The organism is Nocardia sp. NPDC058666, from assembly GCF_042714895.1.
Lineage (GTDB): Bacteria > Actinomycetota > Actinomycetes > Mycobacteriales > Mycobacteriaceae > Nocardia.
The window spans coordinates 113,461-166,139 of record NZ_JBHXRY010000002.1; the positions used below are offsets into that span (position 1 = coordinate 113,461).

A 52,679-nucleotide genomic window follows, 5' to 3' on the forward strand; every position below is an offset into this window, starting at 1 on the left:
CCACTCCCGCACGCGGCGATCCGGCATCTACCTGCACGGGCGGCCGGGTCGTGGCAAGACCATGGTGATGGATCGGTTCTTCGCCGATGCCGCGACACAACGCAAGCGCCGCTTCCACTTTCACTCCTTCTTCGCGGCCCTGCACACGGCAACCCACACTCTCGGCTCCATCGAACGTGCCATCGACGAACTGCTCGGTGACGCCGAGCTGGTCTGTTTCGACGAGTTCCACGTCACCGATATCGGCGACGCCATGCTCATCGCCCGCCTGCTCGACACCTTCTTCACCGGCCGCCGCACCCTCGTGGTGACCTCGAACTACCGCCCGCAGGACCTGCTGCCCAACCCGCTGTTCCACGACCACTTCCTGCCGACCATCGCCCAGATCCTGGCGAACCTCGAAGTCGTCACCCTCGACGGCCCGGTGGACTACCGCACGCGCACCCCCGCCCGCGACACCGGCTTTCTGGCGGGCCGTTACGTGCTCACCCCCGCAGACCACCCCGCAAAAGCAGACCCCGTCGACCTGGGCAACGGCAGAACCATCCGCGCCCACACCGCCGACACGACGATCACCGTCGACTTCCACCACCTCTGCGCCGTCGCCACCAGCGCCGCCGACTACCTCCACCTCACCCAGCGCTACCACCACTGGACCCTGCGCAACGTCCCCCCGCTGCGCGAAGTCCCACCCGACTGGTCCATGCGCCTGGTGAACCTCATCGACGTCCTCTACGACGCCGACCTCGCACTCACCATCCACGCCCCAGAACCCGCACCGGAACTGACCGCGGGCGTCCCGGCGATTCCCGACCTCGCACGCACCGCCAGCCGCCTCGGTGAGTTGCCATTAACCGGCGCGGCGACTGTTCGCCCTGCGTAACAAGCCCTTGCTCCCAGGGGGACAATCGATAGTGACTGAATCCAAAAGTATCGATTTCCTTACGAGCGGACTGCCCGGCATGTAACTATGTGGCTGTTTGGTGCAGTCTCTGGGGTTTGGTGGTACAGCTGTGATCGGGGTGAATCAGCCCATAACGCGGGCGATGGTCGTGATCGCACTGGTCGTGGGCGCGACGATCGCGTTGCAGGGCACACTTCCCGGCGCCGACCCGTCTTCGACCGGCGTCCCGTCTCCGCTGCTGGTCGCTGTGATGCCGGTATTGCTGCTGGTGTCGATCGTCATCCTGGTCGCGGGCGTGATCGCCAGCCAACACCGTCTGCCGCTGGCCATGCCCGAAGCCGAACGCGAATCCCTGCCGCGCATCCAGTGGCGCAGGCTGGCCATCCTGGTGCCCGTCGCGGTCGCGTCGGCCGCGCTGATCTTCGCCGGCGGCGTCACCGCCCTGTTCCTGCTGCCCGGTGCCCGTTCGCAGCGCACCGCCGTCGAGACCGTGACCGAGGGCTCCGACCCGGTCCCCACCCCGGTCGGCCCCGCACCCGACCCCACCACCGGCCCCACCGAACTCGCGGGCACCGCCCTGCTGATCGCGGCCGTGTTGGCCATCGCGCTGATCGCGGTCGCCCTGGTCGGCCTGGTCGTGGTCGCGGTAGCCGCGCGTCGCGCACCGACCGCCGCCGCACCCGTCGAAGACGCACCGACCGCCGATCACGTGGACACCCTCACACGCGCAGCCGAAATGGGCCTGGCCGCGATGAGCGCCCCCGGCCAGGACCCGCGCACCGCCATCATCGCCTGCTATGTGGCCATGGAACGCGGCCTGTCCAGCGACCGCGTCGCCCGCCCGCTGGCCTCGGACACCCCGATGGAAGTGCTGGCCCGCGCGTTCGAAAGCGGTGTGCTGCACGATGCTTCGGCTCGTGAGCTGGTCGCGTTGTTCGAGGAGGCGCGGTTCAGCCCGCACTCGATGTTGGAATGGCAGCGCATGCGCGCGGAGCAACTGCTGCGCATCGTGCTCACGGATCTGCAGCGCAGGCTGGTGACGGCATGAGTAGAACTTCAGTGATCGTCACGGCCGTGTTGGCGGTCGCCGTGATCGAGGTGGCGCTGGTGCGCCTGGACCGCGACTCGGTTCTGCTGGCCGTCGCCTTGCCGGTGGCCGTGGCGCTGGCGATGCTGGTCTGGTCGCTGCGCCACCGCGTGATCCGCGAGGAACCGCTCACCGAATACATCGACAACGGACCGGCCGAGATGCTGGGTCGCTGGCACGCGCGTGCCGAGATGCTCACCGCGCGCGCCGACGGCACCCGCGCCGACTGGGACCGCCACCTGCGGCCCCTGTTGGCCAAGGAGTTCGAATTGTCCACTGGCTTAAGGGTTTCCAAGAATCGGCGGGCTACCGAGGTAGCCGGTCAGCTGCAGTTCGGTCCCGAACTGTGGCGTTGGGTCGACCCCGCGAACTCCGCACTGCGCGATCAAACCGGTCGCGCACCGGGTAGAGAGGCGCTGGACGAGATCCTGCGCCGTTTGCAGACGATGTGAGGGGTTAGAGGCCACCGATGACCATGCCGTTGAACGTGACCGTCCAGCGCTCCGACGCCGTCCTGCGTGAGCTGGGCCGAGTCGTGGTCGGCAAGCGAGATGAGATGCAACTCATCATGATCGCTGTGCTGGCTGGAGGACACGTACTCATCGAGGACCTGCCGGGCCTCGGAAAGACACTGATAGCAAGGTCTTTCGCGGCCGCGCTCGGACTCGATTTCACCCGCGTGCAGTTCACGCCCGACCTGTTGCCCGCCGACCTGCTCGGCTCCACCATCTACGACATGGCGTCGGGCCGGTTCAACTTCCGCCGCGGCCCCGTGTTCACCAACGTGCTGCTGGCCGACGAGATCAACCGCACCCCACCCAAGACCCAGGCGGCCCTGCTCGAGGCGATGGCCGAGGGCCAGGTGAGCATCGACGGCGAAACCTTCCTGCTCCCACAGCCTTTCGTGGTGCTGGCCACCGACAACCCGATCGAGTACGAGGGCACCTATCCGCTGCCCGAGGCCCAACTCGACCGCTTCGCCATCCAGCTGCGTCTTGGCTACCTGTCCGAGGCCGACGAGACGCAGATGATCCGGCGCAGGCTCGAACGTGGTTCCACCGCACCACAAGTCGGCCAGGTGGTCGACGCGCAGGGCCTGATGGAAATGCGGCAGTCGGTCGAGTTCGTGACCGTGCACCCCGACGTGGTCAGCTACGTCGTCGCGCTGGCCTCGGCCACCCGCAGCCACCCCCAGGTGGAGGTGGGTGCCAGCCCGCGCGCCGAACTCGACCTGGTCCAGATGTCACGGGCCAGGGCACTGCTGCTGGGCCGCGACTACGTCATCCCCGAAGACGTGAAAGCCCTTGCGGTAGCGGCGATGGCGCACCGCATCACGTTGCGTCCCGAGATGTGGGTGCGCCGCATCCGCGGTGAGGACGTCATCACCGAACTGCTGCGCCGGCTACCGGTACCTCGCGCCACGAGCACATGAAACATCGGGACGAATCGAGAACGGTCGAGGTAGACCTGCGGTGGCGACCCGCCCCGCTGGTGTTCATCCTGGCCGGTTGCGCCGCGACGGCCCTGGTCGTCGCGGTGCTGTTGGGTCAGTGGCAACTGGTGGTGTTCGCCGCCCCCATGCTCGGCGTGCTCGCCACCGCACCGTGGCAGCAGGCCCCGACCCGAATCCAGGTCGACGGCAGCGGCACCGTGCGCTGTTTCGAGAACGAGCAAATCAGTTGCAACGCAGCGGCTTTCGTCGAAAGCGGCCACGCCCTGCTGCGCATGACGGCCGTGCCGATGGACGGCCTGGAACTCGCGGTCGACGAAGCCCACGATTCCGGCGGCGCGCCCGCGGGCATGGAGCTCAGCCTCTCGGCCACCCGCTGGGGACGTTATCCGGTGCAGGTCAAGGTCTCCGCGCTCAGCCCCGCGGGTCTCGCGGTCGCCACCGCGGAACTACCCGCGGCCAAGCTCTACGTGTACCCCATCGCCGACCCGCAACGAATGCGCTTGCCACGCACCGAACTTCCCGACCGCATCGGCACCCACCTCACCCGCCGACACGGCCCCGGCGTCGAATACGCCGACATCCGCGCCTACGCCCCCGGCGACCAACTGCGCACCGTCAACTGGCCGGTCAGCGCACGCCGCGGCAGGCTCTACGTCACCCAACGGTTCACCAACCGTTCCGCCGACGTGGTCGTCATGGTCGACACGTCCCTGCAGGCGCCTGGCCCCGCCAGCGCCTCGTTGGAACTGTCGGTGCGCGGCGCCGCCCAGGTGGTCCAGTCCACCCTGCAATCCGGCGACCGCACCGCCGTGGTCTGCCTCGGCGAATCCCCCCGCTGGCTACGCCCCGACATCGGCCGCCGCCAGTTCTACCGCATCGTCGACACGGTCCTGGGCGTAGGCGACGAACACGTCGAAACCACCGGCACCCTGGCCCCCCACGCCGCCGTCCCGATCGGCGCGATCGTGGTCGCCTTCTCCACCCTGCTCGACACCCAGTTCGCGCTTTCCCTGATCGACCTGCGCAAACGCGGCCACGTGGTCGTCGCGGTCGACGTCCTGCGCGGCACCCCCTTCGAAGAAGGCCTCGACCCGACCATGGCCAAAATGTGGCAATTGGAACGCGCCTCGATGTACCGCGACATGGGCACCGTCGGCGTCGACATCATCGCCTGGCCCGAAGGCACCCGCCTGGACCAGGCCATGCGCCTGCTCCCCGAACACCGCCGAGCAGTACGGGTCCGCCGATGACAAGATTCCTAGCCCTACTCGCGGGCCTACTCCTGGTAGCCGCCGTCGCCCTGATCAACCCGATCGCAGGCCTGGCAGCACTGGCTTTCGTCATCGCCAGCTGGTGGTGGCGCCCCGCCTCGGTAGCCGCGGTCCTGGCCACCATCGCCGCCCTGGCGCTCTCCGACGTAGGCGTAATAGCCGCAGCCGCAACAGGTCTGGTAGCAACCACCTACCTCCTCAACGCCGCAGTCCTGCACGCCCCCGAAGGCGTAGTCCCCACCACCATCCCCTCAGTAGGCGGCGCAGTCCTGTTCACCATCGCCGCCGCCACCGCCGCCCTGGTCCCCATAGAACTCATCTGGGCCCCCCTAGCCGCCCCCATCCTCATAGTCGCCATCTACGCCCTCCTGGTCAGCGGCCTCTCCACGAAGGGCCCCACCATCGAGCAAATCCCCGCCGACTAGGGGCCACCCAGCTGGACATGTGATCACCAGGCGCTGAGGGATTTTTCCTCTCGGCCGATGTTTGCGTGAGAGTCTGGTGATCAACCGACCAATATGCCTACTGGACGGGCCGCCAGGGGGTTCGGCCCGCGGCGGTAGGGTTTCGGCGTCGCAGCATGCCGACGCGAAAAGCGTGACCCGAATAATTCCGGGCCACGCCGTCGGGCTGCTCAGGTCAGGCAGAGGCGGTGACCGACGCTTCGCGTTGAAGTTCCAGAGCGATGTCGATGAGTTGGTCTTCCTGGCCGCCGACGAGTTTGCGTTGGCCTGCTCGGACCAGCATTTCCGCAGCTGAGACGCCGTAACGTTCGGCTTGGCGTTCGGCGTGCTTGAGGAAGCTGGAGTACACGCCCGCGTAGCCCATCATCAGGGATTGGCGGTCGAGCAGGCATTCCTGGGGCATGGCCGGGCGGACCACGTCTTCGGCGGCATCGGCGATGGCGAAGAAGTCGACGCCGGTTTTGATGCCGAGTTTGTCGGAGACCCCGACGAAGGCTTCGACGGGGGTGTTGCCCGCACCCGCACCGAAACGGCGTGTGCTGCCGTCGATTTGGGTGGCGCCGGCTCGGACCGCGTAGACGGAGTTGGCGACGGCCAGGCCCAGGTTCTCGTGGCCGTGGAAGCCCACCTGGGCGTCGGAGCCGAGTTCGGCTACTACCGCGGCGACGCGGTCGGAAACCTGTTCCAGGACAAGGGCTCCGGCGGAGTCGACGATGTAGACGCACTGGCAGCCCGCGTCCGCCATGATGCGCGCCTGCTTGGCGAGGAATTCCGGCTGCTGAGTGTGCGACATCATCAGGAAGCCAACGGTTTCCAGGCCGAGATCGCGGGCGTAGCCGAAGTGCTGGATGGAGACGTCGGCTTCGGTGCAGTGGGTGGCGATGCGGCAGATGGAGGCGCCGTTCTCCTGGGAGATCTTGATGTCTTCTTTGACACCGACGCCGGGGAGCATGAGGAACGCGATCTTGGCGTTGCGCGCGGTCTCGGCCGCGATCGTGATCAGTTCCTGCTCAGGGGTTTTCGAGAACCCGTAGTTGAACGAGGAACCGCCGAGGCCGTCGCCGTGGGTGACTTCGATGACCGGCACACCCGCGCCGTCGAGGGCGGCGACGATGTCGCGGACTTCGGTGGTGGTGAACTGGTGGCGTTTGTGGTGGGAGCCGTCACGCAGCGAGGTGTCGGTGATCCGGATGTCGAGTTCTGTTGAATAGACCATGGTTTCACAAGCTCCTTTACACCCGGGCCGAGAGGATCTGACCGGCGATGACTTCGCCGACCTTGGTCGCGGCGGCGGTCATGATGTCGAGGTTGCCCGCGTACGGGGGCAGGAAATCGCCCGCACCTTCGACTTCGACGAACACCGACACCTTCGCCATGCCGCCGGAAACCACTGAGGGCGGGTCGAATTGGGGTTCGTTGAGCAGTCGGTAGCCGGGCACGTACTGCTGGATGTCGGCGACCATCTGGTGGATGGAGGCGGTGATCGCGTCGTGGTCGGCGTCGTTGGGAATGGCGCAGAAGATGGTGTCGCGCATGATCATCGGCGGTTCCGCGGGGTTCAGGATGATGATCGCCTTGCCGCGCTGGGCCCCGCCGATGGTTTCCACGCCACGGCTGGTGGTCTTGGTGAACTCGTCGATATTCGCGCGGGTGCCCGGCCCTGCCGAGACCGAGGACACCGACGCGACGATCTCGGCGTAGGCGACCGGCACGACGCGGGAGACCGCGGCCACGATCGGGATCGTGGCCTGGCCGCCGCAGGTGATCATGTTGACGTTCGGTGCGTCCAGCAGCGAGGCCAGGTTGACCGGCGGAACGACCGCAGGACCGACCGCCGCGGGCGTGAGATCCACTGCGCGGATACCGAGTTCGGCATAACGCGGGCCGGCGGCGCGGTGGACGTAGGCTGACGTAGCCTCGAAGACCATGTCCGGCTTGACATCCTGCGACAGCAGCCAGTCCACGCCCTCGGCGGAGGTTTCCAACCCGAGCCCGCGCGCCCGCTTCAACCCTTCGCTGTCGGGGTCGATGCCGATCATCCAACGCGGCTCGATCGACTCCGACCGCAGCAGTTTGTACAGCAGGTCGGTACTGATATTGCCGGATCCGACGATCGCGGCGGTGACGTTCCCGTTGGACACGGTTGGCCTCCTAGGGGCGGCCGGCGTTTGGCCGGCGAGAGGAACGGATCGGGTGAAAGATGCACGGAGCCAACCGAATCGCGGTCCACGTCCGTGCGCGGTGGGCTAGGCGAAGTCGAGGCGGACGGAACCGAGTCCGGTGAACTCGGCGAGGAAGGCGTCGCCCGGTCGGGCGTCGATAGCGCGAGTGCAGGAGCCGGGCAACACGATGTCACCGGCCTTGAGTCGCACGCCGAAACCGGCGACTTTGCGGGCGAGCCAGGCGACCGCGATCAACGGGTCACCGAGCACCGCGTCGCTGCGGCCCTCGGCGACGACTTCACCGTTGCGGGTGAGTACGGCGTCGATGGCGGTGATGTCGATGTCACCGGGGGCGATGCGCTGCTTGCCGAGCACCCAACCGGCCGAGGACGCGTTGTCTGAGATGGTGTCGGCCAGGCCGATCTTCCAGTCGGTGATGCGCGAGTCGATGAGCTCGATCGCGGGCGCGTAGGCGACCGTCGCGGCGAGAACGTCGGCCTCGGTGCAATCTTCGCCCGGCAGGTCTTCGCCGAGCACGAACCCGACCTCGACCTCCACGCGGGGCAGCAGGAAGCGCGAGGTGTCGACGGGGACGTCCTCGAAAACCTCCATGTCGGCGAGCAGATGACCGTAGTCGGGCTCGTCGACGCCCATCATCTGCTGCATGGCCAGCGACGACAGCCCCACCTTGTGCCCGACGACCTTCGCGCCGGACCGTAGTCGGCGCTGGATGTTGAGCAACTGGATCTCGTAGGCATCGACCACGTCGATCCCCGGATACCGCTCGACCAGCGGGCCGACGGCCACGCGGTCGGTTTCGGCGCGAGCCAGTTCATCGGCGAGCTCGGAACGCAGCGCGTCGGACAGCACGCGGACCTCCTAGGGAAATATCTGCCGATCTGCGTCGGCCGGACATCAAAACTGTAACGGGTTGCCGACACGAATATCAGCCCTTCGTCCAGACAACATAGCGCAAAACGGTGCATTTTCTGTAACGTGTTCTACATGAGTGATCGGGAATATGATGTCGTGGTCGTCGGCAGCGGCGCGGCGGGAATGACCGCCGCCCTCGCCGCGGCCCACAAGGGGCTGAGCGTGGTGGTGCTGGAAAAGACCGCGCACTACGGCGGGTCGACGGCGCGTTCGGGCGGCGGCGTCTGGATTCCGGGCAACAAGGCGCTGCGAGCGTCGGGCCGTCCCGACGACCGCGAGGACGCGCGCACCTACCTGCACAGCATCATCGGCGACGTGGTGCCCGCCGAGAAGATCGACACCTACCTCGATCGCGGCGCCGAGGCATTCGACTTCGTCCTCGATCACAGCCCGCTCGAAATGAACTGGGTGCCAGGCTATTCCGACTACTACCCCGAAGCGCCGGGCGGCCGCGGCACCGGAAGATCCTGCGAACCAAAGCCTTTCAACGCGAAGGTGCTCGGCGCGGAACTGGTGAACCTCGAACCGCCCTACGCGAAAGCTCCGCTCAACGTTGTGGTGACGCAGGCAGACTTCGTGCGGCTCAACCTGATTCGTCGTCATCCCAAGGGGATGATGCGAGCACTGCGAGTCGGCGCGCGCACCTACTGGGCCAAGGCCACCGGCAAGCACCTGCTCGGCATGGGTCAGGCCATCATCGCCGCGATGCGCAAGGGGCTGCTCGACGCGGGCGTGCCGGTGCTGCTCAACACCGCGCTCACCGACCTGGTGGTCACCGACGGGCGAGTCACCGGAGTCGAGGCGATCAGCGACGGCAAGCCGGTGACTTTCGCCGCGCGCTACGGAGTTGTATTGGGTAGCGGCGGTTTTGAACACAACGCCGATATGCGCGCCAAGTACCAGCGTCAGCCGATCGGCACGGAATGGACCACCGGCGCGGCGGCCAACACCGGTGACGGCATCACCGCGGGCATGGCAGCGGGTGCGACGGTCGGGTTCATGGAGGACGCCTGGTGGGGTCCGACGATTTTCAAGGGCGGCAAGCCGTGGTTCGCGCTGGCCGAGCGCAACCTGCCCGGCACCATCATGGTCAACGACCGGGGCGAGCGGTTCGGCAACGAGTCCGCACCCTACGTCGAGGCGGTGCACACGATGTACGGCGGCGAATACGGTCAGGGCGCGGGCCCCGGCGAGAACATCCCCGCCTGGCTGGTGTTCGACCAGCGCTACCGCAACCGCTACATCTTCGCGGGTCTGCAACCGGGACAACGCTTTCCGTCGCGCTGGCTGGAGAACGACTACATCGTCAAGGCCGACACCATCGAGGAACTGGCCAACCGCATCGGCGTCCCCGCGGAGAACCTGACCACCACGGTCGAGCGCTTCAACGGCTTCGCCGTCACCGGCAAGGACGAGGACTTCGGCCGCGGCAACAGCCACTACGACCGCTACTACGGCGACCCCACCGTCAAGCCGAACCCGTGCCTTGCCGAACTGCAGCAGGGCCCGTTCTACGCGGCGAAAATGGTGCCCGGCGACCTCGGCACCAAGGGCGGCCTGGTCACCGACACCGCCGCACGCGTTCTCCGCGAAGACAATTCGATCATCGAAGGCCTGTACGCCGCAGGCAACACCAGCTCACCGGTCATGGGCCACACCTACGCGGGCCCCGGCGCCACCATCGGCCCCGCGATCACCTTCGCCTACCTGGCTGTCCTGGACATCGCGACAAAGAAGTCAGCGCAGGCGAGTGCGTGAGCATCAGTCCGACCGTCACCCTCACCTATCTCGCGGTTCTCGATATCACCACAGACGCGAGCGCCCCACTTCCAGCCCTGCCCCAGACGCGGCGCCCGGCCTCATCCACCCAGGAGTCGATCCATGCCCATTGATCCACAGGTCGCACTCGGCGCCGAACTTCCCGGCCGCGAATTCAGTTGGACGCCGTCCGACGTGCAGCTCTACCACCTCGGTCTCGGCGCCGGAGCCGCGTCCACCGACCCCGGTGAGCTGCGGTATCTCCACGACCGCACCCCCCAGGTCCTGCCGACTTTCGCCACGGTCGCCCCGACCCTCGGCGAAACCGAGGCCCCCAAGGTCAGCTTCCCCGGCATCGATATCGACCTGGCGAACGTGGTGCACGGCCACCAGGAAGTGATTGTCCACAAGCCGATCCCCGCCAGCGGCAAAGCATCCAGCACCGGCAGGATCACCGAACTCTCGGACAAAGGCTCGGCGGCGGTGATCGTCCAGGAGTTCACGGTCGTCGGTTCCGACGGCGAGCCGCTGTGGACGGCGCGCTCATCGATCTTCGCGCGCGGTGAGGGCGGTTTCGGCGGCGAGCGCGGCCCCAGCACCAAAACGCAACTCCCCGACCGCGCACCCGACGCCGAGCTCATCACCCCGACCCTGCCCCAACAAGCCCTGCTGTACCGCCTGTGCGGCGACCGCAACCCCCTGCACTCCGACCCCGAATTCGCCAAGGCCGCAGGCTTTCCCGCCCCGATCCTGCACGGCCTGTGCACCTACGGAATCGTCGCCAAAGCCCTGACCGACGCATTACTCGCCGGCGACACCACCCGCGTCGCCGGGTTCCGCGCCAAGTTCGCGGGCGTCCTGTACCCCGGCGAAACCCTGCGCACCAAGGTTTGGCGCGAGGGCAACGACCTCATCGCGACCGTCACCGTGGTCGAACGCAACGACGCCCCCGTCCTGAGCGACGTCACGTTACGAATTGCCTGATCTGGACCATTGATCACCAGGCGATGACGCAAACATCGCCCGAGAGCGAAAATCCCTCATAGCCTGGTGATCGCCTGTCCAACTGCGTATCTCGACGACAATCGCGTGATGGGCGGGGGTTCGGGCGCGAGAATATGGTCGGGGCCGCTGGGCGTAGCGACTTACTGTTCGCGGCGGCCCGCGCACGCCCTCCGACAGAACTTGTCGGTGGGGTGGAGCACTATCTCGAAGTATGGGGGAATTCGATGAACCGTTTATCGGGTCGTGGGCGGTGGGCGCGGGGGTGGTCACGCGCCATCAGTTGCGGCATGACTTCGATCGGATCGCGCCGGACGTGTACTGGCGAAGAGGTCGACCGCTCGATCCGATAGCCAGGGCCAAAGCGGCGGTCCACTGGACCAAAGGCACGGGTGTGCTGGTCGGCCGGTCTGCCGCGGCTTTGCTGGGCAGCGCGTATGTCGATGCCGATCAACCGGCGGAGATAGCCCTGCCACGACATCGTCGTCCGCCGCCTGGAATCACTGTCGTGCAGGCCGAACTCGCCCGTCATGAGCGGTGCGAGGTCGACGGCTACCCTGTCACGACGCCGACCCGCACCGCGTTCGACCTGGCCCGCCGACTGCCCCGCGACCAGGCCGTCCCCGCCCTCGATGCCCTGTGCCGCGCGACCCGGCTCGACCCGTCGACGGTGGCGGCTTTCGCCGAAGGCTGCCGTGGATCGCGCGGCTCCGCGCGGGTACACGCCGTGCTCGGACTGGTCGACGCGGGCGCCGAATCGCCGCAAGAATCGCTGACCCGTCTGCTATTGATCGATCACGGACTCCCGGTACCCACCACTCAGATCGTGGTCCGCGATGTCGGCGGCGAATTCGTGGCCCGCCTGGATATGGGCTGGGAGAAATGGCGCGTGGCAGTCGAATACGACGGTGCTCAGCACTGGACCGACACAGCGCAGCGCACCAAGGACATCGACCGCCTCGCCGTCCTGGCCGAGCAGGGCTGGCTGATCGTCCGTGTAGGCGCCGATCTCCTGCGCAACCGGCCCTATATCGTCATCGACCGCGTGATGGCGGCCCTGAATGCCCAGGGCGCCCAGTTGGACGATGGATCACCAGGCTCTCACGCAAACATCGTGCGAGAGAGATTCTGCACCAAAGCCTGGTGATCAACTGTCCAGCGGGGACTACCCCGGGGCTCAGAGCCAGGTGTCGAGGCTGGTGGTGGTGAGGAAGTGGTCCAGGTCGGCTCGCCAGGGGGCGGGGGTGGTTTTGTCTGGTTCTATGCCGGTGTATTGGCCTCGGTAGAACAACAGGGGGCGGCCTGCGGTGGGGTCGGATTCGGAGAGGGCTTGGACGCGGCCGATGACGATGTGGTGGTCGCCGCCGTCTACTACCGAGTCGACTGTGCATTCGATGGTGGCAAGGGAGTTGGCCAGCACAGGGATGCTCAATTCCGATGTGTGCCAAGCGACTCCGGCGAACTTGTCGGGTTCGCGGGAGCCGAAGCGGGCGCAGGCCGGTTGTTGTTCTTCGGACAGGACGTTGACGCAGAACTTGCCCGCGGCCTCGATCGCCGCCCAGGAGCGTGAGCCTTTGGTGGGGCAGAACAGCACCAGCGGCGGGTCGAGCGAGAGGGCGGCGAAGGATTGGCAGGCGAAGCCGATGGGTTCACCGTCGGGGTCCAGCGCGGTGATCACGGTGATGCCCGTGCAGAACTGCCCGAGTACCGTGCGAAATTGTCTGCCGTCGATTGTCATATCCCTCGCCGCCATTGCTATTGCTGCCGAAATCCGACGGTGAAGTCGTGACCCCACAGGCTGACCGCGGTCGATTCGCGGGCGACCCAGTCGCGGTCGTCGACTTCCAAACCCTCGCAACCGAATTCGATGTCGAAGCCGCCGGGAGTCTTCATGTAGAACGACAGCATCTTGTCGTTGATGTGTCGGCCGAGCGTGGCCGACATCTTCACCTTCTTGCGGTTGGCCCGGTCCAGGCACAAGCCGACGTCGTCGGAGTTCTCCACTTCGACCATGAGGTGCACGATGCCGGTCGGGTTGGGCAGCGGCAGGAACGCCAGCGCGTGGTGGCGCGGGTTGCAGCCGTAGAACCGCAGCCAGGCGGGGTCGCCGTCGGCGGGGCGGCCGACCATCTGCGGGGGTAGCCGCATGGAGTCGCGTAGCCGGAAGCCGAGCACGTCCTGGTAGAACGCCTGGGCTGCGGCATCGTCGGTGCAGGTCAGCACCACGTGGCCAAGGCCCTGCTCGGCGGTCACGAACTTGTGGCCGTAGGGGCTCACGAAACGGCGGCCCAGGTACTGCGCGCCGTAGAACGCCTCGAGAGTGTTCCCGGACGGGTCCTGGAACCGGATCATGCCTTCGACGCGGCGCTCGCCGAGCTCATCTTTGGTGCCTTCGGTGAAGGCGACCCCGGCCTTGGCCAAGGTCTCGCGCAGCTGCTGCAGGCCGCGGGCGTCGGTGACTTCCCAGCCCGAGACCAGCAGCCGGTCCTGCTCGCCGGGCACGATCACCAGGCGCGCGGCGAAATCGTCCATGCGCAGGTAGAGCGCGTCGGGGTTCAGCCCCGTGCCCTCCATCATGCCCAGCACCTTGAGGCCGTACTCGCGCCAGGCCGCCATGTCGGTGGCCTCGATGCGCATGTAGCCCAGGGCACGAATGCTCATCACTTCTCCCCGAGGAAATCGACGGTGAGCCGGTTGAACTCATCGAACTTCTCCAGCTGTGCCCAATGCCCACAGCCGCCGAACACATGCAGCTGGACGCGCGGGATCACCTTGGTGGCTACGAGCGCACCGTCCAGAGGGTTCACCCGATCCTCGCGTCCCCAGATCAGCAGCACCGGCTGACGCAGTTTGTACGCGTCGCGCCAGAGCATCCCCTTTTCGAAATCCGCGCCGGCGAAGGACTTGCCCATCGCCTTCATCGCGGCCAGCGACTCGGGGGTGTTGGCCAGCGCGAACCGCTCGTCGATCAGCTCGTCGGTGACCAGCGACTGGTCGAACACCATGATCCGCAGGAACTTCTCCAGGTTGTCCCTGGTGGGTTCGTAGGTGAAGCGCGACAGCAGTCGCACGCCCTCGGTCGGGTCGGGCGCGAACAGGTTGGTGCTCAGCCCGCCCGGACCCATCAGCACGAGTTTGCCTGCGCGCGTGGGGTTGTCGAGCGCGAAACGCACCGACGCGCCGCCGCCGAGCGAGTTGCCCAGCAGGTGCACGCGGTCGGTGATGTCGAGGTGGTCCAGCAGGGCGAGCAGGGCGTTGGAGCTGTGCACGAAGTACTGCGGGTGATCGATCGGCTTGTCGGACTTGCCGTATCCGGGCTGGTCGGGCGCGATCACATGGAAGTGCTGCGCCAGCACCGGAATATTGCGGGCGAAGTTCGACCACGCCGACGCGCCGGGTCCGCCGCCGTGCAGCAGCACGATCGTGGGGCCGTTGCCGACGCCAGCTTCGTGATAGTGCAGCTTCAGATCGGGAGTCACCTGCGCGAAGCGTGACGTCGATTCGTACGTGAGTTCAGCGGTCGCGGTCATCGGCTGCGCCCTTCTGCGGTGACCTGCGCCGAGCATGCAGTGAGGTTCATCGGCTACACCATGGCGTCGGTGACGGGCAGCCCGAACTCGTGCGTGCCGTACATGACGTAGGCCCGCTCGGGATCGTTGGCCGCGTGCACTCGCCCGGCGTGCGCGTCACGCCAAAAGCGCTGCAGTGGAGTGCCATTGGCAAGTGCGGTCGCACCGGAGGACTCGAAGAGCTTGTCGATCGAAGCGATCACCCGGCCGGTCGCCCGCACCTGATCGCGACGGGCACGAACCCGCAGGTCGAACGGCACTTCCTCGCCCGCGAGCAGCAGCGCGTACTCGTCGGCCACATTGCCCGACAGCTGACGCCACGCCGCATCGATATCCGAAGAGGCTTCCGCCACACGAACTTTCGCGAACGGATCGTCCTTGGCGTTCTCGCCCGCGTAAGCCGCGCGAACCCGCTTGCCCTGATGCTCGACATGCGCTTCGTAAGCGCCGTAACCCATTCCGACGATCGGTGCCGAGATGGTGGTGGGATGGATTGTCCCCCACGGCATCTTGTACACAGTGTCAGGATTCTGCGCCAGACCCGGCGAACGCCCCTCGCTCATCGCGCGGAAGCTCAGGAACCGATGCGCGGGCACGAAAACGTCTTCCACCACAACGGTATTGGACCCGGTGCCACGCAGCCCGACCACGTTCCACACGTCGTCGACGCGGTAGTCCGAACGCGGGATCAGGAAGCTGCCGAAGTCGACCGGCTTGCCGTTCTTGATCACCGGACCGCCCAGCACCGCCCAGGTGGCGTGATCCGAACCCGAGGACCAGGCCCACGATCCGCGCACGAGGTAGCCGCCTTCAACCGCCTGACCTGCACCCATGGGCGCGTACGACGACGAGATGCGCACATCGGTGTCGTCGCCCCACACGTCTTCCTGGGCCTGCTGATCGAACAGCGCCAGGTGCCAGTTGTGCACGCCGATGATGCCGGCCACCCAGCCGGTGGACCCGCAGGCGCTGGCGATCTTGCGCACGGTGTCGTAGAAGATCACCGGGTCGGCCGCGTGCCCGCCCCACTGCTTGGGCTGCAGCAGCCGGAAGAATCCGGTGTCTTGCAGCGCTTTCATGGTCTCGTCGGGGATGCGGCGCAGGTCTTCGGCCTCCTGCGCGCGTTCACGCAGGGTCGGCAGCAGTGCCTCGACCCGTTCGATTACTTCTTGCGTCATGTGGGAGCCCGCTCCTGCCTTGTCGGATCGACAACCGGTTCTATTCGCCTCTGAGATTAGAACAGGTTCTCGTTTCTGTCGAGAAGATCGGCCTACCTCGGATATAACAGGGGTCAACGGAGAACTTCGCTGGATAACTAGCGTGAAGCGGCTCCGTTTTGTAACGTGTTCTAGTGAACGAGGAGGGTTCGATATGGCAGGCAAGGTGAGGGAACTCGATGTCGGCGCACCGCCGACGCGGTTCGCGCGGGGCTGGCACTGTGTCGGTCTGGCGTCGACCTTCCGCGACGGGAAGCCGCACGCGATCGAGATCTTCGGGACCAAGCTCGTGGTGTGGACCGACACCACCGACGAGATCCGCGTGCTCGACGCCTACTGCAGGCACATGGGCGGCGACCTGAGCATGGGCACGGTGAAGGGCGACGACATCGCCTGCCCGTTCCACGATTGGCGCTGGGGTGCGAGCGGCAAGTGCACCGCGATTCCGTACGCGCGCCGCGTGCCGCCGCTGGCCCGCACCAGGAAATGGACCACGCTGGAACGCAATGGTCAGCTGTTCATCTGGCACGACCACGAGGGCAACCAGCCCCCCGACGAGGTCACGATCCCGCACATCGAGGGCCCGTACACCGACGAACACGGCAACCCCAGCGAAACCCACGACAGCGGTTGGACCGACTGGACGTGGGATACGTTGAAGATCGAGGGCGCCAACTGCCGCGAGATCATCGACAACGTCGTGGACATGGCGCACTTCTTCTACATCCACTACGCCTTCCCGACGTACTTCAAGAACGTCTTCGAAGGCCATGTGGCGACCCAGTTCCTGGAGACCAAGGGCCGGCCCGACATCGGCATGGCGGCCAAGCACGGCGGTGAGACGCTGCTGAAATCGGAGGCGTCGTACTTCGGGCCGTCGTACATGATCAATCCGCTGGTCAACATCTACAGCGGGTACGAGATCAAGGTCCAGCTGATCAACTGCCACTATCCGGTCAGCCAGGATTCGTTCGTGCTGCAGTGGGGCCTGTCCGTCGAGAAGCCCAAGGGCCTGCCCGACGAGGCCGCGCAGAAGCTGGCGCAGACCATGGCCAAGTTCTTCGGCGACGGTTTCCTGCAGGACGTGGAGATCTGGAAGCACAAGTCCAAGGTCGAGAACCCGCTGCTGTGCGAGGAGGACGGCCCGGTCTACCAGCTGCGACGCTGGTACGAGCAGTTCTACGTCGACGTCGCCGACGTCACCGAGAAGATGACCCAGCGCTTCGAATTCGAAGTCGATACGACCAAGGCCAATCAGGCGTGGGAGGCCGAGGTGGCGGAGAACTTGCGTCGCAAGGCCGAGGCCGAAGAAGCGGGCGTGTGAGATGAGCCCGAGGTCGAGCGAGCCGCAAAGGTCCGGCGATCCGTCGCGGCTCGCTCCGGCCTGGGCCAAAGCGCCTGATTTCGCGAATCAACCCGCGCGACAGGCGGCGGTGCGGGCGCAGACGGTGGTCGACAAACAGCATTATCTCGACGCGGGTTTGACGCCGCTGCGGTGTCAGGCGTGCTCGGCGCAGGTGCTGGTGCGCAAGGCCAGCGCGCATCAGACCTCGGTGCAGTGGACTGAGCGGCCCGACGCGCACTGCCCCGTTTTCGCGCAGCTGACCGAGCACGGCGCGCGGCCCGGTCGGCCGGAATCCTGTCCGTCACTGGATAAGTCGATCAAGTGGGCGGTCGACGAAGGTCTGCTCGACATCGAAGACGGTGGTCGATAATCAGCCGAACGGCGTGTGCGGGCGATCCTGCAGCACCCCGTCGAGGTAGATGTCGACCTTCTCGTTGTAGAAGGACGCCAGCCCCGTGACCTTCTGACTCTCCGGCAGCGGCGTGCGATAGATCCACACGACGTCGGGATGCTCGGTGTCGCCGACCTGGACGTTCCAGTAGTCGGCGGTGCCCTTGTACGGGCAGCTGGTGTGCGTGTCCGAAGGGGTCAGCAGGTCCATGCGTACATCGGTGAGCGGCAGGTAATACCTTGCGGGCAAACCGGTTTCGAACAAGATGCGCGGCGAGTGTGAATCCGCGACGGTGACGCCGTCGATTTCCACCCGGACATGCCGGGAACTGCCGAGGATGTCCACGCGCGAGTACGGGTCGCGGGGATGGACGAAGATCTGTTCGTCTTCTTCGAACCAATCGAACGCTGCGATGTCCAGTCGCACAGAGTCTTTCAGTTCCGACAGTGGTGAGTCGAGGTAGCGCAGCGCCGCACCTTCCGCACGTAGACCGTCTACCGCGACGTCGTAGCCGGTCGCGTCGCCGCGGCTGGGGGAGTGCTCGGTGATTCCGTTCGGGTCCAGGTCGGCGTGCACGTCGGTGAGCGGCACGTAGTAGGTGGGGTAGTAGGGGACTTCCCAGACGAGCAGGGGGCGTACCGTGTCGGCCACCAGCCTCCCGCGCAGGTAGACCCGCACCCGCTTCTGCCCGGTTTCCACCTTGACGCGCCCGCGTCGGTCGTCGGTCATGGTTTCGACGCTACTCCGGGGCGACGTCTGCGACTTCGACATCCGAACGACCCGGCGTAATCGACCACTTCGGCCGCTTTCAGACGAAATTCGGACTGAAACTCGACGAAGTGGTCGATTACGCCGGGTTCGACCTTGACGCGGACCGGTCGGCGGCGGAGTGACAGCCTGCGCACTAGGGGGCTAGGCGACGGTGGCTGGGCGGCGTGGTGCGCCGAACAGTTCGGCGGTGGCGTGGGCGCGTTTGAAGTACAGGTGGGCGTCGTGTTCCCAGGTGATGGCGATGCCGCCGTGCAATTGGATGGTTTCGGCGGCGACCTGGGAGAACGCCTCGGTGCAGTGGGTGCGGGCGACCCACACGTCCTCCGCGGCGGACGGGCTGTTCTCCGCTACGGCTTGGGCCGCGGCCAGTGCTGCCGATTCCGCGGACTCGACCAGTACGTACATGTCGGCCATGCGGTGTTTGAGTGCTTGGAAGCTGCCGATGGGGCGGCCGAATTGGACGCGGGAGGCGGTGTATTCGACGGTCATCTCGAGGCAGTGTCGGGCTGCGCCGACTTGTTCGGCGGCGATTGCGGCCCAGGCGATTTCGCGCAATCGCTGGCGGAGGGTGGCTGGGTTGTTGGCTGCGGTGGAGTGTGAGGCGCCGGTGGACTGCGCGTTTGCGAGGTTGTCGGTGGTCTGCGGTGGTCTGCGGTCGCTGGTTTCTGCAGTTGTGTGGTTGCCGGTGGCGGTGAGGTCGCCCGTGCCGTTCGGCTGTGCGTGTGCGGGGCCGATCCGGGTGGCGGGGGTGTTGGTGAAGGTGATGGTGGCGAGTTGGCGGGTGGGGTCGAGGGCGGGGGTTGGGGTGCTGGTGACGCCGGGGGCGGATGGCGTGGTTTCGAAGAGGCCGTCGTCGGTCAGGATCAGGAGCAGGTCGGCTTGCGCGCCGTGGAGCACGTAATGCGCGGTCCCGGTGAGAGTTTCGTTCGTGGCCGTGACGCCGGGCGTGTCCCATCCGTTGGCATCGGCCCAGCACAGCGCCGCGGTCCGCGAGCCGTCCGCGAGGTCCGGCAGCAGGCGCGCGTACGCCTGCTCGTCACCCGACAACAGCACCGCCTGCACCCCGAGCACGGCCGACCCGAGCATCGGCACGCTCGCCACCACACGGCCCAATTCGCCTACCACCAAAAGGGATTCGACCAACCCAGCTCCCGCACCACCCCACTGCTCCGGAATGGCGAGTGCGGCGACCCCGACCTGTTCGCACAGCATCCGCCACAACTTCGGGTCGTACCCGAGCTCGGTGTCCATCGCCGAACGCAGCGCCGCCGACGTGGCGTGCTTGTCCAACAGGGCCCGCACAGAAGTCCGGAATTCGAGAAGTTCATTCGATGACATGGGTTTCCTTGTGGGACGCAGTGGTGCGGTTACGCGGGGCGTTGGTGAGCTGCGTTGGCAGGGGCGTGCTCGCGAAGCGCTGTCGCGATCCGGCCGCGGTGGAAGTCGGCCGTGCCCCAGGCGGTGCGCAGGGCCGCGACCCTGGTCAGCCACAGCGACAGGTCGAATTCGGCGGTGTAGCCGATGGCGCCGTGCACCTGCAGGCCGGCGCGGGCGGCGCGGTGGGCTGCGTCGCCGCAGGCCACCAATGCCGCAGAGACGTCGCGGGACCGGTCGGTGGAATCCAGGGTGAGCGCCGCGCGGTACAGCAGTGGTTCGGCCAGGTCCAGGCCGATCCGCACGTCGGCGAGCTGCTGTTTGACCGCTTGGAACTCGCCGATGGCGCGTCCGAATTGCTTGCGCTGCTTGGCATAGGTGGTGGTCTGTTCGAGAATCGAGCGGCCGGCGCCGAGAAGCTGTGCGGCGCAGGCTAGTACGCCTGTATCGAAGGCGTAATCGATGGCAGCCTCGACCTCGGGCCCGTCGGCGACCAACTCGTCGGCTGTGACGCGAAACAGTCTGCGAGCGGGGTCGATAGAGCTGACCAGTCCGGTCGCTGCACCGCCGATTGCCAATCGGCCGACATCGGCGACGAGCACCGGCGTGGCGATGTCGGCGTCGAGAGCGATGCCGCGCTGCGTGTCGAAGGTGATGGTGCCCAGGGCTTCACCGCTGGCGATTGCAGGAAGCCATCGCTGGGCTGCTTCGGGAAGTCGTTGCAGCAGCGCGGGAATCACGGCGGCCGACTCGATCACCGGACCGGGCACTGCGCCGCGTCCGAGTTCGATCAACGCGACGACGAGGTCCACGGGGGTCGCATCCGCACCGTCGTACTTCTCGTCGACGATCAAGCCGAACACGCCCATGTCAGCGACCTGCCGCAGCAGCGCCTGCCCCTTGGCGGTGTCACCGTCGGCCCAGGCGCGCACCGCGGCGGGCACCTGACCGGCATCGAGGATCTTGCGCAGCTCGGCGGCGAAGTCGAGCTGTTCGGTACTGAGCGCGAATCTCATCGCTGACCTCCTGTGTTCGGAAGGGCGATTCGGCCCGAGTGATTGCTGAGCGCGTATACAGGCCCCGGAGCGTCGCCGGGTAGGGCGATGGCACGCCGATCAGCGGCCGACAATGTGCCGAAGGGTCGGTCGATGGGAGGGCGGCCGACGACGTCCGCGTCGAGAACGCGACGGTGCGGCTCGACCGCGGGAACCGTTGTCGTGGCGACCGCGGACCGCTGTTGTCTGACTTGCACGGTCCGAAGTTCGAGCTGGACCATGAAGTGCGCGTTCATCGCTTGCTCTCGCGAGGCAGGCCAAGGATGCGTTCGGCGATGATGTTGCGCTGAATCTCGTTGGTACCCGCGTAGATCGGGCCCGCGAGGGAGAACAGGTAGCCGTCGGTCCAGGTGTTGCGGTATTCGGTGCCCAGCAGGTCGAGCGCCGTCTCGTGCATCGCGATATCGAGGTCGGACCAGAAGACCTTCGTGATCGAGGACTCCGCGCCGAGCTGGCCGCCGTCCTGGAGACGGGTGACGGTGCCGAACGTGTGCAGGCGGTAGGCCTCGGCGCCGATCCAGCTGTCCACCACCGCGTTTCGGGCAGCGGTGTCACTGGGGTCGGTGGTCTCGGTCCACAGGTCGATCAACTTCTGGGCGGTGGCGCTGAACCGGCCGGGGCTGCGCAGGGACAGGCCGCGTTCGTTGCTCGAGGTCGCCATCGCGACTCGCCAACCATCGTTGACCGCGCCGATCACGTCGCAGTCGGGCACGAACACGTCGTCGAGGAAGATCTCCGCGAAGCCGGGTTCGCCGTCGAGCTGCGGGATCGGCCGCACGCTCACACCTTCCGCGGTGAGCGGGAACATCACATAGGTCAGCCCGTGATGACGTTGCGCATCCGGATCGCTGCGGAACAGTCCGAACGCCCAATCCGCATAGGACGCACGGGAACTCCACGTCTTCTGGCCGTTGAGCAGCCACCCACCTTCGGTGCGTCGCGCGGTCGATCGCAGGCTCGCGAGGTCACTGCCGGACTCGGGTTCGGACCAGGCCTGCGCCCAGATGTCGTCCCCGCGTGCCATGCGAGGCAGGATCCGCGACAACTGTTCGGGCGTACCGTGTTCGAACAACGTCGGCGCCAGCAGGAAGATTCCGTTCTGCGCGACCCGCCCCGGCGCGCCCGCGGCGTAGTACTCCTGCTCGAACAGCACCCATTCCAGGATCGACGCGTCACGCCCGCCGAACTCGCGCGGCCACGACACCGCCGACAACCGCGCGTCCGCCAGCTTCGCCTCCCATTCACGGTGTGCGGCAAAGCCTTCCGCGGTGTCCATAGAGGGCAACGGTTCGGCAGGGACATTGGCGGCGAGGAACTCCCGCACCTCCAGTTGGAACTGCAGGGCAGCCGGGTCGATATCGAGATCCACTTACTTCGTCCCGTTCTGTTCAGGAGCGGCAGCCTTCATCGACCGGGCATTCATCCCGCCCAGCGAATCGGCCCCGACCTCGGCATTGTGCGCGTGTGCGAAATGGTGCAGCCCGAAAACCGAGTCCATCCCGGACCGCATGCCCATCAGATCCTCGGCCTGGTTGACGGCCTTCTTGGTCAACGCCAACCCGAATTGCGGCATGACAGAGATCTTTTCGGCCAATGCCATCACTTCGGACTCGAGCTCGTCGCGCGGCACGACCCGGTTGACCATGCCCCACTCCTTGGCCTGCGCCGCCCCGAACCGGTCCCCGGTGAACAGGAACTCCTTGGCCGCGCGCGGGCCCATCACCCACGGATGCGCGAAGTACTCCACGCCCGGAATGCCCATTCGCACAACAGGATCGGAGAAGAACGCGTCATCGGAGCACACGATCAGATCGCACACCCAGGCCAGCATCAGCCCGCCCGCGATGCACGCGCCCTGCACCATCGCGACCACCGGCTTCGGGATCTCCCGCCAGCGCCTGCACATTCCGAGATACACCTCGGACTCGCGCGCGAACCGCTGATCACCACCGGGACGGTCGATATGGTCCCACCACAGCGCGGCCTTGTTCTCGTAGTGCACGTCGTGGTCGCGACCCGGCGTGCCGATGTCGTGGCCCGCGCTGAAGTGTTTCCCGTTGCCCGCCAACACAATTACCTTGACCTCGGGGTCCTCCACCGCACGCACGAAGGCGGCGTCGAGGGCATAGGTCATCTGCGAGTTCTGGGCGTTGCGGAACTCGGGCCGGTTCATGGTGACCACGGCAACCGTCCCGCGCACCTCATAGGTGACGACCTCGGTCTCGGTAGAACTCACGACTTCTCCTCACGTAGCTCACGCTTGAGCACTTTGCCCGCGGCGCTGTAGGGCAGCTGGTCGCGGAATTCGACAAGCCTGGGCACTTTGAAATTCGCCAATTGGGCGGTGGCGTAACTGATTACCGCGTCGACGGTCAGTGACGCGTCGGGCTCGCGGACGATGAAGGCCTTGCCGACTTCGCCCATCCGCTCGTCGGGCACGCCGATCACGGCCGACTCGGCGACACCGTCGAGTCTGGCGAGGGTCTGTTCGATCTCGGCGGGATACACGTTGAATCCGCCGGTGATGTACATGTCCTTGAGCCGGTCGGTGATGCGCAGGTAGCCACGGTCGTCGAGGACCCCGATATCGCCGGTGTGTAGCCAGCCGTCGGGGTCGATGGCCTCGGCGGTGGCGTCGGGATCGTCGAGGTAGCCCAACATCACGTTCGGCCCGCGCAGCAGGACTTCGCCGGCGTCGGACAGGCGCAGTTCGAACCCGGCGATCGGTCCGCCGCAGGTGGTGGCGATGGTTTTCGCGTCGTCGGAGGGCAGGCACATGGTGCCGAAACCCGCCGATTCGGACAGGCCGTAGGCGGTAATGACCACTTCGAAGGCGAGTTCGTCGCGCATCCGCTCGATCAGCACCACCGGCACGGTCGCCGCGCCGGTCACCGCCACCCGCAGGGAGGTCAGGTCGCGGTCGGCGCGCCGGGGGTGGGCCAGGATGGTCTGGTAGATCGTGGGCGGACCGGTGAGCACGGTGATCTGCTCGGACTCGATCAGAGCCAGTGCGGCGGGCACGTCGAAGGTGGCCTGCGGGACGATCGTGGCGCCGGTGACCAGGCACGCGAGGATCCCGGCCTTGTAGCCGAAGTTGTGGAAGAACGGGGGGATCACCAGGTACCGGTCGTCGGCGCGCAGGGTGGAGCAGTCGACCCAGCCGCGCACCACGTCCAGTGCCTGCCGGTGCGCGACGAGCGTGCCCTTGCTGCGCCCGGTCGTGCCGGAGGTGAACATGATGTCGGAGATGTCGTCGGGGGAAACCTGCGCGGCCCGCAGTTCGCCTTCTTCGGCGGTCACGCTCGCCGCGTACCGGGCCAGCTCGGCCCACGTCACCGTGGCTGTGGCGCCGTCGATCTCGGCCGGAGGAATCGGGCCAGTGCCCGCCGCGATTTGCGATGGCGAGGCATCCAGGGACTGTTCGTGCGGCGCTGCCGAGGTCGGTGTCGGCGACGTGTCGAGACTCCTCTCGCGCGGCGTGGCCTGCGCAGCACCTTCGACAGGAATCACCACGACCGTCCCGATCCCGAGCCCCTCGGCCAGCAGTTCCGCCGCCCGATCCCGCCCGAGAAACGGCCCGGCCACGAACACCGCCTTCGCGCCCACCCGACTCAGCACATCGACGGCCTCCGCCACCACATACCGGGTATTCAGCGGAACCAGCGCCGCCCCCACCGAATGCGCGGCCAGCGCGGCGATCACCCAGTGGTGCGTATTCGGCGCCCACATCGCCACCCGATCGCCGGGGGAGATGCCGCGCGCGATCAGGGCGCGGGCGGTGGTTCGAACTTCTTCGAGCAGTTCCGCCCAGGTCAGGCGGGTCGCGCCGTCGATCAGGGCGGGGGAGTGCGGATGCGTGGCGGCGATGTGCCGCAGCGCCTGCGGGGTGGTCTGAGGGGGTGTCACGGGGTCCTCACCGTTGAGCGGTCGCTGTTCTTGACGAAGCAGCTAACAAAGCAAGTGCTTGGTAGGTTATCCTATCGGCGTGGGTGTGATCCAGACCTCAGATTCCGATACCGCGTCCTCCGACGCTGCCTTTTGCGCGGAAATCCGCGAATGGCTCGCCGAAAATCTCGCGGGCGAGTTCGCTGACCTGCGCGGAACCGGCGGACCCGGCCGCGAACATGAATTCTTCGACGAACGTCTCGCGTGGGACCGACACCTGGCGAAGGCGGGCTGGACCTGCCTCGGCTGGCCGGTCGAACACGGCGGCCGCAGCGCCAGCGTGCACCAGCAGGTGATCTTCCACGAGGAGTACGCCAGGGCCGACGCCCCCGCGCGGGTCTCGCACGTGGGCGAGGAACTGCTCGGCCCCACCCTGCTCGCCTTCGGTACGCAGGAGCAGAAGCAACGCTTCCTGCCCGGCGTCCGCTCGGTCGACGAGCTGTGGTGCCAGGGCTACTCCGAACCCGGCGCGGGCTCCGACCTCGCCGCGGTCAGCACCACCGCCCGCCTGGACGGCGACAAGTGGGTGATCAACGGCCAGAAGATCTGGACGTCGCTGGCCCACGTCGCCGACTGGTGTTTCGTGATCGCCCGCACCGAACGCGGCTCGACCCGCCACCACGGCCTGTCCTACCTGCTGGTCCCGATGAACCAACCGGGCATCGAAGTGCGTCCGATCGAACAGCTCACGGGCACTTCCGAATTCAACGAGGTCTTCTTCGACAACGCCGTCACCGACGCCGACCTGGTCGTGGGCGAGCCCGGCGACGGCTGGCGAATCGCCATGGGCACCTTGACCTTCGAGCGCGGCATCTCCACTCTGGGCCAACAGATCCGCTTCGCGCGTGAACTCGCCGATGTCGAAGCCCTGGCCCGCCGCACCGGCGCCGCCGACGATCCGCTCATCGCGCACCGCCTCGACCGCGCGTGGGTCGGCCTCAAAGTCCTGCGCGCGCACGCCCTGCGCACCATGAGCGAAGGCGACGTGGGCGGTGCGTCGGTGTCGAAGTTGTTGTGGGCCAACTGGCATCGCGATCTGGGCGAACTCGCGATGGCCGTCCAGGGCGCCACCGGGCTGATCCTGGGCCCCGACGACATGACCGCCTGGCAGCGGCTGTACCTGTTCAGCCGCGCCGACACGATCTATGGAGGTTCGAACGAAGTGCAGCGCAACATCATTGCCGAGCGGGTGCTCGGTCTGCCGCGAGAGGTCCGCCCGTGAGTGACCAGAGTTTCGACCGGGAGACCTATTCGGGTGCGCCGACGTCGCTGTCGACCGCACCGTCCCCGATCCCCGGGCACGGTCTGCTCGCGGGTCGGAAGGCCGTGGTCACCGCCGCGGCGGGCACCGGCATCGGCTCGGCCACCGCGCGCAGGCTCCTCGAAGAGGGTGCCGATGTCGTCGTATCCGATTGGCACGAAAGAAGATTGACCGCCACGGCCGAAATGCTCGCGAAGGAATTCCCGGAGCGCTCGGTCGGCGCGGTGGTCTGCGATGTGCGCGACACCGCGCAGGTCAACCAGCTGCTCACCGATGCCGCCGCCGAACTGGGCCGCATCGACATCATGGTCAACAACGCGGGCCTGGGCGGCGAAGCCCCCGTCGTCGACATGACCGACGAGCAGTGGGACCAGGTCTTCGACATCACCCTCACCGGCACCTTCCGCTGCACCCGCGCGGCCCTGGCCTACTTCCGCGCCGCGGGCCACGGCGGCGTGATCGTCAACAACGCCTCAGTCCTGGGCTGGCGCGCCCAGCACGGCCAAGCCCACTACGCCGCCGCGAAGGCCGGCGTCATGGCGCTGACCAGGTGCAGCGCGGTCGAAGCCGCCGAATTCGGGGTGCGGATCAACGCCGTCGCGCCCAGCATCGCCCGGCATCCCTTCCTCGACAAGGTGACCTCGGCCGAACTGCTCGACAACCTCAGCGAGCGTGAGGCTTTCGGTCGCGCCGCGGAACCGTGGGAGGTGGCGGCCACCATCGCTATGCTGGCCAGCGACTACACGTCGTATCTGACCGGCGAGGTGGTCTCGGTGAGCAGTCAGCGCGCATGACCGCCGCACCGATACCAAGCAAGTGCTTGGTTGTACGATGGCAGTCGTGACCGCACCCGACACCGTGAAACGCACCCGCCGCGCCGAACTGCTCGACCTCGCCGCCGACCTGTTCGCCGAACGCGGCCTGCGCGCCACCACGGTGCGCGATATCGCCGACTCGGCGGGCATCCTCTCGGGCAGCCTCTATCACCATTTCGATTCCAAGGAATCGATGGTCGACGAGATCCTGCGCGGCTTCCTCGACGACCTGTTCGGCCGCTACCGCGAAATCGCGGCCGCGGGCCTGAGCTCGCGAGACACCTTGGAGGCCTTGGTGATTGCCTCCTACGAGGCGATCGACCGGCACCACGCGGCGGTCGCGATCTACCAGGCCGAAGCCAAAACCCTGCGCGACGTAGAACGTTTCGCCTACATCCGCGACTTCAACATCGAGTTCCGTGACCTGTGGCACCGGGTACTCACCGCGGGTGTCGCGGACGGCAGCTTCCGCCCCGAACTCGACGTGGACCTGGCGTTCCGTTTCCTGCGCGACACCGTGTGGGTCGCGGTGCGCTGGTACACCCCCGGTGGCTCGATCACCGTGAAACACCTTGCCCAGCAATACCTCACGATCGTGCTCGACGGACTCACCGTGCCCGCGAGCAGTTCGTCTCAGCCATGAGCACGTACTAGGAGTCACCATGCCCTACACCCCGATGCGCGATGTCTTCGTCATCGACGCGGTCCGTACCGCGGTCGGCAAGCGCAACGGCGCCCTCGCCGGCGTGCACCCCGCCGACCTCGGCGCCGCCGCCCTGCGCGGCCTGATCGAGCGCACCGGCATCGACCCGGCCGTGGTCGACGATGTGATCGTCGGTTGTGTCGACAACATCGGCCCGCAGGCCGGAAATATCGGCCGCACCATGTGGCTGACCGCGGGATATCCCGAAGAGGTCCCCGGCGTCACCGTCGACCGTCAGTGCGGGTCCAGCCAGCAGGCGGTGAACTTCGGCGCGCAGGCCATCATGAGCGGCACCGCCGAGGTGATCGTGGCGGCGGGCGTGCAGAACATGAGCGCCATCCCGATCTCCGCGGCGATGCTCGCGGGCAAGGAGTACGGCTTCGAGTCCCCGTTCGTGGGCGCGACCGGCTGGGATCAGCGGTACGGCACCGGCGAGGTCTCGCAGTTCCGCGGCGCCGAACTGATCGCCGAGAAGTGGGGCATCACCCGCCTGGACATGGAGCAGTGGGCACTGCGCAGCCACGAACGCGCGCGTGCCGCCATCGCGGAAGGGCGTTTCGAGGCGGAGATCGTGCCGGTCGGGGACTTCCTCGTCGACCAGGGGCCGCGCGAAACCAGCCTCGAGAAGATGGCGACGCTGCAGCCGTTGAGCGAGGGCAGCCCGCTCACCGCCGCGGTCGCGAGCCAGATTTCCGACGGCGCCAGTGCCACGCTGCTCGCGTCGGAATGGGCGGTGCAGGAGTACGGCCTGACTCCGCGTGCCCGGATCCACCACGTCAGTGCCCGTGGCGCGGACCCGATCTTCATGCTCAGCGCCCCGATCCCGGCGACCCAGTGGGCGCTCGAGAAGACGGGCCTGACCATCGACGATATCGACGTCATCGAGATCAACGAGGCGTTCGCGCCGGTGGTGCTGGCCTGGATCAAGGAGATCGGCGCGGATCCGGCGAAGGTGAACGTCAACGGTGGCGCGATCGCGCTGGGTCACCCGCTGGGCGCGACCGGCACGAAACTGTTCGCGACGCTGCTGCACGAGCTCGAGCGGGTGAACGGCCGGTACGGGCTGCTCACCATCTGTGAGGGTGGCGGGACGGCGAACGTGACGATCATCGAGCGCCTCGACGCGTAAGTGACCGGCGTAATCACGCACTTCGCGCCGTTTCGATCAGAATTCTGACTGAAACGAGCCGAAGTGCGTGAATATGCCGGTGCGTGCGCTGGACCGGGTGCCTACGATGAGTCAGGTGAAGGTGCTCGGCGCATGCCCGCTCGACTGTCCCGACGCGTGCTCGTGGGTGGTGACCGTCGAGGACGGCGTCGCCACGGGGCTGCGCGGGAACAAGGAACACCCGGTCACCCGCGGTGCGCTGTGCGTGAAGGTGAATCGGTTCCTCGAACAGGTGGGTGCGCCCGACCGGCTGCGGTACCCGATGCGTCGGGTCGGGCCGAAGGGGTCGGGGCAGTTCGAGCGGATCAGCTGGGACGAAGCACTCGACGAGATCGCCACCCGCGTGACCGGGATCGTCGACGAGTTCGGTGGCGAGGCGATCTGGCCGTTCCACGGGACCGGCAGTCTGGGGTATATCCAAGGGCTGGAAGGGTATCCGGGTCGCCGGATGTTCAACCTGCTCGGCGCCTCGCATCACGCGGCGACCATCTGCTCGGTCGCGGGCGGGACCGGGCTGCGGTACACCCTCGGCACGCCCGGCGGGATGGACCCCGAGGATTTCGCGAAGTCGAAACTGATCCTGCTGTGGGGCACCAACCCGATGACTTCGGGCCACCACCTGTGGAAGTTCATTCAGGACAGTGGTGCGTACCTGGTTTCCATCGACCCCGTTCGCACCAAGACCTCCGAGCGTTGCGACGAACACCTCGCGCCGCTGCCCGGTACCGATGCGGCACTGGCGCTCGGTCTGTTGCATGTGGTGGTTTCGCTGGGCGCGGAGGACAAGGAATTCATCGCCGAGCACACCGAGGGTTGGCCCGAATTCCGGGACAGGATCGAGGAATTCACTCCCGAACGCGTTGCCGAGATCACCGGCTTGCGGGTGGAGCAGATCGTCTCGCTCGGTGAGCGGATCGCTCGCACCCGGCCCACCGCGATTCGCGCGTCGCAGGGAATGCAGCGCCACGCGGGCGGCGGGATGGCGTTGCGGGTGCTGGGCTGTCTGCCCGGCGTGACCGGTGACTGGGCGATTCCCGGTGGGGGACTGCACTATTCGACGAGTGGGCATTTCCGGCTCGATGAGGCCGCGCTGGAACGCAATGATCTGCTGCCGCACCCGGTGCGGACGTTGTCGATGACCAGGCTCGGCGAAGCGCTGCTCGAAACCGATGATCCGCCGGTCAAGGCGTTGTTCGTCATCGCCGCGAACCCGGTCGGCTCCAATCCCGACCAGCGTCGGGTGATCGAAGGACTGTCGCGCGAAGATCTGTTCACCGTGGTCCTGGACCATTTCGGCACCGACACCGTCGACTATGCCGACATCGTCCTGCCGGCCACGATGCAGCCTGAGCATCTCGACGTGATCGCGGGCTATGGCCACCTCTACCTGATCTGGAACGAACCGGCCGTCGAGCCGCCCGGCGAATGCCTGTCCACCACAGAGACTTTCCGTCGACTCTCGCGTCGCCTCGGCCTGACCGAGCCCGCCCTTTACGACTCCGATGAAGAGCTGGCGAAGCAACTACTCAAAGGCCACGACCTCGAGCGACTCCGCGCCGACGGCTTCCTGAAGGTCCAAGCGGGTCCCGTGCCGGCAGGGAAACTCCAGTTCTATTCCGCCAGTGCAGAACTGGCGGGCCATGACCCGCTACCGAACTACACGCCCCCCGCAGATCCCGGCGACGGACTGGTCCTGATCTCCGCCGCCTCGCACTACTTCCTGAACACCGTCTTCGGCTCGAACCCCGAATTGCGCCGTCGTGCGGGCGAATCCACGATCACCCTGCACCCCGACGATGCCGCCGCACGCGGTATCGCCGACGGTGCCGCGGTAGTCGTCTCCAACGATCGAGGCTCGTTCGAGGCGGTCGCCGAGGTCTCGGACCGGGTGCGGCCCGGCGTCGCGGGGACCACCAAGGGACGTTGGGCCAAGTTCACCGGCGGCGCCACCGTGAATGCCACTGTCGCCGAACGAGACTCAGACTTCGGCGGCGGGGCGGTATTCCACGACAACCGCGTCAGCGTGACACCGCGATAACAGTGAATAGTGCCGGACCAGGCGCGCCGTGGGGCTCGCGTCGGCCCAGCGCGCGCTGGTAACGAACGGATCGCCAACGCGGACATAGCTGTTGGATGATCTGATAGCCGCACCCGCGCTGCGCGTCAGTGTGGATGGGTGGGGACCAAATGCGATGACGGTGCCAGCTGTGGCCCGTGGACTGGAACGACTTCTCGATGAAGCTCTCTGTGCTACGCAATCGGACTATGGGGACGGCTATAGCAGCGGCCGTGGCGTTAACCGCACTCGGTGGTGCCGCGACGGCCGAACCTGAGAAGGCATCCGCCCTCTCGTCGATCGTCAAGGATGGACGCACCTGGCATTTGAAGGTGTACTCGGCGGCGATGAAGAAGGATGTCACGGTCGATGTGCAGCGCCCCGTCGACGAGTCCAAACCCGCAGGGAACGCGTACCTGGTCAGCGGCCTCGACGCCGGTGAAGGCATGGCGAGCTGGCAAGGCTCGTCGGACGCGCTGACCTTCCTCGCGGACAAGCAGGTCAATGTCATTCTTCCCATCGGCGGACGGGGTAGCTACTACACCGATTGGTACCGGGAGGACCCACGCCTCGGTCTGAACAAGTGGAAGACCTTCTTCACCGAGGAGCTGCCCCCGATTCTCGACGCGACTCTCGGCTCGACCGGCCTGAACTCGCTGGCAGGCTTCTCTACTTCCGGAACCTCGGTCCTGCAACTCGCAGAGGCGAAGCCGGGTTTGTTCAGGTCTGTCGCGGCTTATAGTGGCTGCGCGCAGACCTCCGATCCGACCGGTAGACAGGCCATCAAGTTCTCTGTCGAGACCTGGGCGGGCGGCAGCACCGTGAACATGTACGGCCCGGACAACGATCCCGCCTGGGTAGCCAACGATCCGGTCATCCACGCGGAGAAGCTACGGGGCACGAATCTCTATATCTCGAGCGGTAGCGGCCTTCCGACCCCAGAAGACGTGCAGTACTACACGCAGGACGGCGTCAGCGTGACCAGCGCCTTCAACCTCTCTGTCGGTGCCATCATCGAGGGGGTTACGAATCTGTGCTCGCACAACCTCAAGAACAAGCTGGACTCGCTCGGTATCCCGGCGACCTATCAGTTCCTCCCGATCGGCACCCACCGCTGGACGTACTGGCAAGCGGCACTGCATGAATCGTGGCCGATGCTGGCGAAGGGCACGGGTATCTGATCCAGCCAGTTCGTCTCCGCCCGTGCTGAATCGGCTGGCGGCGATGCCCAGATGCCTTGTTGGTCGCTGGGAAAGCGCCGGACCTGTGGACACCCTTGTGGGCATCGCGGCTGGTCCGGCGCTCCGGTCACCCCGGCTGGCTCGACGGCCGCTCCAGTCCGTCGAGCCGTTGGTCAGTGAGCCTCGGTTGCGGGCTCGCTGGTCAACGCGCTGATCGCCGTGATGCGGGCGAGCGCGTCGGTGACGATCTGATCGATCAGCTCGCCGACCGTCGGCAGGGAGTCGATGATGCCGGTGACCTGGCCTGCGGGCAGCACGCCCGCGTCGGTGCGACCCTCGACGAGGCCTGCCTTGGTGAGCATCGCCGAGTTGGCTGCCATCACGACCTGTGACCAGGTGAGGTCCTTGGTCTTGCGCATGGACAGGCCGTCGCGCACGAGCGTGGACCACTTCATGCCGGTCATGGACTTGAACTCGGCCGCATTGCCGACTGCCGCTGAGAGACCGCGCCAACCACCCGAATGTTCCAGGCGGTCAACGAGTTCGGTGTTCAGCATCCGGTGCGGCATGCCGTCGACCTTGACCGAAACGATCGTGTCGCCCAATCCGCGCGCGAGGTACTCCTGCTTCACGGCCTCGGGAACGGTGCTTTCCTGGGTCAGCAGGAAGCGGGTGCCCATCGCGACGCCGGCCGCGCCGTACGACAGCGCGGCGGCCAGGCCGCGTCCGTCGAAGAAGCCGCCGGCCGCGATCACGGGGATATCGACCGCGTCCAGGACCGACGGCAGCAGCAGGGTGGTGGCGACCGGGCCCGTGTGGCCGCCGCCTTCGCCGCCCTGCACGATCACCGCGTCGGCACCCCAGGACGCGACCTTCACCGCGTGCTTGGCCGCACCGATGGACGGAATGACCACGACACCAGCATCTTTGAGCCTGGCGATCAGCTCTTTCTTCGGTGCCAACGCGAACGACGCGACCCGCACGTTTTCGCGGATGAGCAGCTCGATGCGTTCGGTGGCGTCGGTGGCGTCGGCGCGGATGTTCACGCCGAAGGGCTTGTCGGTGAGCGACTTGGTCTTGGCGACGGCCGCTTCGAGCTCGGCGAACGTCATGGTCGCGGAGGCTAGAATGCCCAGGCCGCCCGCGTTCGCCGTGGCGGCGACCAGGCGTGGACCGGCGACCCAGCCCATTCCCGTCTGCACGATGGGGTGCTCGATACCGACGAGCCCCGTCAAGGGGGTGCGCAGCCGTGCGGAGGGGCTCATGCGGTGACCTCCTTGTCGCGGAATGACTTGGGGTCCAGGACGGTTCGGATGATCTGCAGCTCTTCTTCGGTGGGCAGTCGGGTCTCGCCTGCTTCGCCGAGCTCGGCCACCTCGAAGGAAGTGTTCTCGGCGACCTCGCCGGGGCTCACACCCGGATGCAGCGAGAGCGCACGCAGTGTGTGATCGGGCCCGTTGAAGTCGAAGACCCCGAGGTTGGTGACCACCCGATGCAGGTGATGGAAGCGGTAGGCAGGGTTGTCGGGATCGATTCTGTCGTAACCGATTCCGGAGATGATGTCGACCTTGTCGACGAACACCCGATTGTTGTGCCGGGGCACGAAGTAGCTGGTCGCGTGGTTGATCGTATTGCCCGGCGCGCCACGCACCCCGAACATCTGCCGCGAAGGATGCTGCAGCGGACCGAAGGCCGACAGGTTCTGGTTGCCGAACCGATCGATCTGATTCGCGCCCATCACCACATGGCGACGGCCGGAAGCCACTACATCGAACACTCGCGAGAACGGAATCCAGCCCTCCATAGGTGCTTTCGCGCCGATAGCCGGTACTTCGGCGAAGAACAGTGCCTCACCGTCGGACAGCAGCAGGTCGGGTTCGAAGGTGAGCCGGGCCAGTCGCGCGCCGATCGTGGTGATCGTCGACATCGGGCTGGCCATGATCTCGCCCGCCCCGCGGAAGATCTCCGCCGCCGCGACGACACAGACCTCGGCCCGAGTGATAGTGCTCTGCGATGCCGCGTTCATAGCTTCTGCTCCTGCGCGAAAGTAGCGACGGCGGACTGGTATTCGTCTTCGGACACGTCGAGGTAGCGGGCCTTGAACTCGGCCCACGACTCGGGGGTCTTGGCGGCCGCCACGTAGTGCTTCTGGAACTTCTCGTCGCGCCCGTAGCTGCCCGAGAACGTGAAGTGCGCACCGCCGGGGGCTTCGACGACACCGTCCACGAGCATCCGGTTGAGGATGATCGCCTGCTGCGGAACAGCTTTCACCAGCTTATCGGTATCGACGATACGATCCACCGACACATACCTGCGCTCAGCGGCCAAGCAGTACAGGTCGTCGAAGTACGGATCCACACCCGTGTACGCCGCGTTGCCGTGCTTATCGGCCAGATCCAGGTGCACGAACGCCGCGTCCAGGTTCAGCGCGGGCATCGCGACCAGGGTCTCCACCCGCCCGTCCGCAGCCGGATACGGCGAGGTGACGGTCTTCAGCTCGCCCTCCCAGAAGTCCAGCACCGACGACCCGAGCCCGGCCCGGATCGGCAGGAACGGCAGCCGTGCCGCGGCCGCCTGCAGCCCGCACTTCACCATCCCCTCGTCCATCTCCCGCACGGTGATCTCGCCGGACGTCCGCGCCTTCGCGAACCACGGGTCGTAGAACGGCGCCGAATCCAGAGAAACGAAGCCGTAGTACGCCTTTCGCACCTTGCCAGCCGAACACAGCAGTCCCAGATCGGGCCCGCCGTAGGTGACCACGGTCAGATCGGTGACGTCGGAACGCAGCAGCGCGCGCACCAGCGCCATCGGCTTGCGCCGCGAACCCCAGCCACCGATGCCGATGGTCATGCCGCTGCGCAGCTCGCCGACCAACTGGTCCAGCGTCATTGTCTTGTCGCGCATGATGTTTCAGTTCCCCTTCTTCTGCGCGGCGAGATCGTCGTCGAAGCGCGCCCTGATCTCGTCGGCGACACCGGCGAGGTTGAGCTCCATGGTGAAGCCCTGTTCGTAGCGGTAGGAGCGGTGCACGTCCTGCACGTCGATGCCGTTCAGGGCGCGCTTGGCGGCCCGGATCACGCGACCGTCCTTGCCCGCGATGTTCTTCGCGACTTCCATTGCCGCAGCGTCGAGTTCGGCGCGCGGCACCACCTTGTACACCGAACCGAAGTGGTGCAGCTGCTGGGCGGTGAGCTTGCCCGCGGTGTAGAACATGGTCCGCATCAGATGCTGGGGGACCAGCCGCGCCAGGTGGGTGGCGGCACCCAGCGCGCCACGATCGACCTCGGGCAGGCCGAAGGTCGCGTCGTCGGAGGCGACGATGACATCGGAGTTGCCGACCAGGCCGATGCCGCCGCCGAGGCAGAAGCCGTTCACGGCGGTGACGACCGGGACCTCGCAGTCGTACACCGCGGCGAACGCGGCGAAGCAGCCGTGGTTGGCGCGGATGAGCGCGGTGTGGCCGACATCGGCGTTCATTTCCTTGATGTCGACGCCGGCGTTGAAGCCGCGTCCCTCCGCGCGCAGCACCACCACGCGGGTGGACTGGTCGCGTCCCGCCGCGGTGACGGCCTCGGCCAGCGCGAACCAGCCGTCCGAAGGCAGGGCGTTGACCGGCGGATAGTCGACAGTGACGACCTCGACCCCGTCGGCTTCGGTGTGACGGATTATCCCCATCGCGGTTCCTATCGTGCGCGCCCGGCGAACCCGAGACAAAGCAAGCAATTGCTTGGTAGGTTAACACGGTGGCTGTAGAAATCGACCTTTCCGACCAGATCGTTCTGGTGACAGGCGGTGTGCGCGGCGTCGGCGCAGGAATCAGCCGCGCCTTCCTCGCTGCGGGCGCGACCGTGCTGACGTGCGCGCGCAGACCCGCCGATGAACCGATCACGGTGGGGGACAACAGCACTGAACACCTCACCTGCGATGTGCGCGATGTCGACGCGGTGGCCGCGATGTTCGCCGAGATCATCGCCAGGCACGGCCGCATCGACCACGTAGTGAACAATGCGGGCGGCGCCCCCTTCGCCATGGCCGACGCCGCGAGCCCCAAGTTCCACGCCAAGATCGTGGAACTGAATCTGCTTGCGCCACTGTTGATTTCCCAACAGGCCAATGCCCTGATGCAGAAGCAGGACACCGGCGGTTCGATCGCGATGATCACCAGTGTCAGCGGCCACCGCCCCTCGCCCGGCACCGCCGCCTACGGTGCGGCCAAAGCCGGTCTGGACAACCTGGTCGCGTCCCTGGCCGTCGAATGGGCTCCGAAAGTCCGCCTGAACTCGGTGGTAGTCGGCCCGGTGGAAACCGAACTCAGCCACCTCCACTACGGCGACGCCGACGGAGTGGCAGCCGTCGCGAAAACCGTCCCCCTCGGTCGCCTGGCCACCCCCGCCGACGTAGGCAACGCCGCCCTCTTCCTGGCCTCACCCCTGGCCGCCCACATCAGCGGCGCGGCCCTGGTAGTCCACGGCGGCGGCGAACGCCCCGCCTTCCTGGACGCCGCGAACACGAACAACTAGCCCCCAGCACCCATGAACACAGGAGCCACCCATGACTGACCCGGCCATCTGCGCGAACCGCACCGTCATCGTCACCGGCGCCGGCCGCGGAATCGGCCGCGCCCACGCCCTCGCCTTCGCCGCCGCGGGCGCCAACGTCGTGGTCAACGACATCGGCACAGCGCTGGACGGTGCCCAGACCACCGAAACCCCCGCCCAGCAGGTCGTCGACGAGATCGTCGCCGCCGGCGGCCAGGCCGTCGCCAACTACGACGACGTCGCCGACTGGGAAGGCGCGCGCCGCCTCGTCCACCAGGCCATCGACACCTTCGGCGGCCTGGATGTCCTGGTCAACAACGCCGGCTTCGTCCGCGACCGCATGCTGGTCAACCTCGGCGAAGACGAATGGGACGCCGTGATCCGCGTGCACCTCAAAGGCCACTTCGCCACCATGCGTCACGCCGCCGAATACTGGCGCGCGGAGTCGAAAGCAGGCCGACCGGTCGACGCTCGGGTGATCAACACCAGCTCCGGCGCGGGCCTGCAGGGCAGCGTCGGCCAGGGCAATTACGGCGCGGCCAAAGCGGGCATCGCAGGACTCACACTCACCGCCTCCGCCGAATTCGCAAGATACGGCGTGACCGTGAACGCCATCGCCCCCGCGGCCCGCACCCGGATGACCGAGACCGTGTTCGCCGACACCATGGCCGCCCCCGACGAGGGGTTCGACGTGATGGCTCCGGAGAACATCTCGCCGCTGGTGGTGTGGCTCGGTAGCGCCGAATCCGCCGGGGTGACGGGACGGATGTTCGAGGTAGAAGGCGGAAAGGTCGCCTTGGCGCAGGGCTGGCTGCATGGCGCTACGGTCGATCGCGGAGCTCGCTGGGACCCGGCCGAGCTCGGTCCGGTGGTCAAGGAATTGATCGCCAACGGCGTCGCGCCGGAGCCGGTCTACGGCGCATAGCCAACGGCGCGATGTGCGGCCGGGGAACGCTCCCCGGCCAGCGCTTATGGCAAGTCACACACGTCCAGGGGGCTGGACGACTCTAGCTCTACTCTGCGGGGCTGGGGGACTGGGTTTACTATGGGCTACTGTTCGTCGATCCCGGAATGTGTCGCGACCGGGGGTAATTCTGCGCTGAAATAACTAAGGGGATGATCTAGCGCATGGCCATTGGTCGCATGTTGCGCGTATTTGCCGCTGCGAGTGTGTTGGCCGGTTGTGCGCTATTAGGGCCCGCGGTCGCGTTGGCCGCCCCCGAAAAGCCGCCGACACCAGCAGCGCAGGCGCCGGGAACCGGAAGCAGTGGGCAGGACAACGGCAGCGCAGGTGGTGGGCAGAGCACCCCCACCCCGCTGCCCGGTGAGCTCGCCCTGCCCGGTCAGGGCAATGGCAACGGCCAGGGTGCCGTCCCCCCGAACCCGGCCGACCCCGAGCAGGGAGCCCCCATCGCCGACGAAGGCGAATGGACCCCCCTCGCCATCCCCGGCCAGTCCACCGCTGACATCCCCAAGAAGGAAGTAGCGGGCCCGCTCTCCGGCTCCGCCGGCGCAGGTTCCGCCGCGGCGGGCGCAGGCTCCGCAGCCGCGGGAGTGGTCCTCGGCACCGGCTCGGCCGGCCTGGGAGTACTGCTCGGCACCGGCTCGGCCGGCCTCGGCGTGGCTCTGGGCACCGGCTCCGCAGGCCTGGGCGTCGTGCTCGGCACCGGTTCAGCGGGAGCCGCCGCAGTACTGGGCACGGGCTCGGCTGCCGTAGGTTCCGCCGCAGCGGGCACGGGCTCGGCTGCTCTCGGCGCAGGCTCCGCAGTCCTCGGTACCGGCTCGGCCGCAGTCGGCTCTGCGGCAGCGGGCACAGGCTCGGCTGCTCTCGGCGCAGGCTCCGCAGTCCTCGGAACAGGTTCTGCCGCAGTAGGTTCCGCCGCCGCAGGCTCAGCAGCGGTGGGCTCCGCAGGCGCAGGCTCAGCAGCAGTAGGCTCCGCGGCCGTCGGCTCAGCCGCAGTAGGTTCGGCCACGCCCCTGCTTCTGCTCCTGATCCCCATCCCCTCGGCCCCCGCCGCACCAGCCCTGCCGTCGATCGCGATCCCCCCGGCCCCCGCCGCACCCTCGATCCCCGGCGTCCCGAATATCGCTGTCGCAGCACCGGTTCCGGCGGCGGCACCCCCTGCGGCAGAAGCACCCGCACCCGCCGCACCCCCCGCAGCGGCAGCACCGGCCCCGGCCGCCAAACCGAACCACGAATTCAAACCCACCAGCGACAACAGCGGTCTGCCCGAACCCGAACTCCTGTCGGTGATCGGCGGCCTGATCGCGCTGACCCTGGCCGGAACCGGTTCGGGCGCAGTGAGTTTCCAAGGTGCCGCCGCAGCCCAAGCACGGGTGAACGCGGCACGCGCGCAGTTCTTCCCGAGGTCGTGAGGGGATCTTCGATGAGTAAGAGCAAGACCCAGTCCACCTCCCGGTCCTATCGCCGCGTGGCCGCTGCCGTCGACGCGGTGTGCGCGGTGGCCGCGGACTCCGATGCCACCAGCCTCGACGAGGTGGTGCAGGCCATCTCGCTGGAGCGGCAACGCGAAATCGAGATCACCAGCGCGAACCTGGGCCCCGGCGTGTGCGGTCAGCGCCGGTTCTATCCCGAACGCGACATCATCGTGCTCGCCGACGCCCTGCCAAGCCGCGATCACACCCTGGCCCACGAACTGGGCCATATCGTGTTCGATCACGAGGGCGCTCCCGCGGTCGAGACGACCCTCGAGGTCAGCGACGACCTCATCGCCTACATGCTCAGCCAACGCGCGCACGCGCAGATCGTCGACGACGGCGGCGACGACCTCGCCGAATGGGAGGCCGAGACCTTCGCGGCCATGCTCATGACCCGACTGCGCGTGTTCAGCAACCGAGGCGCAGGCGTCTCGGTCCTTCGATTCGATGAGGCCCTGGGATGACACTGTGGTTGACAGCCCTGCTGGTCTGGGTCGCCGCGGGCGCCCGAGTGGGTCGGGTGCTGGTGAAGCCGGCCACGACCTCGCGCGTGGCCATCGTGGTGGCGGTCGCCGCCGTGGCACTCGCGGTCACCGTCGCGATCCCGGAGATGGCCGTGGCCGTGGACAACCTGATGAAGGGCGGCGTGCACAGCGGATGGCTGTCCACCGGCATCGTGATCTCCGCCTGGATCCTGTTCACCACCGCCACCTCGGTGGTCGCCTCTGCGGCCTGGCCGGTGGTCTCGCGGCGTAACCTGCGCCAGGTCGCGATGGTGGTCTACGGCATCGGCGCGGTGTCGATCGCGCTCACCCTGGCCTGGTCGTTCACCTTCGGCTGGATCGTGGTCGCGCTGGGCGCGGTGTTCATCGTGATCACCGGTCTGCGCAACCTGGACTGGACGATCCTGGGCCGGGGCATCGCCATCTACATCACCGGCACCGCCCTGGTCGCGGTGCTCGCGGTCGCCAATGTCGGTCGCGCCTTCCAAGGTGCGGCGCCGACTCCGCCGACCGAACCGCTGTGGGGTTGGGTCGCGTGGGAGATCGCCGCGCTGCTGATCGCGTTGGGCGCGGTGTCGATCGTGATCGAACTCTGGTGGCGGGCCAAGGTGCTGCTGCGCCGGATCCAGCCGCTGCACAAGCTCATGGTCGGCCGGTTCCCCGAGGTGGTCGCCCCCGAGCAGAACGCCACCTCGGCACAGCTCAAGGCCTCCGATCACATGGCGCAGGTGATGGACGCGCTGTACCTGCTGTCGGGCAGCGGCATCGTCATCCCGGCCGCGGGTGAACCGCCGAACTCGGTGCCGCAGCGGGCCGCGGTGGTGGCGGAGTGGGCGCGAAATCCGTTGGGGGACTTGTTCGTCGACGCGCGCTGGATCGCGCCCCCGACCGGTGTGAGCCCGCGCGGTTGGGTGCTGGCGTTGGCAAGTGAGTACGAGAAGGTCGCCGCCGCCGAAGGTGCGGCACCCCAGAACGCCGCAACACCGCGCTGACACAGAAAACGGGCCTGAGCTGGTGGTTTCCCACCGTCTCAGGCCCGTTGTCTGCGTATCCGACGTTGTTACGGCCGTACCCAGGACACCATCAGGTGCGTCAGGCCGACCACCGCGTGGTCCCTATTCCGTGCCGTCCGGCGGAATTTCGGGCAAGCCTTCGCTGGCCCGCAGCTTCTCCGCCATGGAGGTGAGCAGATTCTGTGATTCTTCGGACAGATCGAATGCCCTGCTCGACAGTCGACGAAGTCCGTAACCCTGCAGCTGCGCAAGCAGTTCCAGGTCGTGATCGATCTTGGCCGCGTAGATATCGTTGAAGAAGTAGTCAGGCTTGACCTTGAAGAACTTCGCCAGGGCGGCCACCGTCTCATCGGACGGATTTGTTCGTTGTCCCGACCGCAACTGCGAGAGATACGGCTTCGAGATCGGATGCCCGGAGGCAGTTAGCGCAGCCGCAACCTCTGCGTTGGTGTGCGGCTTGCGCCCCGGGGGATGCACGGTTTCGAACAGCTTGTTCAGCCGCGCCGCGAAATCAGCCATTGTGAGCCGCCCAATTCCCTTCACTGTACTAACAGTCGTTATCTCGGATACGTATCATTGATATTAGCGGCTCAGTAACTGAAAACCTACGCCTGATTCGGGATTTCTCGACGATTTCCTACGCTCACCTGCGTGCAGGGGCGGCGGTGGTCGTGTTTGCGGGTCGCGCCAACGGCTCTTGTGGAGCGTGGACGTGTCCGGGTTCGTGCCCGTCGTGGGGTTCTTCCGCCATGAAGGCATGGTAGCTCAAAGATAGCTGACATCTCATCATCCCCCTGCTCCCCGTGACTTTGTGGCGTACGACACGTTCCAGGCGCCCTGGGATGAATGTTCAACCTGGGCGCCCGGTTTCGGTGAAGCCCACTCTACAGGCGTTCGATGATCGTGCCTGTCGCGAGTGCTCCACCGGCGCACATCAGCACCATCGCAGTGCCCTGACCAGTGCGTTCGAGCTCGTGTAACGCGGTTGTGATCAAACGGGAGCCGGTCGATCCCACAGGATGCCCGATTGCGATCGCACCGCCATTGACATTTACCCGGTGCATGTCCGGCTGATGTACAGATGCCCACGAAAGTGCGACAGACGCGAATGCTTCGTTGATCTCGAATACATCGATATCGTCGATCGTCATTCCGGAGCGCTCGAGAAGACGACTGCACGCCTGCACCGGACCGTCCAGATGGAACTCCGGCTCCGAGCCGACGAGCACCTGGGTGTGGATCCGCGCGCGCGGGCGCAAACCCTTTCGGCGCGCGACGGTTTCGTCCATCAGCAGCACCGCGGCGGCACCGTCGGAGATCTGCGAGGAGGTGCCCGCGGTGTGGATGCCGTCGGCCATGACCGGCTTCAGCGCGGCCAGGCCCTCGATGGTGGTCGCGCGCAGGCCCTGGTCGCGGCTGACCTCGATCTTCTCGCCGGTGGCCACGCCCTCACTGTCGAGAACCGGAGCCGAGACCGTCAGTACCTCACGGTCGAACCGACCTTCGGCCCATGCCTGTGCGGCCAATTGCTGTGAGCGCAGGCCGAATTCGTCGATATCGGAGCGGGTGATGCCGCGCCTGCGGGCGATCCGCTCGGCCGCGCCGAACTGATCGGGCAGGTCGATCGACCACGACGCGGGCCGCCGCGCACCGGCGGTGGTGCCGACATTGGCACCCAGCGGCACCCGGCTCATGGCCTCCACGCCGCAGGCGATGCCGACGTCGATGGCCCCGGTGGCGATCAATCCGGCGATCAGGTGATTGGCCTGCTGCGCCGAACCGCACTGGGCGTCGATGGTGGTCGCGCCGGTCTGCCAGGGCAGGCCCGCGTGCAGCCATGCGACGCGGGTGATGTTGTTGGACTGCTCGCCGGCCTGGGTGACGCAGCCGCCGATCACCTGCTCGACCTCGGCGGGGTCGAGTCCTGCTCGGTCGAGCAGTCCGCGTTGCGCCAAGCCGAGCAGCTCGGCCGCGTGCAGGCCGGCGAGCTGTCCTCGACGTTTGCCGATCGGTGTCCGAACGGCCTCGACGATCACGGGTGTGCCCATCTGAATCTCCCTCATAACTGCAACAGGTTCTGATCTTGGGCTCAGGGTGAAACCGCGTGGTTCTTCCGTCGCGGCTACCCCTGTGCTTGAATGATTGTAGAACGTGTTTCAGTTTGTCGAAGGAGACATCTGGTGGTAGATCCGAGCAATGTACGGCCGAACCTCCCGCAGGGGTTCGACGTTACCGACCCCGACATCTACGCCGAGCGTGTTCCGGTGGAAGAGTTCGCCGAACTGCGGCGGTCGGCCCCGATCTGGTGGAACGAGCAGCCGCCCGAGGTCGGTGGCTTCCATGACGACGGCTTCTGGGTGGTGAGCAAGCACGCCGACGTCAAGGAGGTGTCGCGCCGCAGCGATGTGTTCTCCACCTTCGAGAACACCGCGATCCCGCGCTTCAACGACGACATCACCCGCGAGCAGATCGAACTGCAGCGCTTCGTGTTGTTGAACAAGGACGCCCCGGAGCACACCAAGCTGCGCAAGCTCATCGCCAAGGGGTTCACCCCGCGCGCGGTCAACGGCCTGCGCGCGGAGCTGTCGTCGCGCGCGGAGGACATCGTGCGCCGCGCCGCGGAGTCCAACACCGGTGATTTCGTCACGCAGGTGGCGTGTGAGCTGCCGCTGCAGGCGATCGCCGAGCTGATCGGTGTGCCGCAGGAGGACCGGATGAAGGTCTTCGAGTGGTCCAACAACATGACCGGCTACGACGATCCCGAGAACGTCGATATCGATCCGGTGGCCGCGTCGATGGAGCTGCTGGGCTACTCGTATCAGATGGCGGAGGCCCGAAAGGCTTGTCCGGCTGACGATCTGGTGACCACGCTGATCGAGGCCGACGTCGACGGTGAGGCGCTCACCCCCGAGGAGTTCGGCTTCTTCGTCATCCTGCTGGCGGTGGCGGGCAACGAGACCACCCGCAACGCCATCAGCCACGGGATGATCGCGTTCATGGAGAACCCGGACCAGTGGGAGCTGTTCAAGAAGGAACGCCCGGCCACCGCGGTGGACGAGATCATCCGCTGGGCGTCACCGATCACCTCATTCCAGCGCACCGCGCTCGAGGACACCGAGCTGGGCGGCGTGCAGATCAAGAAGGGGCAGCGACTGGTGATGCTGTACCGGTCGGCGAACTTCGACGAAGAGGTGTTCGACGAGCCGGAGAAGTTCGACATCCTGCGCAAGGACAACCAGCACCTGGCCTTCGGCGGCACCGGCGCGCACTTCTGCGTCGGGGCGAACCTCGCGCGGCTCGAGGTCGACCTGATCTTCAACGCGATTGCTGACCATCTGCCCGACATCACGCAGATCGGTGATCCGAAGCGTCTGCGTTCGGGGTGGCTCAACGGGATCAAGGAGCTGCCCGTGGACTACAAGCCGACCGGTTGCCCTGTCGCACACTGATTCACACGCGACAACAGCCCGGTACCGAAAGGTGCCGGGCTGTTGTCGTATTGCGTCAGGATGCGGCGGGACGGGTGGTGGCGACCGCGCGGTCGACCTCCCAGAACGCGCGCAGAGCCGCGATCTTGCCGTCGGCGTTCACCTTGTAGGTGAACACGCCTTCCGCGTCGACGAGGTAACCCGCCAGGGTGGTGCGGATCAGCCCCGTGAACGCGATCTCGTTGCCGCACTCGAACGAATCCTCGAAAAGGAATTCGATGGAGTCGGTCATCGCGATGGCCTTGTCCCAGAACGCGCCGATCGCCTCGTGCCCGCGATGGCCGACGCCCTCGGGATCGAAACCCGAAGGGCCGACCGGATCTTCGACGATCCCGTCCTCGGCGAACAGCGCGACCCACGCGGCACGGTCCTTGGCCCGCACGGCGGCTTGCGAGGCCAGACCCGCAGCGCGCGCGGTCTTTTCGACGGCGGTCATGCTTCTACCTTCGCGATGATGGGGTCGGCGATGTACTTGTCGGCGAAGCGGCGCAGGGAGTCCTGTTTGGCGGCGAGTTCGCCGTCGAAGCCGATGCCGTCGGACAGCCACGGCACCACGATGGTGTCGGTGACGCCCGCGTCGGCGAGATCCTGGTAGCCGCTGCGGCCGAAGCGGTCGATGCACACGGCCTGGATCTCGAAAGGATCTGTGGCGCGGCCGTATTCGGTGCGCAGGTCGCGCAGGGTGGCGATGGTGGTTTCGAGCTGTTCGAACTTCATCATCGCCGAGGTCCAGCCGTCGCCGATGCGGGCCGCGCGGCGCAGGGCGGGGGCGGTGTGGCCGCCGATGTAGAACGGAACCCGTTCGCTGGGTGCCGGGCTGATCTGCAGTTCGTCGAAATTGAAGAACTCGCCATGGAATTCGACCATGCCGCCGTCGAGAACGAGCTTGATGATCTCGATCATCTCGTCGACCCGAGCGCCGCGCCGCGCGTACGGCACCCCGCACCACTCGAATTCTTCCGGCGCCCAGCCGATTCCGACGCCGAAGCCGAAGCGGTTGCCCGAAAGGTTCGCGATCGAGCCGACCTGGCGGGCCAGCAGCAGCGGATTGCGCGAGCCGAGCTTGAGCACATTGGTGTAGAACCGCAGCTTCGTGGTCACCGCGGCCATGGTCGCGGCGGCGATCAGCGGATCCACCCACGGGGTCTCCGGGCCCCAGAAGCGGCTGCCGTCGGGGGTGTACGGGTAGTCCGCGGCCTGCGACTTCATGTAGAACAGCGAGTCGGGCAGGCCGATCGAGGTGAACCCGCATTCCTCGGCCGTGCGGGCCAGCTCGGTGAGCTGTTCCAACGGACTCAGTGCGATCCCGAGAGTGAACTTCATGCCGGACGCTCGCTTCCTACAACCCACATCGAAAAGTATTGGGAGCCGCCGCCATACGCGTGCCCCAGCGCCTTGCGCGCGTCAGGAACCTGGTACGCACCCGCCCGGCCCATCACCTGCTTGGCCGCTTCGGCGAACCGGATCAGCCCCGAAGCGCCGATCGGATTCGACGACAGCACGCCACCCGACGGGTTCACCGGGATCCGGCCGCCGATCTCGGTCTCGCCCTTGTCGGTGAGCTTCCAGCCGTCGCCCTCGGCGGCGAAGCCGAGATTCTCCAGCCACATCGGTTCGAACCAGGAGAACGGTACGTAGATCTCGGCGGCGTCGATCTCCTCGAGCGGATCGGTGATGCCGGCCGCTTTCCACAAGGCCGCGGCGGCGTCGCGGCCCGCCTGCGGATTGACCTGGTCACGCCCGGAGAAGGTGGTGGGCTCGGTCCGCATGGCGGTGCCGTGGATCCACGCGACCTTCTTGCCCTCGGCCTCGACCACCGCGGCGGCCTCGGCATCGCCGATCACCAGCGCGCAAGCGCCATCGGAGGACGGGCAGGTTTCATCGAAACGAATGGGGTCCCACAGCATTTGGGACGCGAGCACCGATTCGAGGGTGATGTCGGGCTGATGCAGGTGCGCGAGCGGGTTCTTCGCACCGTTGCGCCGGTCTTTCACAGCCACCTGTGCACCGATGTGCATAGGCGCGTTGGACCGTCGAATGTAGGAACGCACGTGCGGCGCGAAGTAGCCGCCCGCGCCCGCGCCGACCGGCATGGTGAACGGCACCGGAATCGACAACGCCCACATGGCATTCGACTCCGACTGCTTCTCCCACGCGATGGCCAGCACGCGCTTGTGCACGCCCGCCTGCACGAGGTTGGCCGCGACGATGCCGGTCGAGCCGCCCACCGAACCGGCGGTGTGCACGCGCAGCAGCGGTTTCCCGGCCGCGCCCAACGCCTCGGCCATGTACAGCTCGGGCATCATCACGCCCTCGAACAGGTCGGGAGCCTTGCCCACGACCACGGCGTCGATATCGGCGATGGTCAGCCCGGAATCTTCGAGCGCACGATCGATCGCCTCGCGGCACATGCCCGCCATGGACACGTCGGTCCGCTTTGTCACGTGATGAGTTTGGCCGGTGCCGAGCACGGCGGCGGGGAAGCTCACTGGACCTCCATAACGGCGACCAGATTCTGTTGCAGCGCAGGTCCGCTGGTCGCATGGGCGAGAGTGCGGTTCGCGGCGCCCGACATGATCGCGGCGGCGGCGTGGCCGATGCGTTCCAGGCCCGCCGAGAACATCGGGTTGGCGGCCAACGCGCCGCCGGACGGATTCACCACGGTGCTCGCGGACAGGCCGATCGCCTCGGCCAGGATCAGCTGCTGGTGGCTGAACGGTGCGTGCAGTTCGGCGATGTCGAAAGCGGTGTTGCCGCCGGTCGCCGCCTTCGCTGCCGCGGTGGTGGAGGGGGAGCGGGTCAGGTCGCGGCCGCCGAGTGCCTGGGCGTCGATGTTGTGCGCGATGCCGGTGATCCACGCCGGGCGTTCGCACAGTTCCCTGGCACGGTCGCCGACGGCGAGGACGATGGCGGCGGCACCGTCGGTGATCGGCGCGATGTCGTGTGCGCGGAAAGGATCTGCGACATAAGGGGATTGGAGGTCACCGCCTGCGACAGCCGCCATGTCCTGTTCGGACCACCGGCCCGAGTCCAGTCCGGCCCGTGCTTGTAGTCCGGCGAGCGAGACGGCGTCGACACCGAGGGGCGCAACCAGATACGGGTCGAGCTGCTGCGTCAGGACCTGGCGAAGAGTGCCCGCCGAGGACTTGCCGAAGCCGTACACGAGCGCGGTCTGAGCCTGCCCGGAACGCAGTTTCACCCACGCTTCGTACAGGGCCCAGGCGGCGTCCATCTCCACGTGCGACTCGTTGATCGGCGGGACGGCGCCGATCGCGTCGATCGCGGAGATGAACGAAAACGCCCGTCCCGCCAGGTGATCCGAGGAACCCGAGCACCAGAAGTCGATGTCGGACTTGGTGATGCCGAGGTCGGCGTACAACTGCTGGAAGCACGGCACGAGCATCTCGACGCCGTTGGTGGTGCCGTGGGTTTCGGGCACATGCGGTGCGTGGGCGAACCCCACCACCGCGATCTCGGGCACGGGGGGTGCCGCCGATGCTGATGTGGTCAACGTCGCCTCTCTAGAGGTGGTGCTGGTAGGACTCGTAGGAAGCGTCGGGCTCCCCGGTGGGCCGGAAGTGGTCGATATTGGCCAGCGTGTGACCCCATTCCTCGCGGGGTTTCCAGACCGCCTCGACCCGCATTCCCATCCGCACCTCGCTGGCCTCGCAGCCGAGAATCAGGTGCAGGAACGGGATATCGGCGCCGTCGAGCAGCACGTAGGCGGCCACATACGGCGGCTTGATCCGCTGCCCGAGGAACGGCACATTGACGATGCAGAAGGTGGTCACCGTGCCCTTGTCGGGCAGTTCGACCAGGTCGTTGGTGGGCAGGCCGTTGGTGGGGTTGGCGCCGCGCGGCGGGAAATACACGCGCCCGCCCTCTTCGGAACGGCCGCCGATGAGCTTGCCCTCGGCCAGGCCGCGCAGGTACACGCTCTCCTGCGGGGAAGCGGTGTGCTTGTAGTCCAAGGCGACCGGGGTGGTCAGCATGGTGACCGGGGCCTGCTCGGAATAGTCTGCGGTGCTCGTGCTTTCACCCGGCTCGAAGCAGGCGATGTCCTGGATGCGGCCGGTGCGCTCGTCGGCCCAGCGGGCGCTGACGCGCATTCCGGTGCTGAGCTGGTCGGGACTGTCGACGTCCAGGGCGTGCAGCAGCGTCGTGTCGGCGCCGTCGAGTTGGATCAACGCCCACGCGAACGGCCGGTCGAACGGCTGGCCGGGCAGCGGTTCGGCCACCCACGTCCAGGACCGGACGGTCCCGCTCGCGGCGACCTCGACCAGGTCGGTCAGCGGCGCGCAGGTCAGCGGATCGTATTCGGGTGGCGGCACGAGCACCCGACCGTCACTGCCGCGCACGCCGAAAATCCGGCGTTCGCGCAATCCGGTCAGAAAAGCGCCGATGATAGGTCCGACGGACCTGGTGTAGTCGAATCGCACCCTCAGGGGTGCACTCAATACTTCCACTGCGGTATTCCCCTGGGTCACGATATCGAGTAGAACAGGTTCTTATTCTGCTCGCAAGGATTCGCCGAAAGGGCGCCGATCATGAAATTCGGACTGCAACTCGGATACTGGGGTGCGCAACCCCCCGCCGGCGTCGGCGAGCTGGTGATCGCGGCGGAGGAATCGGGCTTCGACGCGGTGTTCGCGGCCGAGTCGTGGGGGTCCGACGCCTTCGCGCCGCTGGCCTGGTGGGGGTCGTCGACCTCGCGGGTGCGGCTTGGCACCTCGGTGGCGCAGATGTCGGCGCGCACGCCCGCGGCCACCGCGATGCACGCGCTCACGCTGGACCATCTCAGCGGCGGGCGGGCGATTCTGGGGCTCGGTGTCTCGGGTCCGCAGGTGGTCGAGGGTTGGTACGGGCAGCCGTTCGCGCAGCCGCTCAAGCGCACGCGGGAGTACGTCGACATCGTGCGTCAGGTGCTCGCGCGGGAAGCTCCGGTGACCTCTCGCGGCACGCATTACGTGCTTCCGTACGACGGTCCCGGCGCGACCGGGCTCGGGAAATCGCTCAAGCCGATCGTGCATCCCCTGCGTGCTGATCTGCCGATCTGGCTGGGTGCGGAGGGTCCGAAGAACATCGCGCAGACCGCGGAGATCGCCGACGGGTGGCTGGCGATCTACTACGCGCCGCGGCTGGCGGGGATGTACAACGAGTGGCTCGACGAGGGGTTCGCGCGGCCGGGCGCTCGTCGGTCGCGCGCGGATTTCGAGATCGCGGCCAGCGCGCAGGTGGTGATCACCGACGATCCGGCGGCCGAGATCGAGCGGATGCGGTGGATCAGTGCGCTGTACATCGGCGGGATGGGTGCGCCGGAGCTGAACTTTCACGCGCAGGTGTACCGGCGGATGGGGTACGGCAGCGAGGTCGACCAGATCTGCGCGCTGTTCCAGGCGGGGCGCAAGGCCGAGGCGGCCGCGGCGGTGCCCGACGAGCTCATCACCGACACCGCGATCTTCGGCGACGAAGCCCACGTGCGGTCGCGGCTGAAGGAATGGGAGGACGCGGGGGTGACGATGATGCTGATCTCGGTCTCCGATGCCGAACAAATGCGTAGGCTCCAACCCCTTGTCGCCACGTAGAACACGTTCTAAATTCGAGGGGTGAGCCAGCAGACAACGGAAGTCCTCGGACTCTGGAATATCGCCGCGACCGATCCCGAGCGGATCGCCGTGATCGACCCGGACGGCAGACAGATCACCTACCGCGAATTGGCGACCCTGGCCAACCGCTACGCCAACGGACTACGCGGCATCGGATTGCGGACCGGCGATGTCGTTGTCAGCATGCTGCACAACGGAGTCGAGGCGATCGCCGCGTACTTCGCCGCCTACCAGGCGGGGCTGTACATCGTCGCGGTGAACTGGCATCTGACCGCGCCGGAGATCGCCTACATTCTCGGCGACAGTGACGCTTCGGCGTTCCTGGCCAGCGAGCGGTTCGCCGGAACCGCTGCCGAAGCGGCTGACCTGGCCGGATTGCCTGCCGACGCGCGGTTCGCGGTCGGTGCGGTGCCCGGCTTCCGGCCGGTGTCGTGGTTGGGTGCCGCTGATACCGGTCGGCCTTCGGAGCGGTCGGTGGGTGCGCCGATGCTCTATACCTCGGGAACTACGGGGCGGCCCAAGGGAGTTCGTCGTCCGCTCACCGGTGCGGACCCCGATGTCGTGCCCGCGCCGAACAAGGCGTTCTTCAGCCTGTTCGAGTTGGCGCCCTATGACGATCATGTGCATATCTGCGGGTCGCCGCTCTATCACACGGCCGTGCTGAACTTCTCGACCATCTCGATTCAGTTGGGGCACAAGCTCGTTCTGATGGATCGGTGGGATGCCGAGGACATGTTGGCGCTGATCGAGCGGCATCGGGTGACGCACAGTCATATGGTGCCGACCCAGTTCCATCGGCTGCTCGCGCTGCCTGCCGAGGTGCGTGCACGCTACGACGTGTCGTCGTTGCGCAGCATGGTGCACGGTGCCGCGCCGTGTCCGCCGCAGACCAAACGGCAGATGCTCGAATGGTGGGGTCCGGTTGTCACCGAGTACTACGCGGCGACCGAAGGTGGCGGCACGGTGATCAACGGGACCGAGTGGCTGGACAAGCCCGGTTCGGTGGGTAAAGCGTGGCCGTGGTCGGTGATCAAGGTGCTCGACGAGGCCGACGGGACCGAACTGCCCGCGGGCAAAGAAGGTCTGGTCTACATGCGGATGGGGGCCTCCAGCTTCGAGTACCACCATGCGAAGGAGAAGACCGAGGAGTCGCGCGTCGGTGACCTGTTCACCGTCGGCGACATCGGTTACCTCGACGAGGACGGCTACCTGTTCCTCTGCGATCGGCGGTCGGACCTGATCCTGTCCGGTGGGGTGAACATCTATCCGGCCGAGATCGAGGGCGTGCTGATGAGTCATCCGAAGGTCGCCGACGTGGCGGTTCTCGGTGTGCCCGACCCGGATTGGGGTCAGCAGGTGAAGGCGTTCGTGCAGCCGGTCGAGGGTGCCGACGAGTTCACCGACGAATTGCTCGAGTTCGCCGCCGGGCAGTTGGCGAAGTACAAGCTGCCCCGCACGGTGGAATACCGTGCGGAGCTGCCCCGCGACCCCAACGGCAAGCTGTACAAACGCCGCCTGCTGTAACCGTCAGACGGGCTCGCGCCATTCCGGCTCGAGCCCGAACAGCGGGAACAGGCGCTGGGTGTCGAGGAAGAAGTTCAGACCGGCGATGGTGTCGCCCTCGAGCTCGAGCACCGTGATCGACCACGGCACCCACACGCCGGGTTCGTCGCTGGGCTTGTAATGCCCGAAGGCGGGCGAACCGTTGGCCTGCACCGGCACCATTCGCGAGTTGCGGCAGGCGCTGCCCGTGCTGAGCATGAACGCGGCCACGTTCTCCGGGCCCGAGATCCACAGATCGAACGGCGGCATCGACAGTGCCACATCGGCTTTCAGCAACGTCGTGAGCGCGTCCATGTCGTACGCCTCGAACGCCTTCACGAAATCATCGACCAGCTTGACCTGATCGGGATCGGTCTCGTCGAAACTGTCCGCGACAGTCGGCTGCACCTTCGACATGGTGGCCCTGGCCCGCTGCAGCGCGCTGTTCACCGACGCAGGCGACATCATCAACGCCTCGGCGGTCTCACCCGCGGAGAAACGCAGCACTTCGCGCATGATCAGGATCGCGCGTTGGGTGGCGGGCAGATGTTGGCAAGCCGCGACAAAGGCAAGGCGCAGCGTGTCTTTGGTAGACGCGTGGTCGGCCGGATCGGCACCGAAGGCAAGCGCGTTCGGGATCGGCTCGATCCACACGTAATCCGGCTGCGGCATCGGCAGCGGCGAATCCGGGCGGCCGGGACCGTTCAGATCCATCGGTCTGGCGCGGCTTTGTGGACGGTCGAGCATGTCAAGACAGATATTGGTGGCGATCTTGTACAGCCACGACCGCAGACTCGCGCGACCCTCGAAGGAATCGTACGAGCGCCAGGCGCGGGTGAAGGTCTCCTGCACCGCGTCCTCGGCCTCGAACGAGGAGCCGAGCATCCGGTAGGCATACGCGCACAACTCGCGCCGATGCGTCTCGAATTCGGCGAGTACGGCGGGGTCTGGGCCCGTGGTCGCGGTTGTGGCGTCGCTCATAGATTCACGATGCCACAGGGGTCCGACAGCTAACAGGGGTCAGCGCGGACTATCGGGATTTCGCGAAGTTTGCGTGGGTGCGATGAATCCGGATCGGCCGCCGCGTCTACATGAACGAGACCGCACACCACGCCCCGAAAGGCTGATTCCCATGAGCAACAAGATGATCTTCATCAACCTGCCCGTCGCCGACCTCGACCGGTCCAAGGGGTTCTACGAGGCGCTGGGGTGGAAGGTGAACGACGACTTCACCGATCAGAATGCGGCCTGCATCGTGGTCGACGACAACATCTGCTTGATGCTGCTGACCAAGGACTTCTTCACCACGTTCAGCAAGCGGCCGATCGCTGATACGCGGGGTTCGATCGGGGCGGCTTATGCGCTGTCGTTGGGGAGTGCGGGGGAGGTGGATGTGCTGACCGATGCTGCCGTTGCGGCGGGGGCTACCGAGGTGGTCAATGACGACAAGAAGGCGCAGGAGGCTCAGGTGGGGATGCACGGGCGGACGTTTGTCGATCCGGATGGGTACCAGTGGGAGCCGTTTTACATGGAGTACCCGGGGGTTTGAGTCGTCCCAGATTGTTTGGGGCTGTGTTTTTGGAGCGCTGGCGCGCTCGAGCGCGGCCCCTGAGGGGCCGCGAGTTAGCCACCGTTGCTGGAGGCTGCGCCTCGGACGCAACGGCG

Annotated in this window: 51 protein-coding genes (1 of these 51 running past the window's edge); 26 read left to right on the forward strand and 25 right to left on the reverse strand. The window is 66.7% G+C overall.

Features of this window, described 5'->3' with window-relative positions; all coding sequences use genetic code 11:
- From zapE to ACFWVD_RS07130, 6 genes are all read left to right on the forward strand, one after another.
- A protein-coding gene (zapE, locus tag ACFWVD_RS07105; RefSeq protein ID WP_379241105.1) for a cell division protein ZapE crosses the window boundary here: on the forward strand, positions 1 to 883 show its 3' portion. 107 nt of this gene lie to the left of the window's left edge; the window shows 883 of its 990 coding nt (coding positions 108-990); its start codon lies beyond the left edge, outside the window; it ends in the stop codon at positions 881 to 883.
- A 163-nt stretch (positions 884 to 1,046) separates the two neighbouring features.
- Positions 1,047 to 1,952 (forward strand): DUF4129 domain-containing protein, encoded by a 906-nt coding sequence (locus ACFWVD_RS07110; protein ID WP_379241106.1) that lies wholly within the window; start codon positions 1,047 to 1,049, stop codon positions 1,950 to 1,952.
- Complete coding sequence (locus ACFWVD_RS07115; RefSeq protein WP_379241107.1) at positions 1,949 to 2,443, forward strand: hypothetical protein; 495 nt, start codon at positions 1,949 to 1,951, stop codon at positions 2,441 to 2,443. Before ACFWVD_RS07110 ends, ACFWVD_RS07115 begins: the two co-directional genes overlap by 4 nt.
- Positions 2,444 to 2,460: 17 nt before the next feature.
- Positions 2,461 to 3,423 carry an AAA family ATPase gene (locus tag ACFWVD_RS07120; RefSeq protein ID WP_379241108.1) on the forward strand — a complete coding sequence of 321 codons (963 nt, stop codon included), beginning with the start codon at positions 2,461 to 2,463 and terminating at the stop codon, positions 3,421 to 3,423.
- Positions 3,420 to 4,694, forward strand: coding sequence for a DUF58 domain-containing protein (locus tag ACFWVD_RS07125; RefSeq protein ID WP_379241109.1), 1,275 nt, complete (start codon positions 3,420 to 3,422; stop codon positions 4,692 to 4,694). Before ACFWVD_RS07120 ends, ACFWVD_RS07125 begins: the two co-directional genes overlap by 4 nt.
- On the forward strand, positions 4,691 to 5,140 hold the full coding sequence (locus tag ACFWVD_RS07130) for a hypothetical protein (protein WP_379241110.1): 450 nt from the start codon (positions 4,691 to 4,693) through the stop codon (positions 5,138 to 5,140). The genes ACFWVD_RS07125 and ACFWVD_RS07130 overlap by 4 nt, the downstream gene beginning before the upstream one ends.
- Before the next feature lie 214 nt (positions 5,141 to 5,354).
- Here ACFWVD_RS07130 and dmpG read toward each other — a convergent pair whose 3' ends face one another.
- From dmpG to ACFWVD_RS07145, 3 genes are all read right to left on the reverse strand, one after another.
- Positions 5,355 to 6,395 carry a 4-hydroxy-2-oxovalerate aldolase gene (gene dmpG / locus ACFWVD_RS07135; RefSeq protein ID WP_379241111.1) on the reverse strand — a complete coding sequence of 347 codons (1,041 nt, stop codon included), beginning with the start codon at positions 6,393 to 6,395 and terminating at the stop codon, positions 5,355 to 5,357.
- Positions 6,396 to 6,411: 16 nt separating this feature from the next.
- Complete coding sequence (locus ACFWVD_RS07140) at positions 6,412 to 7,320, reverse strand: acetaldehyde dehydrogenase (acetylating) (RefSeq protein WP_379241112.1); 909 nt, start codon at positions 7,318 to 7,320, stop codon at positions 6,412 to 6,414.
- Between the two features lie 105 nt (positions 7,321 to 7,425).
- Positions 7,426 to 8,211, reverse strand: a complete 786-nt coding sequence (locus ACFWVD_RS07145; protein ID WP_379241114.1) for a 2-keto-4-pentenoate hydratase — start codon at positions 8,209 to 8,211, stop codon at positions 7,426 to 7,428.
- 135 nt (positions 8,212 to 8,346) lie between these two features.
- On the opposite strand from ACFWVD_RS07145, the gene kstD reads away from it, so the two are divergent.
- The 3 genes from kstD (at position 8,347) to ACFWVD_RS07160 (ending at position 12,181) form a co-directional block, all read left to right on the forward strand.
- On the forward strand, positions 8,347 to 10,032 hold the full coding sequence (gene kstD / locus ACFWVD_RS07150; protein WP_379241116.1) for a 3-oxosteroid 1-dehydrogenase: 1,686 nt from the start codon (positions 8,347 to 8,349) through the stop codon (positions 10,030 to 10,032).
- A gap of 123 nt (positions 10,033 to 10,155) precedes the next feature.
- A complete protein-coding gene (locus ACFWVD_RS07155) occupies positions 10,156 to 11,016 on the forward strand; it encodes a MaoC/PaaZ C-terminal domain-containing protein (RefSeq protein WP_379241117.1) in 861 nt (286 codons plus the stop codon).
- A gap of 232 nt (positions 11,017 to 11,248) precedes the next feature.
- Positions 11,249 to 12,181, forward strand: coding sequence for a DUF559 domain-containing protein (locus tag ACFWVD_RS07160; protein WP_379241118.1), 933 nt, complete (start codon positions 11,249 to 11,251; stop codon positions 12,179 to 12,181).
- Between the two features lie 30 nt (positions 12,182 to 12,211).
- Here ACFWVD_RS07160 and hsaB read toward each other — a convergent pair whose 3' ends face one another.
- From hsaB to hsaA, 4 genes are read right to left on the reverse strand one after another with little or no spacing between them, the layout of a single operon-like run.
- On the reverse strand, positions 12,212 to 12,772 hold the full coding sequence (gene hsaB / locus ACFWVD_RS07165) for a 3-hydroxy-9,10-secoandrosta-1,3,5(10)-triene-9,17-dione monooxygenase reductase subunit (RefSeq protein WP_379241119.1): 561 nt from the start codon (positions 12,770 to 12,772) through the stop codon (positions 12,212 to 12,214).
- A gap of 17 nt (positions 12,773 to 12,789) precedes the next feature.
- Positions 12,790 to 13,698, reverse strand: a complete 909-nt coding sequence (hsaC, locus tag ACFWVD_RS07170; RefSeq protein WP_379241120.1) for an iron-dependent extradiol dioxygenase HsaC — start codon at positions 13,696 to 13,698, stop codon at positions 12,790 to 12,792.
- The gene (gene hsaD, locus ACFWVD_RS07175) at positions 13,695 to 14,564 is read right to left on the reverse strand and encodes a 4,5:9,10-diseco-3-hydroxy-5,9,17-trioxoandrosta-1(10),2-diene-4-oate hydrolase (protein WP_379241121.1); all 870 of its coding nucleotides are present in this window, start codon (positions 14,562 to 14,564) and stop codon (positions 13,695 to 13,697) included. The genes hsaC and hsaD overlap by 4 nt, the downstream gene beginning before the upstream one ends.
- Positions 14,565 to 14,617: 53 nt before the next feature.
- Entirely contained in the window at positions 14,618 to 15,781 is a 1,164-nt protein-coding gene (gene hsaA, locus ACFWVD_RS07180; RefSeq protein ID WP_379241122.1) for a 3-hydroxy-9,10-secoandrosta-1,3,5(10)-triene-9,17-dione monooxygenase oxygenase subunit, read from the reverse strand.
- Positions 15,782 to 15,974: 193 nt separating this feature from the next.
- Here hsaA and ACFWVD_RS07185 point away from each other — a divergent pair, with 193 nt between their 5' ends.
- Positions 15,975 to 17,144 carry a Rieske 2Fe-2S domain-containing protein gene (locus ACFWVD_RS07185; RefSeq protein ID WP_379241124.1) on the forward strand — a complete coding sequence of 390 codons (1,170 nt, stop codon included), beginning with the start codon at positions 15,975 to 15,977 and terminating at the stop codon, positions 17,142 to 17,144.
- A 1-nt stretch (position 17,145) separates the two neighbouring features.
- Positions 17,146 to 17,535 carry a hypothetical protein gene (locus ACFWVD_RS07190; RefSeq protein WP_379241125.1) on the forward strand — a complete coding sequence of 130 codons (390 nt, stop codon included), beginning with the start codon at positions 17,146 to 17,148 and terminating at the stop codon, positions 17,533 to 17,535.
- Here the strand turns inward: ACFWVD_RS07190 and ACFWVD_RS07195 are convergent, their stop codons facing one another.
- The 6 genes from ACFWVD_RS07195 to ACFWVD_RS07220 form a co-directional block, all read right to left on the reverse strand.
- Complete coding sequence (locus ACFWVD_RS07195; RefSeq protein WP_379241126.1) at positions 17,536 to 18,285, reverse strand: DUF427 domain-containing protein; 750 nt, start codon at positions 18,283 to 18,285, stop codon at positions 17,536 to 17,538.
- A 183-nt stretch (positions 18,286 to 18,468) separates the two neighbouring features.
- Positions 18,469 to 19,665 carry an acyl-CoA dehydrogenase family protein gene (locus ACFWVD_RS07200; protein ID WP_379241127.1) on the reverse strand — a complete coding sequence of 399 codons (1,197 nt, stop codon included), beginning with the start codon at positions 19,663 to 19,665 and terminating at the stop codon, positions 18,469 to 18,471.
- A 29-nt stretch (positions 19,666 to 19,694) separates the two neighbouring features.
- Positions 19,695 to 20,717: an acyl-CoA dehydrogenase family protein gene (locus ACFWVD_RS07205; RefSeq protein WP_379241128.1), complete on the reverse strand. Its 1,023-nt coding sequence runs from the start codon at positions 20,715 to 20,717 to the stop codon at positions 19,695 to 19,697.
- A gap of 271 nt (positions 20,718 to 20,988) precedes the next feature.
- The gene (locus tag ACFWVD_RS07210) at positions 20,989 to 22,125 is read right to left on the reverse strand and encodes an acyl-CoA dehydrogenase family protein (RefSeq protein ID WP_379241129.1); all 1,137 of its coding nucleotides are present in this window, start codon (positions 22,123 to 22,125) and stop codon (positions 20,989 to 20,991) included.
- Complete coding sequence (locus ACFWVD_RS07215; RefSeq protein WP_379241130.1) at positions 22,126 to 22,992, reverse strand: enoyl-CoA hydratase; 867 nt, start codon at positions 22,990 to 22,992, stop codon at positions 22,126 to 22,128.
- On the reverse strand, positions 22,989 to 24,662 hold the full coding sequence (locus ACFWVD_RS07220) for an AMP-binding protein (RefSeq protein WP_379241131.1): 1,674 nt from the start codon (positions 24,660 to 24,662) through the stop codon (positions 22,989 to 22,991). Before ACFWVD_RS07220 ends, ACFWVD_RS07215 begins: the two co-directional genes overlap by 4 nt.
- Before the next feature lie 79 nt (positions 24,663 to 24,741).
- On the opposite strand from ACFWVD_RS07220, the gene ACFWVD_RS07225 reads away from it, so the two are divergent.
- From ACFWVD_RS07225 to ACFWVD_RS07250, 6 genes are all read left to right on the forward strand, one after another.
- Complete coding sequence (locus ACFWVD_RS07225; protein WP_379241132.1) at positions 24,742 to 25,923, forward strand: acyl-CoA dehydrogenase family protein; 1,182 nt, start codon at positions 24,742 to 24,744, stop codon at positions 25,921 to 25,923.
- A 47-nt stretch (positions 25,924 to 25,970) separates the two neighbouring features.
- On the forward strand, positions 25,971 to 26,756 hold the full coding sequence (locus tag ACFWVD_RS07230; protein WP_379241544.1) for an SDR family oxidoreductase: 786 nt from the start codon (positions 25,971 to 25,973) through the stop codon (positions 26,754 to 26,756).
- Positions 26,757 to 26,793: 37 nt separating this feature from the next.
- Positions 26,794 to 27,420, forward strand: coding sequence for a TetR/AcrR family transcriptional regulator (locus ACFWVD_RS07235; protein ID WP_379241133.1), 627 nt, complete (start codon positions 26,794 to 26,796; stop codon positions 27,418 to 27,420).
- 34 nt (positions 27,421 to 27,454) lie between these two features.
- Complete coding sequence (locus ACFWVD_RS07240) at positions 27,455 to 28,609, forward strand: acetyl-CoA C-acetyltransferase (protein WP_379241545.1); 1,155 nt, start codon at positions 27,455 to 27,457, stop codon at positions 28,607 to 28,609.
- 106 nt (positions 28,610 to 28,715) lie between these two features.
- Positions 28,716 to 30,686 carry a molybdopterin-dependent oxidoreductase gene (locus ACFWVD_RS07245; RefSeq protein WP_379241134.1) on the forward strand — a complete coding sequence of 657 codons (1,971 nt, stop codon included), beginning with the start codon at positions 28,716 to 28,718 and terminating at the stop codon, positions 30,684 to 30,686.
- Between the two features lie 197 nt (positions 30,687 to 30,883).
- Positions 30,884 to 31,885, forward strand: a complete 1,002-nt coding sequence (locus ACFWVD_RS07250) for an alpha/beta hydrolase (RefSeq protein ID WP_379241546.1) — start codon at positions 30,884 to 30,886, stop codon at positions 31,883 to 31,885.
- Between the two features lie 173 nt (positions 31,886 to 32,058).
- On the opposite strand, the gene ACFWVD_RS07255 is transcribed toward ACFWVD_RS07250, so the two are convergent.
- From ACFWVD_RS07255 to ACFWVD_RS07270, 4 genes are read right to left on the reverse strand one after another with little or no spacing between them, the layout of a single operon-like run.
- Entirely contained in the window at positions 32,059 to 33,150 is a 1,092-nt protein-coding gene (locus tag ACFWVD_RS07255; protein WP_379241135.1) for an NAD(P)H-dependent flavin oxidoreductase, read from the reverse strand.
- Positions 33,147 to 33,911: a CoA-transferase subunit beta gene (locus ACFWVD_RS07260; protein ID WP_379241136.1), complete on the reverse strand. Its 765-nt coding sequence runs from the start codon at positions 33,909 to 33,911 to the stop codon at positions 33,147 to 33,149. The genes ACFWVD_RS07255 and ACFWVD_RS07260 overlap by 4 nt, the downstream gene beginning before the upstream one ends.
- The gene (locus tag ACFWVD_RS07265; RefSeq protein WP_379241137.1) at positions 33,908 to 34,789 is read right to left on the reverse strand and encodes a CoA transferase subunit A; all 882 of its coding nucleotides are present in this window, start codon (positions 34,787 to 34,789) and stop codon (positions 33,908 to 33,910) included. The genes ACFWVD_RS07260 and ACFWVD_RS07265 overlap by 4 nt, the downstream gene beginning before the upstream one ends.
- Before the next feature lie 6 nt (positions 34,790 to 34,795).
- A complete protein-coding gene (locus ACFWVD_RS07270) occupies positions 34,796 to 35,560 on the reverse strand; it encodes an enoyl-CoA hydratase family protein (RefSeq protein ID WP_379241138.1) in 765 nt (254 codons plus the stop codon).
- A gap of 68 nt (positions 35,561 to 35,628) precedes the next feature.
- Between ACFWVD_RS07270 and ACFWVD_RS07275 the strand changes: the two genes are divergently transcribed.
- The 5 genes from ACFWVD_RS07275 to ACFWVD_RS07295 all read left to right on the forward strand — a co-directional run bounded on the left by ACFWVD_RS07275 (position 35,629) and on the right by ACFWVD_RS07295 (position 40,357).
- A complete protein-coding gene (locus ACFWVD_RS07275) occupies positions 35,629 to 36,405 on the forward strand; it encodes an SDR family oxidoreductase (protein WP_379241139.1) in 777 nt (258 codons plus the stop codon).
- A 31-nt stretch (positions 36,406 to 36,436) separates the two neighbouring features.
- The gene (locus ACFWVD_RS07280) at positions 36,437 to 37,348 is read left to right on the forward strand and encodes an SDR family oxidoreductase (protein ID WP_379241140.1); all 912 of its coding nucleotides are present in this window, start codon (positions 36,437 to 36,439) and stop codon (positions 37,346 to 37,348) included.
- A gap of 203 nt (positions 37,349 to 37,551) precedes the next feature.
- A complete protein-coding gene (locus ACFWVD_RS07285; RefSeq protein ID WP_379241141.1) occupies positions 37,552 to 38,799 on the forward strand; it encodes a hypothetical protein in 1,248 nt (415 codons plus the stop codon).
- Positions 38,800 to 38,810: 11 nt separating this feature from the next.
- Positions 38,811 to 39,326, forward strand: coding sequence for an ImmA/IrrE family metallo-endopeptidase (locus ACFWVD_RS07290; protein ID WP_379241142.1), 516 nt, complete (start codon positions 38,811 to 38,813; stop codon positions 39,324 to 39,326).
- A complete protein-coding gene (locus ACFWVD_RS07295; protein WP_379241143.1) occupies positions 39,323 to 40,357 on the forward strand; it encodes a hypothetical protein in 1,035 nt (344 codons plus the stop codon). Before ACFWVD_RS07290 ends, ACFWVD_RS07295 begins: the two co-directional genes overlap by 4 nt.
- 123 nt (positions 40,358 to 40,480) lie before the next feature.
- Here the strand turns inward: ACFWVD_RS07295 and ACFWVD_RS07300 are convergent, their stop codons facing one another.
- A complete protein-coding gene (locus tag ACFWVD_RS07300; RefSeq protein ID WP_019044759.1) occupies positions 40,481 to 40,897 on the reverse strand; it encodes a helix-turn-helix domain-containing protein in 417 nt (138 codons plus the stop codon).
- Positions 40,898 to 41,262: 365 nt separating this feature from the next.
- Positions 41,263 to 42,426, reverse strand: a complete 1,164-nt coding sequence (locus ACFWVD_RS07305) for a steroid 3-ketoacyl-CoA thiolase (protein WP_379241144.1) — start codon at positions 42,424 to 42,426, stop codon at positions 41,263 to 41,265.
- Positions 42,427 to 42,516: 90 nt separating this feature from the next.
- Here ACFWVD_RS07305 and ACFWVD_RS07310 point away from each other — a divergent pair, with 90 nt between their 5' ends.
- Positions 42,517 to 43,827, forward strand: coding sequence for a cytochrome P450 (locus ACFWVD_RS07310; RefSeq protein WP_379241145.1), 1,311 nt, complete (start codon positions 42,517 to 42,519; stop codon positions 43,825 to 43,827).
- A gap of 55 nt (positions 43,828 to 43,882) precedes the next feature.
- Here the strand turns inward: ACFWVD_RS07310 and ACFWVD_RS07315 are convergent, their stop codons facing one another.
- Genes ACFWVD_RS07315 through ACFWVD_RS07335 form a run of 5 tightly spaced genes read right to left on the reverse strand, consistent with a single transcriptional unit; the run spans position 43,883 to position 48,353 of the window.
- Complete coding sequence (locus tag ACFWVD_RS07315; RefSeq protein ID WP_379241146.1) at positions 43,883 to 44,302, reverse strand: nuclear transport factor 2 family protein; 420 nt, start codon at positions 44,300 to 44,302, stop codon at positions 43,883 to 43,885.
- Positions 44,299 to 45,189 carry a TIGR03619 family F420-dependent LLM class oxidoreductase gene (locus ACFWVD_RS07320; protein ID WP_379241147.1) on the reverse strand — a complete coding sequence of 297 codons (891 nt, stop codon included), beginning with the start codon at positions 45,187 to 45,189 and terminating at the stop codon, positions 44,299 to 44,301. The genes ACFWVD_RS07315 and ACFWVD_RS07320 overlap by 4 nt, the downstream gene beginning before the upstream one ends.
- Positions 45,186 to 46,355 (reverse strand): thiolase domain-containing protein, encoded by a 1,170-nt coding sequence (locus ACFWVD_RS07325; protein WP_379241149.1) that lies wholly within the window; start codon positions 46,353 to 46,355, stop codon positions 45,186 to 45,188. Before ACFWVD_RS07325 ends, ACFWVD_RS07320 begins: the two co-directional genes overlap by 4 nt.
- Entirely contained in the window at positions 46,352 to 47,347 is a 996-nt protein-coding gene (locus ACFWVD_RS07330) for a thiolase domain-containing protein (RefSeq protein WP_379241547.1), read from the reverse strand. The genes ACFWVD_RS07325 and ACFWVD_RS07330 overlap by 4 nt, the downstream gene beginning before the upstream one ends.
- 40 nt (positions 47,348 to 47,387) lie before the next feature.
- Positions 47,388 to 48,353, reverse strand: a complete 966-nt coding sequence (locus ACFWVD_RS07335) for a Zn-ribbon domain-containing OB-fold protein (RefSeq protein ID WP_379241150.1) — start codon at positions 48,351 to 48,353, stop codon at positions 47,388 to 47,390.
- Positions 48,354 to 48,413: 60 nt separating this feature from the next.
- On the opposite strand from ACFWVD_RS07335, the gene ACFWVD_RS07340 reads away from it, so the two are divergent.
- Both ACFWVD_RS07340 and ACFWVD_RS07345 read left to right on the forward strand, forming a co-directional pair.
- The gene (locus ACFWVD_RS07340; RefSeq protein ID WP_379241151.1) at positions 48,414 to 49,451 is read left to right on the forward strand and encodes an LLM class F420-dependent oxidoreductase; all 1,038 of its coding nucleotides are present in this window, start codon (positions 48,414 to 48,416) and stop codon (positions 49,449 to 49,451) included.
- A 21-nt stretch (positions 49,452 to 49,472) separates the two neighbouring features.
- A complete protein-coding gene (locus ACFWVD_RS07345) occupies positions 49,473 to 50,996 on the forward strand; it encodes an acyl-CoA synthetase (RefSeq protein WP_379241153.1) in 1,524 nt (507 codons plus the stop codon).
- A 3-nt stretch (positions 50,997 to 50,999) separates the two neighbouring features.
- Here the strand turns inward: ACFWVD_RS07345 and ACFWVD_RS07350 are convergent, their stop codons facing one another.
- Positions 51,000 to 51,995: a sigma-70 family RNA polymerase sigma factor gene (locus ACFWVD_RS07350; protein ID WP_379241154.1), complete on the reverse strand. Its 996-nt coding sequence runs from the start codon at positions 51,993 to 51,995 to the stop codon at positions 51,000 to 51,002.
- A gap of 151 nt (positions 51,996 to 52,146) precedes the next feature.
- On the opposite strand from ACFWVD_RS07350, the gene ACFWVD_RS07355 reads away from it, so the two are divergent.
- Positions 52,147 to 52,563, forward strand: a complete 417-nt coding sequence (locus tag ACFWVD_RS07355; RefSeq protein ID WP_379241155.1) for a VOC family protein — start codon at positions 52,147 to 52,149, stop codon at positions 52,561 to 52,563.
- Positions 52,564 to 52,679 lie beyond the last annotated feature (116 nt).

What these genes read in the sequence shown, in the direction of transcription:
- ACFWVD_RS07300 (WP_019044759.1), bottom strand. Translation starts at nt 40,897, where the DNA reads ATGGCTGATTTCGCGGCGCGGCTGAACAAGCTGTTCGAAACCGTGCAT.
- ACFWVD_RS07305 (WP_379241144.1), bottom strand. Translation starts at nt 42,426, where the DNA reads ATGGGCACACCCGTGATCGTCGAGGCCGTTCGGACACCGATCGGCAAA.
- ACFWVD_RS07280 (WP_379241140.1), top strand. Translation starts at nt 36,437, where the DNA reads ATGACTGACCCGGCCATCTGCGCGAACCGCACCGTCATCGTCACCGGC.
- ACFWVD_RS07270 (WP_379241138.1), bottom strand. Translation starts at nt 35,560, where the DNA reads ATGGGGATAATCCGTCACACCGAAGCCGACGGGGTCGAGGTCGTCACT.
- ACFWVD_RS07355 (WP_379241155.1), top strand. Translation starts at nt 52,147, where the DNA reads ATGAGCAACAAGATGATCTTCATCAACCTGCCCGTCGCCGACCTCGAC.
- ACFWVD_RS07235 (WP_379241133.1), top strand. Translation starts at nt 26,794, where the DNA reads ATGGCAGTCGTGACCGCACCCGACACCGTGAAACGCACCCGCCGCGCC.
- hsaA (WP_379241122.1), bottom strand. Translation starts at nt 15,781, where the DNA reads ATGACGCAAGAAGTAATCGAACGGGTCGAGGCACTGCTGCCGACCCTG.
- ACFWVD_RS07190 (WP_379241125.1), top strand. Translation starts at nt 17,146, where the DNA reads ATGAGCCCGAGGTCGAGCGAGCCGCAAAGGTCCGGCGATCCGTCGCGG.
- ACFWVD_RS07205 (WP_379241128.1), bottom strand. Translation starts at nt 20,717, where the DNA reads ATGAGATTCGCGCTCAGTACCGAACAGCTCGACTTCGCCGCCGAGCTG.
- ACFWVD_RS07160 (WP_379241118.1), top strand. Translation starts at nt 11,249, where the DNA reads ATGGGGGAATTCGATGAACCGTTTATCGGGTCGTGGGCGGTGGGCGCG.
- ACFWVD_RS07240 (WP_379241545.1), top strand. Translation starts at nt 27,455, where the DNA reads ATGCGCGATGTCTTCGTCATCGACGCGGTCCGTACCGCGGTCGGCAAG.
- ACFWVD_RS07350 (WP_379241154.1), bottom strand. Translation starts at nt 51,995, where the DNA reads ATGAGCGACGCCACAACCGCGACCACGGGCCCAGACCCCGCCGTACTC.
- ACFWVD_RS07265 (WP_379241137.1), bottom strand. Translation starts at nt 34,789, where the DNA reads ATGCGCGACAAGACAATGACGCTGGACCAGTTGGTCGGCGAGCTGCGC.
- ACFWVD_RS07295 (WP_379241143.1), top strand. Translation starts at nt 39,323, where the DNA reads ATGACACTGTGGTTGACAGCCCTGCTGGTCTGGGTCGCCGCGGGCGCC.
- ACFWVD_RS07250 (WP_379241546.1), top strand. Translation starts at nt 30,884, where the DNA reads ATGAAGCTCTCTGTGCTACGCAATCGGACTATGGGGACGGCTATAGCA.
- ACFWVD_RS07125 (WP_379241109.1), top strand. Translation starts at nt 3,420, where the DNA reads ATGAAACATCGGGACGAATCGAGAACGGTCGAGGTAGACCTGCGGTGG.
- ACFWVD_RS07155 (WP_379241117.1), top strand. Translation starts at nt 10,156, where the DNA reads ATGCCCATTGATCCACAGGTCGCACTCGGCGCCGAACTTCCCGGCCGC.
- ACFWVD_RS07115 (WP_379241107.1), top strand. Translation starts at nt 1,949, where the DNA reads ATGAGTAGAACTTCAGTGATCGTCACGGCCGTGTTGGCGGTCGCCGTG.
- ACFWVD_RS07195 (WP_379241126.1), bottom strand. Translation starts at nt 18,285, where the DNA reads ATGACCGACGACCGACGCGGGCGCGTCAAGGTGGAAACCGGGCAGAAG.
- ACFWVD_RS07320 (WP_379241147.1), bottom strand. Translation starts at nt 45,189, where the DNA reads ATGAAGTTCACTCTCGGGATCGCACTGAGTCCGTTGGAACAGCTCACC.
- ACFWVD_RS07120 (WP_379241108.1), top strand. Translation starts at nt 2,461, where the DNA reads ATGACCATGCCGTTGAACGTGACCGTCCAGCGCTCCGACGCCGTCCTG.
- ACFWVD_RS07130 (WP_379241110.1), top strand. Translation starts at nt 4,691, where the DNA reads ATGACAAGATTCCTAGCCCTACTCGCGGGCCTACTCCTGGTAGCCGCC.
- ACFWVD_RS07260 (WP_379241136.1), bottom strand. Translation starts at nt 33,911, where the DNA reads ATGAACGCGGCATCGCAGAGCACTATCACTCGGGCCGAGGTCTGTGTC.
- dmpG (WP_379241111.1), bottom strand. Translation starts at nt 6,395, where the DNA reads ATGGTCTATTCAACAGAACTCGACATCCGGATCACCGACACCTCGCTG.
- ACFWVD_RS07185 (WP_379241124.1), top strand. Translation starts at nt 15,975, where the DNA reads ATGGCAGGCAAGGTGAGGGAACTCGATGTCGGCGCACCGCCGACGCGG.
- hsaB (WP_379241119.1), bottom strand. Translation starts at nt 12,772, where the DNA reads ATGACAATCGACGGCAGACAATTTCGCACGGTACTCGGGCAGTTCTGC.
- ACFWVD_RS07110 (WP_379241106.1), top strand. Translation starts at nt 1,047, where the DNA reads ATGGTCGTGATCGCACTGGTCGTGGGCGCGACGATCGCGTTGCAGGGC.
- kstD (WP_379241116.1), top strand. Translation starts at nt 8,347, where the DNA reads ATGAGTGATCGGGAATATGATGTCGTGGTCGTCGGCAGCGGCGCGGCG.
- ACFWVD_RS07315 (WP_379241146.1), bottom strand. Translation starts at nt 44,302, where the DNA reads ATGACCGCCGTCGAAAAGACCGCGCGCGCTGCGGGTCTGGCCTCGCAA.
- ACFWVD_RS07200 (WP_379241127.1), bottom strand. Translation starts at nt 19,665, where the DNA reads ATGTCATCGAATGAACTTCTCGAATTCCGGACTTCTGTGCGGGCCCTG.
- hsaD (WP_379241121.1), bottom strand. Translation starts at nt 14,564, where the DNA reads ATGACCGCGACCGCTGAACTCACGTACGAATCGACGTCACGCTTCGCG.
- ACFWVD_RS07310 (WP_379241145.1), top strand. Translation starts at nt 42,517, where the DNA reads ATGATTGTAGAACGTGTTTCAGTTTGTCGAAGGAGACATCTGGTGGTA.
- ACFWVD_RS07285 (WP_379241141.1), top strand. Translation starts at nt 37,552, where the DNA reads ATGGCCATTGGTCGCATGTTGCGCGTATTTGCCGCTGCGAGTGTGTTG.
- ACFWVD_RS07255 (WP_379241135.1), bottom strand. Translation starts at nt 33,150, where the DNA reads ATGAGCCCCTCCGCACGGCTGCGCACCCCCTTGACGGGGCTCGTCGGT.
- ACFWVD_RS07340 (WP_379241151.1), top strand. Translation starts at nt 48,414, where the DNA reads ATGAAATTCGGACTGCAACTCGGATACTGGGGTGCGCAACCCCCCGCC.
- ACFWVD_RS07290 (WP_379241142.1), top strand. Translation starts at nt 38,811, where the DNA reads ATGAGTAAGAGCAAGACCCAGTCCACCTCCCGGTCCTATCGCCGCGTG.
- ACFWVD_RS07245 (WP_379241134.1), top strand. Translation starts at nt 28,716, where the DNA reads ATGAGTCAGGTGAAGGTGCTCGGCGCATGCCCGCTCGACTGTCCCGAC.